We start from the raw sequence: 46,503 nt of genomic DNA, 5'->3' as shown, positions 1-46,503 counted from the left end.
CAATTTCCATTAGCATCTGCCTTTACCGTAACGCTCTTGAACTTCGTTCCGTTCTTAAGCAGGTTGACTGTGATCTGAGTCGGTCTCTTTCCGTCCTGATTATTATTATCATCCCACGTCTTCTTACCGCAGATATTAATCTTCTCCACCTGTCGGCTGTTTGTGATGACGACCTTATTAGGATCACTGTCATCAACTGCCTTGATGTATCCTGACGGCAGTGCAGATACCTCATCAACCGTATACTTGATTGGTTTTCCGTTCTTGTTCTTGTCAAGACCATTCCATGTGTATGTCCAGCCCTTATCCTTGCTCAGCTCGACCTCAGGTCCGCTCTTTACGCCGTCGGCATAAAGCTGCACATTAATCTTCTCGGGTCTCTTGCCATCCTGATCGTTGGCATCATCCCATGTCTTAGTGACAGAGATCGATGTCTTTTCAGGAGTTCTTGTATTCGTTATTATGAAGCCGTCTTTTGCATTGCCTTTAACTGTACTTGTATAGCCTTCTACATTTTCTTCTTCAACAGTATATTTGATCTCCTGTCCGTTCTCGTACTTGTCAAGACTAGTAAACTCATACTTCCAACCGTTAGCCTTAGTGGCTTCCGTGCTCTTGAACTTCGTTCCGTTCTTAAGCAGGTTGACTGTGATCTTTTCAGGTCTCTTGCCGTCCTGGTCGTTGGCATCGTCCCATGTCTTTTTACCGCAAATATTTATTTTAGGAACTTTCTTATTCTTAATAGTTTTCAATACTGCTTTATCCGTGCCAAAATCAGCTGGCGTAATATGGATAGAATCTGTAAGAGGCATATAACCCACAGGTGCTTTTTTCTCCTTTATTGTATAGTTGTCCTTTAACAAGCCGCTCAGACTACCATTTCCGTCATTTCCTGTAGTAATTTCACCAATCTTTGCCTGTGAAGAATCTCTTATAACTTCAAAAATCGCCCCCGACAAAGCTTGACCGTCTTCACTCTCCTTATGAATCTTTATAGTGTAATTATAACCGTTTGCTTCCCCTCCAGATTGCTGATAAATAGCTACATTCACCGTATTTATAAGTATTTGACTATTCGTTTCTCCAAAAATTCTATTTTCAATTTTTTCTTGATTTACAGGTGCATACCCGAGTTTCACATCATATTTGATAAAATAACCTTCACCCTGAATGTTATTAAATTGGATGGTAAAACTGTTCCCGTTATATGTAGGTGGGAACTGACTGGTTACATCAGTTTCATTTTCTAGAAAATAATATCCTCCTCCAGCAGGAAGTTTCCATTTACCTTTTTTTACCTCAACACTTTCTTTGATATAAGAAACCGAATGAGATTCCAGAGTGTCCTTCACTTTAATATATGAGAAATTGCCACCTTTTCCATTGACACGAATGCAACAGTGTACAATGGTCGGATCATCCTTATCAAAGTAGCTCCACTTCAGAAGGGATTCATTAGGGTTATCGCCTTGCACTCCCGTGTAATTCAATTTTCCCAAATCAAAAATATGTACACCTCCCATAGAGATTTTGAGCTTCAATTCCTTCGGTTCCTTGACAACAGTTGAATCAATCATCACCGTAACATGTAGAGACCCTGTGATGTCAGAATGCGAATCTACAAAATTTGTATAAGTCATAGTAATTGTTTTCGTATCAGGATCAGTTACCGCATTAGCAATAAGATCTCCATTCGCATTTTTTATTGGAAAAGTTTCCTTTTTGAAAATTTCAAGCTCTTTCGGCAAAGGAAGAACCGTTTTATCCCCTTCATGAACTTTGTTATTAGGTAATGAAAACTTAGCAACCAACTGCATCTGTTGTCCATGACCTATAGAACCCACCGGAGTTTCTAAATCTGCTTTTGTCAATTTGATATCAGTGAAAACATCATTATGCTGAGTTTCTGCAAAAACCTGTTTTGTCATATGCACCATACCTAATAACATTAAACAAGACATCATGACTACAAACAGCTTCTTGTTCATAATTTTGATCTTTAATTTCATAAATAATCCCCCTTATACAAGATTGCATAACTGTCTCTTATTTTCCAGTTCATTACAATACAAAATTCATCGTTCTTGTTAAATTCTGTAATTGATGTCTTTACAACTTGTGAAATTCTTTCAATAAAATCATATGTGCTCATTCCTATAATCATTAATAATGATAACAGAGTTCCAAAAAACTTTCTTTTCATATAATTACTATTTCCTCTCTATATTATATTAAAATTTTAGTTAATAATTGATTATCATCATAAAAAATAATATTCCCTACTAATTTCCTCCTTCTCAAAATCATTATTTAAATTAATTAATATCTCTATTCAATTAATTTTACTAATCATAACAAACTACAGTCACATAAAAGTCACATAATTTACCATATTTTTTAAATATTTATATGCATATAAATAATGAAGTGAATCGATAGGGTTCACTTCATTAAGTACTATTTAATAATCTAAAGTAGATATGTTTATTTCTTTAACTTCATAAGTTGTCTGTATTTTTTTATTATATTGAAGTTCTTTAAAAAGATGCATCATCATACTGCCGGCTTTTGTTTTATTGCATTTTCTTAATAGTAATAGAAACTGATTATCATTATATTTAGAAAAAATATCATTACAATTTATAGTTTTTTGTATATTATCTTCTATTTCATAAGAAATATTCTCCTGTTTATCTGAAGAATCATTATATTTCCAGTTTAATAAAATAACAGAGAAACAGTCTGATTCATTTTTTATATTTTGCCGTTCTATCTGATATATTTTTTCAAATGTTTCAAGACTGCAAAGAGTGTTTTTATTCATTTTATTTAATTCTGAAATAACACTGTCTATATCTATATTATCTTTCATTTTTTCATGATGTATCATCTGCCCTATTTTTTTCATTCTATAGGATGCATAATTTTCATTGCCTTCATAAATGTTTTTAATCACTTTTTCATAAGCAGATGACAGCTGTGCATATTTGTGAGTAGATAAACACGCATACATAAACCAGTAATGTGACTGTTCTTCTAAGCTGTCCACTTCTACTCCATGTTTTGCAATTTTTTCCATTAAACTATAATCTTTCTCTTCGTTCATCTTTTCAAACATATATTTTATAGCTGTAAAATACTGGCTTTTATAATATAATCTTGTATATTCTATCCAGTAAATACCATTACAGTCTGCAAGAAAATTTCCTTTATACAAACTTATCCACTCATCTAACACTTTACGCCAGTTTCCTGAATTAGTTTCTTTAGATATTAATTGATCTATTTTCTTTACATCAACATCTAATTTAATATCCGGATTCCATAAATAATATGTTTCATAAGTTATCCAGAAATTTGTATCCTCCCAAACAGTCTTCATGCTTTTTCTTAACCGATAAATAAGGTTTTTCAAAGCTCCTTCGGGATTTTTAATATCACTCTCTTCGTCCCATATAGTATCCATTAATTCCTGCATTGTTACTTTTCGATGACAATTGTATAAAAGATAAGCTAACAATAATTTCAATTTTCGTGAATGAAGATCACTTACAGATAATGTTTTTCCTTTATAGCTGATGACAAAGTCACCCATCAAACATACTGTGCATTCATTATTCATAAAAATTCCTCCGCAATTATATTTAGAACTTATTTTTTACATTCTGTATTTATTATTAATTAATGCAAATAATAATTTAATCCTAAAGTTAAAAGAAATAATAAAGCTTTTACGTAAAATAGTATATAGTAAAAATATAATATAAATAACAAATTTTTAAGTTTATAACTCATATTTATTATAATTTGATTAGAAATACAATTTAGAGATCTGTTCACAGCTATATGGATGATTTGAATCATAAAGATAACAAGCTTTTTTAATAAGCCGTTTATTTTAGAATTCTATAATAAATCTCATTCCTTTTGAACCATTAGGTTCAAAGCTATAGTGAAAGCCGTAATTATCAAGTATTGTTTTTACTATATAAAGTCCTAATCCATTGCTTTGTTTTTCATTATGACGATGATAAAAAATATCAAAGACCTTAGATATTTCCTCTTTCGGTAAAGGAATACAAGTATTTTCTATTATCAGTTGATGAGAAAATGTGTAAATATTTATCTTACCTTTATTATCAGTATATTTTACAGCATTTCCAATAATATTTGATATGACTTTTTCAAATGCGGCCTTTCCCATACTTATTTTTCTATTTTCAATGTCTATTGTTATTTCTATTTCTTTATCTGTAGCCAAGATCGCATAATCACTCACTATTTTTCTGATCTCTGAATCTATACAAATCTCTTCATCAGAACTTGTCCATTCCTGAATTTTAGATAAAGTTAACATTTCAGTAACGGTTTCTGTCATATAATCTACAATATCTATGCTCTCTAATAAGTATTTATCCTTATCTTTATATTTTCCAATACCATATTTCATATTTTCCAAAATTATTCTAAGACCTGCTAAAGGTGTCTTTAATTCGTGAGAAGCACTACGTAAAAAGTCAACTTTCATTTTCTCCATCTTTATCATAGTCTGATTTTTTTCTTCCAAATTATCTATAACATTTAACAGCTGTTCATATACCCGATTAATTTGCATGCCAACTTCGCCTATTTCATCTGTAGTATGAACTTTAAATCTGGCTTTTCTGTCCAGATTTTCCATTTTCTTTGTAGTTTCAGCAATTTCAATCAATGGCCTTACTAATCTCTTTGAATAAAAATATGAAAATATTACAGAAAATAGAATAGTTGTCATTAATGTATAAGGTAAGAACTGCAATGTTATTCTGGTTGCTTCTTTTACCATCTCAGTACTGGAAATAATTTGAAAAGTGATGATCTTGCCATCTTTAGTTACTGCTTTTCGATCTTCAATTATTATGGAATTGTTTGTACTGCTTTTATCTATCTCCAACTGTTCTCCCAGTTTTATATCTCCTGATGAACCGTTTCCTTTCAAAAGTGCAGTAATTTTATTATTCTTTGCATAAATACTTAATACTGATTCAACAGAAGATGAGTCTACTCTGCTTATGCTTTCAACCAGCATATTAGCTTTAGTATTTAATTCATGTTTTTGATCATCCAAATAAAATATCGGAAACAAAAAATATATTGATATATGTACTATTAAAATTATACATCCTAATATAGTAAAAGTATATAAAAATGTTTTTGGGAATATTTTTAATTTTTTCATTTTAATTTTAATTTATACCCCACATTTTTAACTGTCACAATGCAATCTAATTTTAATTTTTTTCTAAGATTTTTAATATATACATCGACCACTCTGTCATAAGGCGCTTCATCACTATCATGCCAAATACTATCTAATATCATTTCTCGGCTCATAACTTTATTCTCATTTTCCAGCAAAAATTTCAAAATATCTATTTCTTTAGGTTTAACATCGGCATCTACTCCCTGATATGTTGCCTGATAGCTTGAAAAATTGACTATAGCATCCTTATACTTCCATAAATTATAATTTCCATAATGTCGCTTTAATAAAGTCTCAACTCTTTTAGCTAAAACAGGGAGAGAAAAGGGTTTATTTACATAACCATCGACCATTAAATCAAAACTTTTTATCTGTGATTTTTCGTCATCAACAGCACTCAATATTAGCACAGGAATATTGCTGGTTTTTCTTAATTCCTGTAAAACTTCTAATCCATCTTTTTTAGGCATCATAATATCTAAAATCATAAGATGAATTTCGTTTTCAGCAAATACTTTAAGTGCTTCTTCTCCATCCTTAGCCTGAAAGACATGATAGCCTGTTTCACTAAAAAACTCTGCCATACCTTCTCTTATAGTCTTGTCATCTTCAACAATAAATATATTCATTTTTTCCTCATTTCTTATTTGTTATAGTAATTTTATCATATTTACAGCCGTTTATGTTTAACTATTTACTAATTTTCATTATTTGACTAATATTTTGATTATATTCGTTAAAATAAAAAGACAGAAAATATTTTTAATACTTTCTGTCAATTGAATCCTATATTAAAGCATTACAAAGAACACTTTGATTAATCTATATCTGAAAGTAATTCTTTAGGACGCTTAGCTAGAAGCTTATATGAAGCGATTGCAACAGCTATCGTTATGATAATTATTCCCATAATAACAACCCACTTCATATCACCCGGATTGATTGTAACATTTAATTCAGTAATCATTTTATTAAAACCTTCTGCATCGGCTCCGCCACCCAGATTTGTTCCATTGTTAGCCGCTAAAGTTCTTCCAATAGAGCTTGTAACCTGTCTTAGAATAGTATTGCCGATAAATTTAGCAATTACTCTTCCTAAATAGAATGAACCAATAAAACTAAATAGACTTATGAATAATATTTCGGTTAAGAATTGTCCAAATATCTTAGTTTTTTTCATACCTATTGATAACATTATTCCTATTTCTTTTCTTCTGCCATTGATCCATAAGAATAATATCAAAGTCAATATCAGTCCGCTGAAAATTAAAGATCCTATAAATAATATATTGGCTACTCTGTAAATAGCATTTATTGATTCCTGTAATACAGGGAAGTTATTGCTGCTTTTTAACAAGTCATATTGTTTCCAGTCTATAGGCAACTCTTTCACGCGACTCATCACTTTTTCTAAGCTTTCACCGTTTTTTATATAGAATGCCGCATCCTGATATATTTCATTATCCTTAGTATAATTGTATAATTTTCTTGCTGTTTCAATATCTGATAAAATGTAATTTTCGTATAATTCCTGCGGATATGTAACATCTTTTTTATTCTTGCCGCCAAAAAAACCTACGATTTCTACCTCTACTGTTTCATTAGCCTTATTGATATTATCAGCATCATAGCGATTAGACTTAATCTTAAATTTATCACCAATTTTCAGCTTGTTTTTCTTTGCAAGATCTTCATGAATCAAAACTTTATATTTATCGGAATCTTTTAAATGTCTGCCTTTTTTTAACTTAAAAGTTTCTGATACAAATCGATCATCCTTGGAAGAATCATTTATTCCCGTTATTAATGAAGCTCTTCCAAATCTTTCTTTTCTTTCTTCACTTATTGCTCCGGCATTCTCTCCGGTTAACTCAACAAGATCATGATTGACTATATCACCGATTACTCCCATTCTTTTTACATAATCGGAAATTCCTTTTACTTTTCTTATTTTTTCTATATCACTGCCTTTTATATTACCGGATCCTCTTGGCGTTCCCTGATTAACTCTTCGATTAATCTGCATAGAAAAACTGCTATTAATCGTTTTAAAAGTCTCTTTGGCAGCATTATCAGTTGCTTTCTTAACAGCAATACCGCTTAACGCCATCGTGGACATACAAAGCAAAACACAGAATATAATTAAAGTTTTAACTTTCTTACGCAATACATATGTGATTGCATTCTTTAACATTGACATATTTTTCACCTCGTTTTTAAAATTCTAGCTTAGTATAACTTTCATATATGAAATATATATGAAATCTTTCAATTATTTTTCAGTGACTGTCATTTTTATAACAGCTATATATCTATCCTGATCAATATATTATATGTTTCATAATATTTCTCTTTTATTTCATATTCATTTCATATCATTGTATTAAACTACGCATTAGATAAATTAAATGTGAAAGGAGCATATTATGTATGTCGATTATTAATAGAGCATATCTTTGTATTTTTAGAAAGAAAGTTAAGACGGTCATACTTTTTTTCATTCTGACTCTCATTTCTACCGCCCTGCTTAGTTGCTATTCTATAAAAAGCACTACTGACGATCTGGCAAAGAAAATATATGAAACATCAAATGCCGGCTTTTCAATCACCAGTAAAGATGGACAAAGTCCGGTTTCATTAAATAAGATCAAAGATATTCAAAAAGTATCCGGTATTAAAAAGTATAGCTTTTCCTATGATACATTGGCGAGTCTGGTTAACAAAAAAGTTGTTAAAACTGAACAGAAAGTTCAGATTGACAATCCTGACAGCAGATTGAAAAATTTGGTTTCCTTGAAAGGTACAACTGAAACTTCTTTAAAAAATGATTTTACAAGCGGTGTTTTCAAAATAGAAAAAGGAAGAGCTATAACATCCAATGATGTTAGAAAAGCAATTATTCATGAAAAGCTTGCTAAAGCAAATGGCTTAAAAATAGGAGATAAGTTAAAAATCAAAGGTATTTCTTTAAATAACAGTTCTTCAAATAATGGCTATAGTCAGGGAAATATAGTAACCGGTAAAGAAATTGAGCTTGAAATTGTTGGTATTTTCTCCGGTAAAAAAAGCGAAATGAATCGTGGACTAAGCTCTGATGCAACAGAAAATACTTTATTTACTGATTATAAATCCAGCCAGGAAGTTATGGGATATAGTGAAAAGAATTATCAAATGACATCTTCATCATTTTTCTTGTCAAATCCGAAAGATATTGATAAGGTTATAGAAAATGTTAAAAAAACTCCTGTTAATTGGAGTAAACTGGCTCTATCAAAAAATAGTAAAGCTTTTGATAGTATTACCTCTTCACTCAAAAGCTTTGGCAGTATCATTACTATTATGACTTTAAGTATTATTATTGGCAGTATCGTCATACTTTCCTTAGTGCTTATGTTCTGGCTAAGAGAAAGAATATATGAAATTGGTATACTGTTATCTATAGGTATCTCAAAGCTTAAGATAATAGCTCAGTTTATTTTAGAAGTAATGATGATCTCAATAAGTAGTTATATTATTTCTATAGGATTAGGAAAAATTGCTTCTCATATACTTTTTAAAAGTATTGCTGACGGTGTATCCGAAGGTGGGACAGAGAATGTATTTAAGAATATTGTTCCAAGACTGGATATAATAAATATTTTTTCAACTTATGGGATTTTATTACTTATTATAGGACTTTCCGTTATTGGAACTTCCCTTGTTATACTACATAAAAAACCTAAAAAAATACTAACAAATATAAGTTAAGGAGAATTTATACAATGACAATTTTAAAAATGGATAATGTAAGTTATAGTTATAGCAGTTATAACAGCTCTAAAGAAAAAGTTTTACAGGATGTAAATGTAGAGTTTGAGAATGGCACATTTTATGCTGTAATTGGAAAATCAGGTGCAGGAAAATCAACATTCCTATCTCTTTTAGCAGGATTAGATACTCCTACTAAGGGAAAGATATTATTTGAAAATCAGGATATTGCTAAAACAGGCTACAGTCATCATCGAAGCAAACATATTTCCTTAGTGTTTCAGAATTATAATCTAATTGATTATTTAACACCTTTAGAAAACCTAAAGCTTGTAAATAAAACGGCTTCCAAAGATATTCTTTTACAGCTAGGACTTGAAGAAAAACAGATTAACAGAAATGTATTAAAGCTTTCCGGCGGACAGCAGCAGCGTGTTGCGATTGCCAGAGCTTTAGTTTCAGAGGCTCCTATTATTCTAGCTGATGAGCCTACAGGTAATCTTGATGAAAATACAGCTATGGATATTATCAATATTTTAAAAAGTTCCGCAAAAGAACGTAATAAATGTGTGATTGTAGTAACTCACAGTCCTCAGCTTGCCAGTGCGGCAGATATAATTCTGGAGCTTAAAGACAAGAATCTTCATCAGCAGAAAATAAAATAAAAGATTTGTTTATCCCCCACTTCTAAATAAATTTAAATAGCTATTCCTTGGAATAGCTTTTTTGCTTAAGTAAAAATTGTAATTATTTGATCATAATTATGATATGTACCCTCCTTACTTACTGCTTGTTCGGTAAGGAGGATACATATCATTACTACATTTTTTGATTTACTGTTTCTCAAATTACTATATTCAATTAGAAAAGCTGGGAGTTATTATATAAATTTCTTGAACTACTTATCCAAAAAAATACATTGGAACCAATACTCTCCATTATCCATAACTGTTAAATCTGCATTTATTCTATCTACAAAATCACTAAAGAATACTGCTTGGAATATTCCATTTAATAGGATTGTTCCTAACATAAGCTTTCTCAGATAAGGATATGAAAGAAAAATATGCTCCTAAACTATTTGCAATTACTATAACCTCATCATATTTTGAAAAAATATTTTTGAAATTTCGTCTTAGCTTCCCATGATAATTCCGATTTATAATCAATGGCTGTAACATCATACTCTTCGTTGAAGATATACAATAACTTTTTTTATATTATCAACCTCTATAACTTTAAATTCATCTTCATTATTCAATAATTGAAAACAATTACTTGTTTGCACACATTCACCTCCGCGTCAACTCCAAATGGAATAATACATCTAGGTGTTGCATGACCGATATTCAAGTTATAAACAATAGATAAATCTTTATTAGAAATCTCCTCTAACAAAATTTTCTTGTACTCATCATAGTATGTTTCGTTTTGAGGTTTTCCAACCAAAATACCTGAAATTACATCAAATATTCCATACTTTTTTATAGTATTGATCATTTTTCTGAATAAATTTGGATCAGGTTTTTCCTCACTGGTTTCAATCAACAAAATTTTATTTTTCCAATCTTCAAGTTTCGGAAATAGATTATATTTATTGCAAACAGATACTGTATCAGCAAATCTGGAGTTATCAAGCATAACATAAATTGACTCCAGACAACCTCTTAAAATCTTACCCTTAAATATTGGTTTACCGCTTAATAATTCAAACCCGGTGTTTGTATACTTTTCCATATCGCTTCCGATAGCCTTCACACTATAATCTTCTCTTTCCCGATACCAGACATCACTGGGTCGTACTTCTTTTATTTTCCCTGTTGTGATCAGTTCTTCAAAGTATTTTCTTGTATAGGGTAACATTTCATTAGAAAGTTCACATACATCCGGTAAAAATGCTTGTCCATAAAATGTTTTGATACCAACTTTATTTAGCATAAAATGATTCACTGTTGTATCAGAAAAGCCCAAAAATACTTTTTGCTTAACAGCGTTTTCTAATTCATTATTTTTAAACAAATAAGGTAACAACCTATATGTATCATCTCCTCCTATCGCACATAAAATCATGTCAATTGAATCATCCTTAAAAGCCGTTAACAGATCATCTGCTCTACTTTTAGGATGATTTTTTATGAAGTTGACACCTTTAAGTGCATTAGGTAAAAACGCAATCTCTATATCATATTTGTTTAATCTTTCTTTACCTATTTCAAGTTCATGTTTGATAAAATTTTCCCCTAAAATCCCGCTGGATAAACTAATGATTCCTATTTTCTTCATTATAAAAACCTCTTTTTTACATTCATAATAAATTAACAAATCTAATTTTTTAAATTTTTAATATCAACTGTGCTACTAATATACTGTCATTATTCCCTTATTTTTCCTAATTCACCAATTATCCTATTTCATTTAATACTTTGCCAATATCTCCGTCTATACAAATACTTCTATCTTTAATTTTGCTTGGGAAAAAGGTTTCTCCATAATTGATACAAATATATACCGCTCTTTCATTTGTCATTGTCATATGCCAAAACGGATATTTGATAATAACAGGAGTATTTGCACCTACACCTAATTCTAAGAAGAGTATGCGCTTGTTTTCATTTGCCTTTATAAAATTATAGTATGCTTCTGATGCCTTATACCACCCTTCATCTTCTACAAATGAGTCATCCGCCCTAAGATTTGTCGTTACATCCGAATTGTCATCAGGACATTTAGGAATCATGCTTGTTGGAATTTGCATAGATAGTTCCCTGTTATCAGGTACTCTGAATACACCCTTTTCATCTTTAAAGAATCCTTGAGCTTCCATTGCTTTCATGACCCACTGCTCATTATCATAAGTCTTTTGAATTTTGGGATTCACACTTTGAAATAAACCATAATCTCCCTGAGTATAGAATAATCTGCTTTTATCAAATCCTGCTCTTTGAAATTGATGGTCAACATTTGTCGTAATCACAAAGTAATTTTTATTTTTCAAAAGAGAAAGCAACTTTCGATAAACCGGTATTGGTGGCTCAACATATCTGTTAAAGTATATATGTCTTGCCCACCATGCCCATTTGGTTTCACTATCAGGAAATGGATAAAATCCTCCGGAATACATATCACTGATACCATACTTCTTTGCAAAATCAAAAAAATACCTTTCAAATCTTTCTCCACTATAAGTCAAACCGGCAGATGTAGATAAACCTGCACCTGCACCTATTACAACAGCTTCTGCATTTTGAATTTCATTTTTTAACATTTTTAGTTGTTCTTCTCTTGTAGCATTTCCAGTAGATATACTTCGGTTAAAAAGCCTCGCACCGATTAATCCTTGCTGAATCGTTTTTCTATATCCATCTTTTCTATCGCAATAGTTCTTCATAATATTTCTTATCCTCATCTTTAAAAACATTGAAAATAATCCTTTCCATCACATTAGGGTGTTTCAAGGACCATTTCTCTACTGTTTCTACAGCAATCTGTGCTGCTCTTTTGTTCGGGAAGCGGAATAAGCCTGTAGATATGCAACAAAATGCCACGCTTTTAAGCCCATTTTCCAAGCATATATTCAATATGTTTGTATAGCAATCCGTCAAACTTTTTTCTATTCCTTGTGTCAGTTTGTCACTCACTATCGGACCTACTATATGAATTACTTTTTTTGCAGGAAGATTATATGCTTCTGTGAGCATCGGAACGGCTGTAGGCTGCTCATAATCTCTTCCATGTTTTTCTCTGAGTTGTTCCATCTGATGATTACATTCTTCCCTTAGCTGTACTCCTGCAAAGGTATGAATTTGATTGTCAATACAAGTATGCATCGGAACGAAACAACCCAACATCTGTGAATTCGCTGCATTAACAATTGCATCTACTTCAAGTCTTGTGATATCTCCTTGCCAAATAGATAGGTTTTCTTTAATCACAGAAATATCCGATAGTTTTACAATGCCTTTTTCCTTAGTACAATAAGATAAATATTCATCTTGTACTTTTATCACTTCATCGGACATTTTTTTCGGCATACGAATATTCATAAGAGAGCGGAGAAGATTCTGTTTATCCTTTATATTCTCCGGAACTTCTATATTCTTATATTGATCAGAATCAGCCTTAAATTCTTCTAAAAGATAATTAAGTTTTTCTTCCCACGTTTTAATTTCATTCATAATTTTACCTTCTTTCCACTGCACTCATAGGACAGACTGTTAAACAATTTCCACAATGTAAACAATGATTTTGCTCAATTATATAAGGAATAGTTGCTGTGATTATGCAAGTTTGCGGACAAACTTCTACACACTTATTGCAACCTATACAATTATCTGTAATAAAATACCCTCTTGTTTCCATATTTTCTTTACCAAAAACAAAGCTTTCCCTCTCTATCGGCTTTTTTGATAAATTGAACCACTCCCCGGTTCCTTCATAGATTTGAAATACTGTTAAAGCTTGTCTTGATTCATCTGTAGGATATATTTCATACATATAACTATTCATCTCAAATAATTGAGGAATTTTTTCATATCCAAGTTCTTTAACCTTTCCTCTGACAGATACCGCAACTCTTGACATTGTATCTTTACCTTTCATTGCAGTGAATGCAAGAAATTTCCTCTTTTTTAATCTGTCATAGAATTCTTTGCCTTTAGCTGTCAGAAAGTATAGACTCCTATCATCTGTATCCAACATATCAATAGCCGCTGTAACCGGAAATCCCTCATTATCCACAGTCGCAACCACAACGGTATGAATCTCATTCACTATATATCTAAAATAGTCTTTTGTTTCCATCTTTCCTCCTAAAGAAAACTCCGGGAAAATCGGAGTCTAAATGTTATATTTCTTTTGCCAAAAGCCCTTTGATTTCACTCTTTAAATCGTCTATCGTGTACCTTTTCATTTCATTTTCCATTGCAAGTTGTATAGCTTTTAATTTATCATCCAATAAAGCATGAATATTCCGTCCTACAGGACACTTGGGATTAGGATTGGTATGGAAATTAAAAAGTTCTCCATTTTCAATCGGTTCTATTGCCTCATATACATCATAAAATGTTATCTCCTCCAAAGGTCTTGTGGGCATAATTCCTCCCGTACCTCTTGCTACTGTAATAAGACCTGCATTTTTAAGTTGTGTAAGAATTTTTCGAATGATAACAGGATTGGTATTGATGCTACCTGCAAGAAAATCGCTCGTAATTTTATAATCATCCTTGAATGTATCCACACAGGTAAAGATATGCAAGGCTACTGTAAATCTACTTGATATTTGCATAATAATTCCCTCCAGTTATCATTCTATATCCATTTTGTTGTAATATCAAGAGTTACATTAAAATTTTCCATTCTGATTTTGCCAAGTTGTCTCCTCTGCTATGGTTTCCATCACATCCCAATGCTCTGCAATCTTTCCGTTTTCAACACGAAACAAATCATAAAAAGATGTTTTTATTCCACCAAAAGTTCCCTCGCTAACCGCAAGCGCATAGTCTCCGTCAGCAAGTACAAAATGTGTCTTATTATATATCATCTGGATACCTTGCTTTGCCATTGCCTCAAGTGCAGCACCAAGTCCTGAAAGACCATCAGCAATTGCTGTGTTGTGCTGAATATAATTGTCTCCATTAAAGTATAAAGTAAGTTTATCGGGATTTTCTCCACGGAGAACATCTCCTACAAAATCAGCAGTAAGTTTTCTTCGCTGTCCGTCTGCTTACGCCGCCGAAACAGCGGCAACCGATTTCTCAGTTGCAAAAAGAATATGCCCGTCACAGGAGGAAGGAGTATATGGCAAGACATTCATTTATACAGATATCGAAACTACCAAATGTCAAGGGAAGAATATCCTATATCACAAGCCACACAAGACAGGAAAATCTCTATGCCACCTACCGCACCGCCGACAATGAATTTTGGAGTAACCTTGCAAAGGAAAGCCAGCAGGAATTTAAGCGAAACGGTACAGAGGGTAAATGTATTGAAGTAAGGGAATTGATTATCGCCCTGTCTGAAGTATATACAAGATACGAGCCGCAGGAAGTCCTTGAAGATTTTACGGAGGAGTTCCGCAGGCGGTATGGTGTGGAGTGCGTGTCAGCCCTCCACTACAACAAACGCAAGACAAACTATCATATCCACCTTATCTTCAGCGAAAGAAAACTGCTTCCTGAACCTGACATCAAGAGAGCCACACCAGCGTGTTCTATGATGAAACAGGCAAAAAAGTACGCACCAAGAAAGAAATCACAGGGGAGGACGGACAGATAAGAAAAGGCTGCATCGTCATAAAAAAGGGAGAAATTTATGAAAGCCACCTCTTTACCGTGAAAGATGATAAATTCAAAAGCGAACCTTTTCTTCAGGAGGTAAAGGAGATTTACACCGACCTTATCAATCGGCATATCTCCGATCCCAAACAGCAGTTAAAGGTCTTTGATAAGAACAGTGTTTATCTCCCTATAAAGAAAATCGGTAAGAACAATCCCAAAGCTGCCGAGATTAAAGCAGATAACGCCGCAAGGCAGGAACGGAACAGGACAGCGGATATGGTACTCATATCGAGTATTTCCGAAGCAAAGATTTGAGAGGTCAAGCAGACCGAACTACACGAAAAAGCAAGCCAATCTATCAAAAGTAAAGGCTGGCTGCCTAATCTGTTCCGTGGGATTGTGGCAAAAGCAAAAGATTTTCTGCAAAACCTTATTCGAGAAAAAGATATGCCACCCAAGCCTACACTTGATATTGATATGGCAGAGTTCCGCCATATGCGAAACCTGATGATAAAAGTACAGAATAAGGCAAAGAACGAAAAGCGTTAGAGGTAAAAATCAAAGAAACCGAAGCGGAGATTGCCGACAGGTTGGATAAAATCCCCGATACACTCAAAGAGGACGATTATCCAGATGTGCAGGTATTTATGCGAACTTTCCGAGAAATGGAAAGCGTTATAGAACAGTACAACCGTGACCTTGCCGAGTGGGAATATCAAGTAAGCAGGAAAACCGACAGCCGCCGCTAAAGAACAGCACAGACCGCCCGAAAAGCAGAGTGTGTTAAAACATCTGCGAGAGATACAGGAACGCAACAGGCAGAAATCGCCACAAAGACAGCGTAAGAAATCCATTGACAGAAATGGCCGATAGGCATTTAAAAACGCCGTTATGGTTTTACCCATAGCGGCGGCATACATAATCATTTACTGACTGCAAGCGGGATTTTCATATTCTGAACATTGATAATTGTTTCTTTTTTGCACTTCGGACAGTAGAGAGGAAAGTTTTTCATCTCAGTATTTTCTTGTATCATTGTTCGGGTTTTATTTCCGCAGACAGGAAAAAGTATCCATTGTGTTTTGCTCAAGCCTTTCCTCCTCCAAATCATTTTGCCTTTTGTTTTTTCAAAACTATTCCACATACAAATATCGCTGCAAAAAAGATAACAATTAAGTACCATAGATTTTCAAAGCAAAATCCATTATCCAACATCAATCGGTATCCCCAAGAAGCAGGGAACATGCGCCCTATGATTTCAAGAAAATCAGGCAGCAAGTCGATAGGAAACATAATTCCCGAAAGCATAATTGAGGGCAAGAACACTAATTGTGCTATCATTGTCAGTTTTGCCTGATTTTTTACCATCAATCCTAAAACACTTCCGATACTTAACGACACAATAATGTATATAGCAAGTGCAAGAAAGAAAAACGGAAGTTGTGTCGGTAAAGTTGCTTCAAATAAAACAGGGGCAAGCAGCACTATCACGATACAGGTAATCATCAAATGAACAAATGCAGAAAGGAACATTGTAACAAGTCCTAAATAGATAGGTACTCCGTTTGCTTTGTAAACCTTTTTTATGTCACTTCCATAAGTTTCAATCAACGATGGCGGTAATCCGATAAATGCCCCCATTGAAACGCTCATTACAATCATAGATTGTATCAGTGTACTTTCCATTTCGGGCATAACGGAAGTAAAAATACCGCCCATAAGAAGAAAGAAAATAAGCGGAACGATATAGCAGGTAACTAAGAGGGACTTACTTCGTATATCCAATTTCCACTGTAACGCTACACCATATAAAAAACCATTCATTCTGTTTCCCTCCTTGCTATTTCGATAAAATGTTGTTCCAGCGTGCCACGATCAACTTTAATATCCAATATATGAATTCCTTTTTGCTTCAAATCATTAAGCAAGGAAATCAAAGTATCTTCAATGTTATCTGTTTCAAAAGTGCTGTTTCCTTGTCTCGTTTTAATATGGATAAAATACTTTTCTCCAATCGTGTCTGTTAATTCTGAAGCTGTGCCACAAAAGGCAATATTTCCATTATTCAAAATTGCAATACGGTCACACAAGTTTTCCACTTCTGCCATATCGTGGCTTGCTAAAACAATCGTTTTTCCTTGTGACTTGAGTTTGTGAATTTGCTCGTGAAATGAAACCCTACCCTCAACATCAAGCCCCGCAGTCGGTTCATCAAGAAAAATAATATCTGGATTACCGATAAGTGCAAGAACAAGATGTAATCGTCTTTTTTGTCCTATGGATAGTTGGATATATTGTTTCTTCTCAATTTCTTTAATGCCAAGAGCGTTAAGCATAGTAAAATCAATCTTTGCTTTATTCCATTTTGAAAATAATCTTACAGCCTCCATCGGTTTGATATGAGCAGGTAAAGAAGACAATTGTAACTGTATACCCATTTTTCCGTTTACTGTAATTGTACCGCTATCATATTTTCTCAAGTCCTCAATACATTCAAGGGCTGTTGTTTTTCCAGCCCCATTTACACCGAGCAGAGCGAAAGTTTCTCCTTTTTCAATTTCAAAATCAAGTCCTTTGAGAACAATGTTACTGCCATAACTTTTCTTTAATCCATAAACTTGTATTGCACCATTCATCATTCCATCCCCTCAAACGGATTTTCTCCAAGTCTTGAAAAGTAAATTTGCAAAGCCGGCTCTAAATAGTCGTTTACAATTTTTTGTCTTTCTTCCCAAGCATTTGTAGCGGTATCAATATTGCCGATCTCCATCAATTTCGGCAGCATACTCATATCACCGTTTGTAAATTCCGTAATCAATCCCCAGTACTCCTTTACAATTCGTTGGCATTTCTCACTTTCAGGGGATACACCTGCCTTTTGCAGTTCTATAATTTCATCACTTAAACGATTAAATCTATCCATAAAATTCAAACCGCTTTTCTTATCAAACTGATTGCGGATATGATCGAGCGTATCATCATCAAACCTCTTAATGAGATAGTAAGAGTCGTTTTTCATTTGCAGATTGACAATAATATCTGCATATTTCTTGAAATTGACTGTCTGCATTTGTAACACTTCTTCTTTCAACTGTTCGATTGCTGCCAAAGAAGCAGTTAACTGTTCTATCTTTTCCCGTATACTATCTGCCTGTTCAGTAAGGACGTTTGCTACATCAGTCGGGGTTTTTAAAGAAATTAAACGGTGCTTTATATCATCTAAAGAGAAACCCAACGATTTCAAAGATATAATTTGATGAAGTATAACTAAGTCTTTATCTGCATAAAGTCTGCGTCCACCTTTGCTTTCTGCTGAAGGGGATAACAAACCCTCTTTATCATAATATTGCAATGTACGGACAGTAACCCCTATTTTCTTTGCAACCTCTCCAACTGTCATATAGCCCTTTGGTATTGCTCTATGTTTTGCCATAATCATCTACCTCCTACTGTAATGTATTATACATCATTACGCTGCGTCACAAACAAGACCTTTTTCAAAAAATTGCGGCAGAGATTTCTCCCTGCCGACTTTGGTTTATGCGTAAATAATTTCTACGTTGACGATTTCTCTTACCCTTGCTTGTATCTCATTCATTCTTCCAATCCATAACATCGGGGTTTCTGCTTTTAATTGTTCAGTCACGCCCTCCTTGTCAGCCATTTGTTCGATCAATCGAAACATCATTTCTGTTGCCTGTTCGTCAATGTCAGCAAGGTAACTGTCCAACTTGCCGCTTGTGAGAAGCGTGGTGTAAACCACCCGTTTATGTTCCTGTAAATAGCGTTTGTGTCGCTATCTCCATAAGCCGATAGGCTTGTGTTCTTTTTCGGTTGGTAAAGTAAGGCAAGGAATATAATAATCTCCTTGCAGTTCATACCAAAGACGATTGCTTTCATCAAAAATGTACTTGTCCATATAATAAATCCTCCGTTATAATATATTCGCACATATCTCACAGTTCTCTGATTGCCACACTCTGTTATATCTTGTTATGAGATTTTCTTGCCCTTGTTTTTGCCCTTATAAGCAATCAGGAAAAGAGTAAACTTGTGTGAAATCATATCGAAGACATTGCGATAAATCCTTTATTTTCAAGACTTTTGGAGGATTTTATTGATAACCCATGGGGAGCAATAATCTCTCATAATTTTATGGTTTTCAAATTCAGATTTATCTAGTTATCGTTTAATTCTCACTAGTCTAAAATAGACAAATATAGATCTAGTCTCTGATTTAAATATCTTGCAAACATATCTGCCATTGCTGATATATTATGTTTTACATAATATTCATCAAAGGCTTCATAATATTTCAAACGATCGGTAAACTTTATATCTATTGGCGGATAACCCGCTTTCATTAGCTCCAAGTTAACTAGTAATCTTCCGGTTCTTCCATTTCCATCAATAAAAGGATGAATGCCTTCAAATTCGATATGAAAACGGGCAAGCTTAGTCATAATATTTTCCTCGCTATTTTTATATTGTTCCAGTAGTTCTTCCATTTTAGGAATAATCAAATATGGTTGTACAGGTTCATGTGCTGCCCCCATAATTCGAACAGGAACTCTTCTATATATTCCTCTATCCTTTTTCTTATCAGCCAAGACCAAATAGTGGATATCCTTTATTACCTTTTCAGATATTTGGGCATTTTCACTAACAAGCTGTCTTACATAGTCAAAGGCTTCTTTATGTCCAATGACCTCCAGATGTTCCTTTAATGATTTTTGGCCAATAGTAAGACCTCTAAGAACCATGTCTGTTTCACGTAAAGTTAATGTATTACCTTCAATTGCATTTGAGTTATAGGTATATTCTGTTAGGAATTCTTCATTTAATCTTTCTAGTTCTCCTTCTGTTAAAGGTCTTCTTTTTTTAAGAATCTCCAGCTTATCTTCTAGGATTGGAATGAGTGATTCTTTAATTTTATATCTTCCATCAGTCGGCTTTATTGCATCATATGGTATTTTCCAAACTCTTCCTTCTTGATATACACCTGGAATCTTTCCTTCTGAACATAAAATCCTTACTCTTCTATCTGATATGCCCCATTTTTCAGCTGCTTGTTTCACTGTAATATACATAAATTATCCCTCCGATCCTCTGTACTATACCATTTTATCGGAATAATATCAACGAAATAGGAATAACATATATTAATTATCGGAATAATGATGTTTTATGGAATAATAAATTGTATCTGGAATAATATTAATTACCATAACGGAATGATAATATTTATATGAACAAAATTCCTCTTCTGTCATATACACTTTCTGTATTTTGATTACCGCATCTAATTACTCTATCAAGTGTATAATCATCGCAATAGCACCATCAATCTTTTCTGCGGACTTTTGTTTAACGTTCCCCCGCCGGATCAGTACAAATAAAAATATTATCCATATTCCATCTAAGTACAGGATGTCCGCCATTAGCAATTTTTTACTCTAATGTTAATTTTATAAGTTCCTTAGTTGGAGACAACATATCCTTAAATCCCTACCTAAATGATACTACTCCAGATAGCTGAAAGATTTTACAATTCTAAGATTATGTACTTTTGTTCATATTCTACTTATATAAATCTTTTTGAAAGCAATCAACTAAACAATCAAATTTTTCTTGATTTTTATATTTGATAAAATCCTCTATAGATTTAACTACATTTTGATTTCTGGTAATTAGTTTTAACTTAGGAATATTCATTTTTAAATCATTCAACGTATTTTCTTGCATAGTTTCAAGAAATTTCTTGTATGTCATACTTTTCCATACCTAATGAAAATTTTGCTTCTTTGGGATATAAAAATATCTGAGCAAAAATAATAATTGAATCATATATTTGTTTTTTCTCATCAAATATATATTTTTGTTTTTCTCTAATCGGATCCAAAAAAATAGTCGATACTATGACTGAAAAAAATGAAGAACTTAAAATACAAATTAGAATTTGTGCAATATCAATATTTTTCATAATTACCCTCAACACTATGTAATATGGATATTAGTAGCTTATATATTTAAAAAGTTTTAGAAAAGCTTTCTAAATAATTCACCTAAATTCAACAATTCCCTTTCAAACCTACTTTTTCTAACCTTTAGTATCAAAATAGTATCATTTGCTTTTTGTATCACCTAACCGCTAAAATGCAGCATTTTCATGGGTTTTGCAATAAAAACATATTTGTTGCTACTATTCCCACTCGATATGTCCATTGATGTCATTTTGTATAAATGGCGTAAAATCAATGTTTTTCTTATTAGATTTATCATTATCATCCATTTTATTTCTATTTATTAGATTTTTGCAAGCATATTGCAAGCAGGAAACTACAACTTATTCTTTAGCATTCATTTTTACCTCTGAAATCAAAATACCATTTTCATTATTTTTTAGCATTTCAGAAACCAAATTTTCAGAAAAAATTACGGTACTATTATCTATATCCGCCTCAAACATATCAGCATATTTTTCTTGCAACAATTTTGATAGAATACTGCTAATACCACAATTCAATAACGCAATTTTAGCTTTATCATCTGTTCCGTATTTTATTTTTAAATAAAGAGACTCTTCAATAAGTTCTAAAGAATATAGGATTTCTATATATTTTACTAGTTCATTATCTATAAAATCGTATTCTTCTTTCAATCTTACGATAGCTAAATTAACCTTTTCATATTCATCTTTTTCTGTAATGTCAGTCCAATACTCGTTATGTCCATCTCTGGTTTTATCCCCCCATTTACCAACATAAACAATTCTTGATTGCTCTTCTCTAAGCGTATTCCAATATCCAACCATCTTGTCTATCATTACTTTCATGGTAAATCCCATTATTCTCCAGTTAATTAGCATTTTATAAAAATTTTGTGCTTCATGTTCTCTCAAACGTTTTAAATTATTATACTCACCTTGATTATCATTAATTTTAGAAAAAAACAAATAATTTATTGTATTAAAAACTATATCCATGCTTTGAGCCTTGTTTATATTTTCTAGTTCCTTATCTATTTGTTCCTCTATCTCAAATATATCAAATATGTTAATATTGTTTTCAAAACATAACTGTCCAATTTTTGTTTTTGGCTTCCTAAAACTATTATCTGTAATATTATCACAGTGAGAAATATTCTCTAAAATTTCTTCAGCTTTTTTCGTTTTATTATTATCAATATCAGAATGAATTAACAATGGGTTTTTTATATCATCAGTAATTTTAGCATAATCTTTAACTAATATTTTTCTGCCTTTGACAAAACTTTCTACATTAAAATTTTTTCTACAATACTTTCCTTTAATAATATGAATTTCTGGTAACAAGTATTTTAAATCTCCACTGCTATTATTAAAAATCTCTCCAAATCTGCATACTCTCCCAACTAAATTTTTAAAAGAGGATGGTGACAAATAATTGTTGCCCCTGCAAGGATCTAATATAAACATCTTTGTTGCAGGAATATTAACACCTTCAAGTAATGTAGAATTAGCAATGAGCATTTTTATTTCTGGTATATTAACATATAAGTCCTCTATAAAATATCTTATTGGTTCCGGTATTGAACCATGATGATAAATAATTCCCCTCTCAATATAATCAGCTAATTTATAATCTTCATGTACATACTCACGCAAATCACTAGCAGCTTTACTAAGTTTAGCTATTTGCTTTTCAGGAAGTTTAGAAAACATTTCATAAGCAAAAATCTCAAGCTTCTTAGGACTATTTAAATATATAATATTTTTGTTATCACAATTAGCAATAACAATATCTGTATCATCTCCTAATGTGCCTACATTGAAATCAATCAACTTATCTTTCATTGCAGAGTATTGGTCTAATAAAAATTTCTTATTATTCTCTAAGTCATAAAAATAGAACATTTCCGACTTGACATTCTCCATAACACTATACCATTCAGCATCATTAGAAATATGTTTGATTCTTAAACTTTCTTCAGATTTTAAAAATGGAGTCAAATATTTACAAATAATGTTATCATTTCTTTTTTTACAAATAATAATGACTGATGCTAAAATCACACTTCGTGTTCTCTCATTTGAAAATTCATCTAATATATTATGAGCTTCATCAACAATTAATAAATCAAATTTTAAATCTGGATTACTCTGTAATAGTCTTAATAATCTTTCTTGAGTTAATACCGCTATTATTTCATCATCTTTATTATTATACATTTCTGGATATGTTATTATTTTCCTGTACCCAAATTGATTTATAATTCTTTTCTTTGTTTGTGCCAAAAGAGATTTAGTAGGAGAAATGATGCATATTTTTTTTAATTCAGTTTGATCAATAAATGATAATATCAATTCTGTTTTCCCATATGATGTCGGAGCCACAATAATCTGAGATTTTAATTTTAGTTCAATTGCTTTTTTAAATAATTTAAACTGCCCTATTGTTTGATATGAATTATTCCATTTAAATTCATCACTCACTATACTGTTTATATCAGTATATAGATTTCCATATTTCTCTAAATAGTTTAAGTTGTTTTCTATAAATTTAGATATAGGAATAAGTCCTTTATTTAAGCTTAATTCATACAATGGTTTATAGTCATCAGTTATTTTGCTATACAACAAAAACAATCTATATCCTAATTTCTGAAGATTTTTATCTTCCAATCCAATCAAAAAAATCCCTATAGATAATATTTTTTCTAGTTCTATATCAGATAACTCTACACCTATCTGTAACTTTTTATATAGTTCTGGAAATTCAGTATTATAAAGCTTTCTCAATGTTAATTTATTCACTTCAAACCTCCTTTACTAAGGTTACTAAAAAATCTATTATCGCTTGATATGTTTGTTTTTGTATTGCAATTAATTTCAATTTTGAAAATCTATTAGAGTTAAATATTGAATTATACAATTTTCCCAGTTCTATTGAATCTATTGTAGAATCAAATACGCAAAACACAGTACCACCTAAAATAACATTTTTATCGCTGCTTGAACATGAGTTGCCATTTTTATTAAGTATATTAACTATAGTATTTTTTTCACTGGTATCATCTAATGCACTCCTAACACTATTCACTGCATTTAACCATAATTGTGAATTATGCATATTCAGGCGTGTATCTAAATCTCTTTTAGCAGTATTGATTCTTTCGCATACCTTTTCAGTAGAAGTTTTTAGTTCACCTAATTCTCCCGCTTTTGATTCTATAATCCATAAATCTTTATTGGGATCAACAGCAATAATATCGAAACCCTTTTTTACGTTTCTTTCTTCTAAATTAAAAAATGGCGAAACTATTTTAATATCAGTAAATTCTCTAATCAGCACATTTAGCAATAACTCACCTATCACGCCTACTTTCCTATTTCTATTACTTGGAATTCTATGATTTACCAATTCTTTTACAGTTTCATCAAATGAATGATAATTGAGTCCTGAAACAAGGGCATATTCTCCATGACATATGCTCACTAACTCATCACTTTTTTCTTTCAACTATGCCGTCCATTCTCTTTCCTCTCGCCATTAAACTTTTTCACTGATTACCTTCTTCAGAAAATCCGGATTTATCAATAATTCCCTTTTCTCATCAACCACTATATCCCAACAAAAACTTCCACAATTTTTCTTATTTTTTCTAATACTGATTCCTTCTTCTTTTCTCTGGCTCCATGCCTACGTGATGTAGGCGGTATGATACGGTCTAACTCATCCCCCACATATTCTACATATCCCTTTCTTATAGCCCTTTCTATAAACCGTTTTGAGTCTTCTTTCAAGTTTTCTTCTTCAACTAAAGATATTATATTATTCTCCTTCTCTTTCTTTGCAAAACTATAGAATGACTCAAGAATATCATCAGTATTTTTCAGCTCAGACAATCTTGTGGTGTTTATAAAGTTCATAACCAATTCTTCTTTTGCCCTTGTACCAAGGCTTGATCTTATCACCCTTCGAACTTCTGCTTTTAAGCTTTCCACATCATCATTTTCTTTTGACTTTTCCAGTATCAAAGCCAAAATATAATCCAAATTTATTTCATCCGTTTTAAGTAAGTCAATCTGAAATTCAACATCAGAAAAATCAACTTGATCAGCTTCGGAATTTTCATTATGCTTTGAATTTACTATGCTTTCTCTGATATCAACATAGACACTTTTCATGTCCTGTATCTGCCTGTCTGATATAATTTTTTCGAAGTCTTCAAACTCATCAAAATTTTTCAAGATATTCTCGGCTTTCAACAGCTCGCCAAAAAGCTCTGCAAATTCTTTTTTATCCGCTTCTAATATAATTTCGGTCGGCTCTGGGAACTTAGATATTATTTCATTACAAATATCTGTGTAACCCTTAATAACCTTGCCCGTTTCTTCATCTTTGAAGCCATGAATATACTCTTCATAGCTCTTTTCCAAAATGATGTTTACACTGTTTTCATCTCCAAAGGTCTTGATTGCATCCTGCGTAGCTTTTTCCAAATCCCTAAAGCAAACAATATTGCCAAACGTTTTTACTTTGTTCAGTATACGGTTGGTTCTTGAAAAAGCCTGAATAAGACCATGATATCTCAGGTTTTTATCAACAAATAGTGTATTTAATGTAGGTGCATCAAAACCTGTCAAAAACATTCCTACTACAATAAGCAAGTCAACTTGTTTATCTTTCACTTTAAGTGATAAATCCTTATAATAATTTTGAAATTCATTACCATTGGTAGAAAAATTGGTTTTAAAGTAACTATTATAGTCAGTGATTACCTTATCCAAAAATTCTTTTGCTGTTGATTCCATGGCAGAAACATCAAAACCCTCTTCTGATATTTCTCCGATTGCTCTTTGCTCCTCATTGGCTGCAAAGCTGTAAATTGTAGCTATCTTCAATCTTTTTTCTTCAGGTAAACTGCTTTGTTGTCTTTCAAACTCTTCATAATATAATTTTGCAGCTTCAACACTTTGCACAGCAAACATAGCATTAAATCCATTATGTCTTCTATGCTTCAAATCATAAAACTCATTACGATGTGTTTTCGTATCAAAAACCTTGAGAATATGCTTTGTAATCTCAGTAATTCTTTCAGGATGGATCAGCATTTTATTTTCCAGTTTAGCTAATCTCTTTTCATCTTCCTCTTTCTCCGCAGTTTTGAATTTCGGTGTAATATTGTTATAATCTACCTTGAATTTCAAAACTTTGCCGTCACGAATAGCATCGGTTATAACATAACTGTGAAGCTGTGCTCCAAATATCCCTGATGTGGTATCTCCGCCAAGAGAATTTTCCGGAAAAATTGGAGTTCCCGTAAATCCGAATTGATAATATTTCTTAAATGACTTCCTTATATTTTTCTGTGCATCTCCAAACTGAGAGCGATGGCATTCATCAAATATAAGAACACAATGTTTATCATAAATTTCATGGGCAGGATTTTTCTTTACAAATTCATTTAATTTTTGAATCGTGGTAACTACAATACGATTATCATCTCTTTCAATACATCTTTTAAGTTCTTTTGTATTCTTACTTCCATTTACACTATCCGGCTGAAACCTTTGATATTCTTTCATTGTTTGGTAATCTAAGTCTTTTCTGTCTACCACAAAAAACACCTTATCAATAAAATCCAATGTTGTAGCAAGTCTTGCTGCTTTAAAAGAAGTGAGCGTCTTACCTGAACCTGTCGTATGCCAAATAAAACCTCCCGCTTCGGGTCTGCCAGCTTTTTTCGCCTCATAACTTGATTTTATCTTCCACAAAATTCGTTCAGTTGCTGCTATTTGATATGGGCGCATAATAAGCAGTGTGTTATTAACATCAAATACGCAATATTTTGTAAGTACTTCAAGAATGACACGCTTCTCAAAAAATGTCTTGGTGAAGTCCTCTAAGTCACAAATCACCTTGTTTTTAGCATCTGCCCATTCACAAGTAAACTCATAATTATTTTTATTCTGCGCTGTCGTATTTGCAAAATATCTAGTATAAGTTCCATTGGAGATTACAAATATCTGAACATATTTATACAATGAATTCTCGCTGTTAAAACTTTCCTTACTGTATCTATGAATTTGATTAAAGGCTTCATGCAAATTCACGCCTCTTTTTTTCAGTTCAATATGAACAAGTGGCAAGCCATTTACCAAAATTGTTACATCATAGCGATTTCGATTTTTTCCTTCGCCGACAATCTGATTGGTAACTTGCAAAAAATTATTATGAATATTTTTCTTGTCTATAATTTTAATATTTTTCAAATGCCCATCGTCAAATATGAAATCATGGATATGGTTTTCCTGTACTTTTCGTGTTTTTTCAATCATCCCATCATTTGGGACATCTAAATATTCGATTAAAAATCTGCTCCACTCTTCATCTGAAAAAGATATATTGTTTAGTTTTTCAATTTGAATTTTTAAATTTGCATATAATTCATCATTTGACTTTACTATAAGCCTCTCATACCCCTGAGAAGTCAAGTTTTCAATCATTTGTCTTTCCAGTTCAGCTTCACTTTGATATGCAGTTTCTCTAACTTGAAAGTCTTTTTCAAAATTAGCTAAAATGATTCCGCCCGTCATTTCGGCAATTGTAGATGTATTATATTTTGCTTTTTCTTCTGACATCTAAATTACTCCTTCCATTTGTATTCTAAAATAAATTTTTCATATATTCTCTTCAAGAATTCTTTCTCATGCTGCTCCAGTTCTTTTGCTTCTAAAGCAGAATGATTGCTATGGCTATATATATTTATTCGCTTAATATAAGAATCTTTATCCTCTTCATTTATTAAATCTTTCCAGTTGTTATATCCTAAAAAATGTGCTGTCTTTTCTAACAAATTACGCATCAAATTGAAGTGGTATCGTTTAATCGTATTATTTTCTATTGCTCTCTTTAGTTCATCTTTAAGCATCAAATGATATCCAAAGGGCATCTCATTATTCTTAAGCTCTACAATTGAATATTTGTCTTCATTTTTACTAAACCAAAGCTTCTTTGCTTTAGTCAATTCTGTATGCAAAACATTGTAAAACAGTGAATGGTGAGTTGAAATAATAAAATGCAAATTTTCATTTTTTGAGGAACCGATTATATGTTTTAATTCTAATGCTATATCAATCGCATGGTTATCATCCAAAGATGAAATAGGATCATCTATAAAGATATATTGTATATCATTAAATTCATCGGTACTTCTATCATTGATTTCATCAATATTCAACTCTGCTATAATTGTTTCCATTAGGACAAAAAATACAGTCCAGATAAAGATACTTTCCTCGCCTTTGGATATTTTGATATTTTCAACTGATTTCTCATCTCCGGTAGGTAAGCTAAAGGTGATTTCTCCTGTGCTTGTATTGATGTTAGGTTCAATCTTTGAAGAAGTAAATTCTTTAAATCTCTCTGCTATTTCGTTTTCTTTGCCTTGTCGTTCTATCAACTCAATAAAACTAGAGTTCTTATTAAGTTTAAGTTTTCTCTCATTGTCATTTTCTAAATCATTGTCCCAAGAAAATAAATCTTCCGTGAAAGCATTATAATAAACCACATGCTTTATAACTTCATCATTTTTCGACTCATTAACAAGATTTTTAAATTCCATTGACAATCTTGTCTTTCCTGTTGCATTGAAAGCGTACAATAAAGCAACTTTTTTATTGGAATCTTTAATTTCTTGAGCTATTTCTGCTAAAGACCCATACTCCTCCATACTTTCACCTCATATCTTAATCATTTTTGTCGAAATCTAATAACTTCTCCCTGTAGTATTCATACTGTTTTTGCCTTAACTCTATTTCTTTTGGTAATCCTTGAGAAATATTCTTTACAATAGTATCAAATTTATCAAGAATAGAAATGATATACTCTTGAACTGTCATAGGAGGAATCAAAAATCTTAATTTTGGAATTTCTCCCAAATTTATTTTTATTGGATTAGCCATGTGTAATGTTCGTTTATCCAATTCTTTTTTGCCATGTTTACTCTCAATCAAATATTTTAAAAATTTGCTTAAAACAATATTTTGATTTGGTCTTAATAAAGTTAAAGTTACATAATAAGCTAAATCTTCATTATTTTCTACTAATGCACATGTTCCAATATCACCTATTCTGGTCATAAATAAATCATCTTTTCGTGGTTTGATTTTATATTCATTAAATGCTTCAGTTGATATAAATTTATCTGTACCATAAATATTTTTTATATTTTGTACACTTGCAAACGGAATCCCTTCATTAGTATATTTAGGTGTTTGATGTGTACCATCATAGCATTCGCAAAATTCACCTAAACTCTTCCATTCACCACCAAAAAGTTTAACTCCAGCAATATCTGCAGCTTTTTCCAATATAACAAAATAATCGCTAGATATTACCTGTCTGTCTGTCTGTCTGTCTGTCTGTCTGTCTGTCTGTCTGTCTGTCTAAGAATTGTTTCGCCCTCTATATCAAATGTCAAGAGTTTTTCACGATAATATTCATATTGTTTTTGTCTTTGCTCAATTTCCTGTGGCAACAAGCCTTGCGTATCAGAAAGTAACGATTGGAATTTATCAAGGATTTCAACCACCTTTTCTTGTACCCCAATAGTTGGAACTAGAATTTCTACTCTTTCTATTTCATCTCTCGATAATCTAGGTACACTTCCTTTTCTGACTTTTGATTTTATTAAACTTTGTTTGTTCAATAGAAAATAATATATATACTTATTTAAAATACTATCACTAGTTATCACAAAGACATCATCCGCCGCCCAAAAGTCATCTTCAATATAAAAGATATCTCCTGCTGCCCCTGCCGAAATTACACAAGCTTTGTCGCCAGTAAAATTTTTATCATGATAATATCCTAGAGGCGTTAAGCTATTTTGAAAAACAGGGAATTCTCCTGTTTCTTTGAGCTCGCTTCGTACAAGTCTTTTCCCCCTTATTATTTCTGCAATCTCTTTTAATTTAACTTTTTTAAGGGAAGTGTTATATTCAATAAAAAGCTCTTCTGATATTTTGTTCAAATATCCCTCACTCAAAAGCATATCTCTATAATACTCATACTGTTTAGTTCTAGCCTGTAATTCAGCCTGTAATTCAGCCTGTAATTCAGTAACATAATTTGTGAATTTGTCAAGTGTTTTCACAATTTTTTCTTGAATTTCTATGGATGGGATTGGTATTTCAAATCGTCCTAAATCTTTACCATATACATGCGGAATGCCACTGCCTTGTTTTAACTCAAAAATTTTATGCTGAATACTTAACAGCCAATGATATAAATATCGCTTATTTAAGCTTTCATTTGGTTCTACTGAAAATGCGTCACTTAAAAAAATTGGTTGTTCCCAATAGCTTACAAACCCTGCATAAGCTCCACTACCTGCGATAGCAATAGTTATTCCATTTCTATTGCTGATTCCGTGGTAGTAAGCCGGTTTTTGTCCACCAGCAATAACAGGTATTTTTCCATCTATAATATCTTTCTTTGTAATAGCCTGTCCTCTTCGAAATTCACATACTTCCCCTAATTTTCTCCACTCAACCTTTTCATTTTTTAACAGTTCATCTATTTTACTCATCTTCAAGCTCCTTTACTATTTCATTTATGGAAGCTCTAAGCTCATCTATTTTTTTAACAGTTTCTTCAATTTCCTTATTTAGAACTTTAATATCAATTACTTCTCTTGTATCTTCTTTTTCCACATAAGTTGAAACGGAAAGATTATAATCATTTTCTTCAATTTCCGCTCTGTCTACATATCTTGAGAAATATTCTTTTTCCGTTCTGCTTCTGAACTCATCAACTATTATCTTAATATTTTTTTCTTCTAAAATATTGTTGTTGGTTTCTTTCTTAAATTCTTTGCTTGCATCAATAAACAGGATTTTATTTTCTGTCTTATTCTTAGCCATAACTAAAATACAAGTAGCTATTGATGTTCCAAAAAAAAGATTTTCAGGAAGCTGAATTACACAATCAATAAAGTTATTGTCCACAAGATATTTTCTGATTGTCTTTTCAGCTCCTTTTCTGTAAAAAATTCCCGGAAAGCATACGATTGCAGCCCTTCCCTTACTCGAAAGATATGCTAATGAATGCATAATAAAAGCATAGTCGGCATAAGACTTTGGTGCCAACTTGCCTGCCGGTGCAAACCTTTCATCATTTATCAAAGTAGGATCAGCATCTCCCACCCATTTGATTGAATAAGGAGGATTTGAAACAATGGCATCAAACGGCTTTTCATCTCTATGTAAAGGATTAATTAAAGTGTCTCCCCTTTTGATTGAAAAGTTATTGTAATTCACATTGTGAAGGAACATATTCATACGAGCCAGATTAAAGTTAGTCATATTGATTTCCTGCCCGAAAAAGCCTTCATCAATAATATGCTCATCAAATTGCTTTTTCATCTGTAAAAGCAAACTTCCACTGCCACATGTAGGGTCATACACCTTGTTAATATTTGTTTTACCATCCATAACAAGTCTTGATAGAAGTTTTGATACAGTTTGCGGAGTAAAAAATTCTCCACCCGATTTACCGGCATTGCTCGCATAATTTGAAATCAAATACTCATAGGCATCACCAAAAGCATCTATATCGTTATTCTGAAAATTTCCAAAATTAATTCCAGCTATTCCTGTCAGTATATCTGCCAGCCTTTTATTTTTTTCTGCTACAGTTCCACCTAAACGGTTACTTGTTGTGTCCACATCTTCAAACAAGCCTTTGATATCATCTTCCGATGCAAATCCTACTGCACTGCCTTCAATCGCTTTAAATATATTCGCTAAATCCGTATTTAAGTTTTCGTTGTCTTTAGCTGTTTTAACAACATTTTTAAACAACTGGCTTGGCAATATAAAAAATCCCTTATCTTCAACAGTATTAGGTCTAAAATCCTCTTCTGCTTCCTTATCAGAAATTTCGGCATAATCAAATTCTAAATCACCGGCTTCGTGTTCTGCCAAATTGAAAAATTCAGTAATATTTTCGGAAATAAATCTATAAAACAAAATTCCTAGTATATATTGTTTAAAATCCCATCCATCTACTGCCCCGCGAACATCATCAGCAATCGCCCAAATTTTTCTATGCAACTCTGCTCTTTGTATTGTTTCATTGTTACCCTTAGTTAAATCTGACATCCCTTTCTACCTCACTTTATTTATCAAACTTTTTATTAAGTCCTTATCTTCTATCTTTGTAATTCCAAAACTCTTTTTACCCGCATCTTTTATTGATGCTCCAATATGATAGACTTCTGTTTTATCTATGACTAAAAATCTATCATGGAAATCCGTAGTAGTTTTAACTGATAGTTTTGGATATTGAGCATTAAATTTCGTTATATCCTTTATTGATAAATTGCCCTTTCCTGCTGTAGCTATAAAAACATCCACGCCCTGTTTTTTCTTACACAAAATATTTAAAGTGTTGATATCCACATAGTTGTCAATTAGGATTATTTCTTTCTTAGCCTTTTGGATAATCCCTACAATAAAGCTGAAAGCATCATATACTTGCCCATCGAAAAAGATATTTTGTTTTACTTCAGCGTTGGTCGCAATATAGTTAAATATTTCTTCCAGCTTCTTATCCGTTTCTAATTGTTTTAACTCCACTCTGTCAAGACGAGCAAACATCTCTTTGTTTGAAAGGAGAAATCTTCTCATCTCCACAAAGCTATTCATGATTTTAATGCTAACTTCCACTGCCACATCGCTTTTAAGAACAGCGGAAAGCATAGCAATACCCTGCTCTGTAAAAACATATGGCATATATCTTCTGCCACCATAATTATTATTTGAACTTGAGCTTCCATTTTGGAATCTCAAGTTTTCATATTCAAGTTCCGTTAATTGAAAACAAAAATGTTCTGGAAATCTTGATAAATTTCTTTTCATCGCTTTATTTAAATTACCGGTAGTAACTTTATATAGTTCTGCGAGATCACTATCGACCATTACCTGTTTGTCTCTAATTGTATAAATCATATTCTGTATTTCTCTATTATCAACAATGACGAGATTTTTATCTTCTGCCATAAATACCTTCATCTTTTCCTTAAACCGGTCACAATCTGTTACCAATCAATTCTATCCTACCTTGAGGTTACATTTTGGCACCTCAACTTTTATTTATTTCTTTTGCTTTATAATCGAAACCATATCTCCAAAATCAACATTTAACTTTATTCCTATACGATATAAAACTTCCATACTGACAAACTCTCCTCTGCCCATTTTAGATACTGTTGCAGGAGATAATTCACAAGCCTTTGCCAAATCTTTTTTATTCATATTCTTATCTATCAAAATTTTCCACAATCCATTATAACTGACTTTCATATATTTACCTCTTAATTATAAATTCGTGAAGTTATTTTACAAATATAATAGCATTTTTTACAGTGCTTTAAAAGTACCGTGACTTAAAATATTTGAAATCTCATAGCATATAATTGAGAGTCTTCCGCTGTAAGTTCCATATGCATATAAAAAGCACATAGCTGAAAGATTTTACTCTCAAGCTATGTGCTTTAACAATGTGAATATTGTTTTGTACAGATAATCAATGCAATAAGTAATCACATATTTTCACAACAGCAATCCCGTTTATAACAAAATTACATATAAAATGTGCTGTCATTGTAACATATATGTTTTTTGTTTTAATGTAGGAAATGCTCAATGGCAAAGCCCATATCATACATAAGAAAACTCCCCAAATTGTAAATGTATGTTCTAAAGCGTATGCAAACATGCTAAACAGTGTTGTCAAAATTAAAATTTTCCCATTTTTAAAAGATATAAGGTTTTTTCTATAAAACACTTCTTCTACGATTGGTGGCAATATTATTGTGGAACCTATAAACAGAATAAGCTTTAGCCAATTATCCGCTTTTAAATTAATCATTTCCGTACTAAGATATGGAAACATATTTTCCAAGATATTTGTAAATACGAAAGCAAGACAAAAGAACAATATCGTCAACATTACCTGCTTCCAAAAAGCATTTTCTCCTTTTACAGAAGCTAACCACTCCTTAATTGAAAAATCTTTTCTTAACCAAAAATATATTGCTAATACTATATAAAACAAAAAATTGATGTATATATAATATCCTTGAAATAGCAAACAGGCTAATACAAATAGTACCTCAGCAATAATTGGAAAGATATTTAATTTGATATATTTATTGTCCATACACTCGTCCCAAGTTACTGTTATTCCCACTCGATATATCCATTGATTTTGTTTTGTATAAATAGCATAAAATCAAGGGTTTTATAATTGGATTTAGCCTTATTATCCGTTTTATTTCTGTTTCTCCGATTTTTTGCAAGCATATTGCAAGCACAGAATATCAAACTAAATAAACTAATCTGATAATTCTTTTTCTACTTTTTCAACCATTGCGTTATAATGTACCTCATCTAGATCTTTTATCATTTTTAAAATATCATTTATTACTGTCTGGCTACTAGCATCTAAAACTTCAGTGTCTAATTCTTCAAGAACATTAATCTTTTTTTCATGAGAATATATGTTTATAAATTTATATATTCTTTCTCTAACTATATCATTTTCATTTCCTGGCAAAGCAGCATTCAGTAGTGCCATTAAGTCCGCTCGTTGCTTTGGAAATTTAAAACTCAAAAATGATTCAACAAGTTTTCTTGCAACATTCCCACAAAAAATCATTTCTTGTTTCGATAAAGTTTTATCTTTCAACGAATACACCATATTAAAAATATAGTCATATTCCGTGGCTTGTTTTAGACCTTCTCCACCATCATTCAAAAAAGCAAATCTCACTCCATTTTCAAATTTATTTTCGATTCTATATATGCTGTAATTAGGATGTTTTTTATTATCAACTTTAATATGTTTTTTATTAAACCATCCAAATACTAGTGAAAAGAAATTATAATTATGTGTCAATACAAATAATTGTTTTGCTTTATCACATTCAGACTTCATATATGCATATGCAGAAAAAAGTTTATTTGAATCAAAACTGGATATTGGGTCATCAATCACAAGAATGATATCTTCCATTTTTCTGCCATTCTCTTTAATTTTTATTATGAAGTAAATAAACGCGATCGCAGTTTTCTCACCCTCACTTAAATTTTTAGCTTCTTCCCTACCGTTTCTATAAATTTTATATCCTTTTTCATTTTTATCAAATTGTATCTTTATTTCTCCATAGCCTAGAAATTTTTCAAGTTTTTCATTAAATTCCTCAGCTCCTAAAGTTTCACTAGACAACTTATTTTCTATAGTTATGTATTCCTCTTCCTTTTTATTAAATGTTTCTTTTATTTTATCCAAATCGCTTTTGCATTGCTGTATTGATAATTTTTTTTCATTATAGTGCAACTGTTCAATTTGTTCTCGGATATAATGTCGTTCGATGCACTTCTTGGCGTTTCTTATAACGGCATCAAAATTCCTAGTTTTTTCATTATGCGTATCAATATATTCTTTTATTTTACTTATTACCAAATTTAATCCATTAGAGGCATTTATTATTTTATTGATTTCAAATGTCTTTTCCAATTTTTCGAATGGTTTTTTCTGTTTTTCTTTTAATACTTCAATATAAACTTCTATCTCATGGTTGATTAATTTTGAAATTTTCCTATATTCAGAATTTTGCTCTTTCACCTGTTCTAATAATTCATCATAAAAGTCACTTTCATCTATTAAAACCAAATCCGCATTGATTTTATACGATTCCCAGTTATTTATCAGTAAAATAATTTCTGAATTTAATTCACTTAATGCATTGCTGAAATGTGCCTCCAAGCTTTCTATTCTTTCATTAGTAATGTTAGCACCACAAAATGCACAAGTCTTTCTGTGTTCAGTTTTATGTAAATTTAACCCATTTTCTACCCAACTTGATAATTGAGAATTATTTTTTAATTCTTCTATGACTATTGAAGCAACACTTTTAGTGAGCAAGTCATTGGTTTTACGGATGTCCTCTCGAATATTATCTAAGTCTAAAGAATATATCGGCTTTGTAATAGCCTCTTTTTTGATTGGTCTTGCTTTTTTTATTACAGCATCTAATTCTTCTTCCTTCATTAAGTCGTTTTCAGATATAGAATTAGTTTCATCTTCAATCAAAGACAAAACTTTCCTCTTATCATAATTCATATAGTAGCTATCAGTGGTATCTAATAACTGAAGATTATTCTTTACATTTTTCCCGATGTTAGTTAAAATTTTTTGCAGTTCTTTTTCTTTGTCTTGTAATTCTTTTTCTCTATCTTCACTATCTTTCAACATTCCTTTTTTATCTTCATTTCCATATAATTCCTTTTTTAATGAATTATATAATTTCATTTCGTCTATATTTTCTTCATCTAACAATAGTATGCTTTTTAAAATCCCATTCCAATCTATATTATCTTTTATAAAATCCTCATTAAATACTTTGATAAATTCATTAGATATGGGCATCTGTTTTTCTGTATATACTTTACCATCAACGCAAACTGAAGTTTTAAACCCATTGTATAATTCAGATATATCTTTTCCACTAAATGAACTAAATAATCTTGATAATGTACTTTTCCCTGAACCATTCCAGCCATATATTAAATTGTATTTCTTAAATTCATTAATTTTACTAGAAGTAAAATTTTTATATATTCCTAAATTTTCAATTTTCCCAATCTTGGTAATCATGTTGTTCTTGTCTCCTATATAATATCTATGTTTTATACTCTCCAGTACTGGAGCATCTATATAGCTCTCATCTACATAAGTTGCAGCTTGTTCTGGGCTCTTAATTGTAATTCCTAAATCTTTACTTATTAAACCACTCGACGATTACCTTGTATAAGATTACTATATTTGTTATTCAATAATTCATCACAATAGAAATAGTCTATTTTATCCAAGATACTTGCAAAGTCTAAATATTCTATCGAGGAAAATTCATCAGTCTCTAACCCTGTATTGAGAACATATTTATAATCATCAAAGTCATAAAATTTATCAGCATTATCAGATGTCAAATTGTCATGAATTCTTGCTGATTTTGCTATCAAGCAAACATACTGAAAATCTTTGTCAATATATTGCGTTTTATTATTTGGATGAGCCATTGAAAAATGCTGATTTGGTGTAAGCATAATTAGATTCTCAATAAAATCTGCTATACTAGGATAATCAGACTGAGCAAAAATATGGTGAGCTTGTGTTGCTTTAACCAATTCTGTACTTTGACATACTTCTGATTGCCCATTATTGAATATATCATTAAATTTACGCACAGCCTTTTTAGCCTTATTAACAGTGTATGTTGCTAAAGCTCTCGCTTGTAGTTGTGCTACTGTAGGTTCATATTCTGACCTTGTTACTGACTTATCCTTACCGCTCAACTCATCTCTCCAATTAGAACGATTATATTGCAAATCATTCAATGTAATTACAAACTTTGATATTCTTCCCTTTTCAGTGCCTAATTTCTTTAGTTTAAACGCTAGCGGATTTATAACCTTAGTAAAAATTCTTCCACATTCTGTCTCGCCATTTATTTTTGTATTGTTAATTGTAAAACTTATAAAGTTATCTCTCACTTCTTTATAAGAATCCTTAGTTTGTATTCTAAAGAAGTCCTCAAATGACTTCATTAATCCACTGTCCGATAAAACTTTGCTAATATATTCGTATAGGAAATTCAATGCGTTCATGGGTCTTAATGCTATTTTATCCAAAATTTCTTGATTGTTTATAGAATAATAATATCTATTTTTTTCTTTTCTCACATTAAGCACATGACTATAACCTAAAAGTTTTATGGGTTGCCCAAAATATTTATCATATTCATTTCCGGCTTTTAATTCGGGATCTGGCTTAGAAAAAATCGAAACCACATTTTCTCTTGCATAATCACTATGCCAAATATCCGATACAGTAAATTCTTCAGAATTAGAATTTTCTACATATTCATTTATACAGTCTGCAATTATAGAAACCACATCATATGTACACTTCTGGTCGAACCATCGTGCATCACCAGACTTCCTAATATCATAATCATATTGACTTAAAAATTCATTATACAAACTCATATAACACCTCTAACATCATAGTTCCCATCCTATATTAAAATAATCAATCGCTAATAAAATATCTCTTTCCGTAGTTTTCCCTATTAATTGTTGTTCAAGCCTACTAATAATTCTCTCACGTTCATTTGGAAAAACATTCCTGCTATATCCAGCATCATATACTGAAAAATCATACTCAGCTATTAAGTGATTAATATATTTGTTAGAATTTATTCTACATGTAATAGCATCCCCTCTTCCAGCACTAGATACCCTCCATAAATCATGTAGATGATAATTAAGCATCTCCATATCTTTATAATAATGAATTCTACATTCTTTAGCCCATGCACCATCAACATGATTTCCCTCTATATGAATACTAATACTATTATCAAACTTTGTTATATTCTCTCCATGCCCATTGTAATGTCTAATATTAGATAAAAATCCCAATGTTTTGGCATATTCGAATAAATCAGTAAACTCTATCCCAGATTCACCCCAACGTGGATTATCTGTAGTAAAATCAAGATTAATCATTTTTCCCTCCAGCTTCAAATTTTAAATCTGTATTAACCCCAAACCAATAACAACTTGTTTTATCAACATTCAAGGAACGAGTTTGGTAATTCCTTGCTATTCTATAAAATTTTCTAAATTCATCACTCGAAATATAATCCAATTGATTTTGATTTATATTTATATTTTCTTCTTTGGGAATTAATACGGCTACAGAACCATTAACAACATATCCCTTATCTTTTTTTATAATGCGTGGTTTATAGGTCATATTAGGTGTCAAATATACTCCTGTATCATTAAAAAATTTGTTCACAGTTAGCTTTGAAACGGTTTCTATATCTATAAAAGAATCATATCCCTCTATTGTAACTATCTTTCCTGTATCTAATATGTTTCTAGATTTCAACACTCTGATTTGATACTTATCAGTTCTGTTTAACGAAGTATTTCCGTTAGTTATTTGTCTATCTCTAAAAACATCAAAAATTCCAAATTTCATTTTCCTAAAAACTTCATCAAAAAAATCATTTCTATAAATTATCCAGTATGGTAAATTATCATCGAAAATATATTTACTTTTTTGATTTATCGAAATCCCTAAAGTAGTCGATATTATTTTTGTATACATTGGAGTCTGATTACAATCTATAACTAAATTAATAGTTTCAACAAGAACTCCCTTGAATCCATTTTCACCAAAATCAATTATGCTATCAATCCTATTTGTGATTAGCAAATCTCTTGTATCTTTAAACTCTGGTGTATTCAATATGGTTTTCGGCAAAATCATAGATATATACCTTGCACTTGAAATTGCTTTCTCCAAAATAAATTCTGCAAGGTTTGTAGAGTTTTTATTAAAATTATTTTTAAGTAACTTATTTCTATAAGAACCACTAATTTTAGAGAAAGGTGGATTACCTATGATTAAATCGACTTTATCATGCCTATAGTCCATATAATCATCACAAACAAATCTAATTTTAAAATTACTAGGTATATTTTTTTCATCATATAAAATTTTAAGTGTCTCTATTGCATATTCATCAATATCTACAAGTGTAAGGTTTACAAGCTTTTTGTTTGCATATTTCTTAAAAATAAAAGGAAGAAAATTTCCTGAACCTACAGATGGCTCTATAATACTAATCTCTTCTGCTTCCAGTTCTGGTAAATTTTCAAAAATATCTTGGACAATATGCTTATTCGTAAAATAGGCAGAATTTTTTTGTCGCTTTGCATTTGCATATTCAATTATCATCGATAACGTTGACAAACTTAAGCGATTTTTATTCTCATGCAAATATTTTTTTAAATTACCATTTTCATCAAGTTTATTCTCTTCAATGATTTCTTTAATATCCCTATATGTCAATTTTGGTAACAAAAGAAATTGTTTAATTTTAGCTGCTATCTGTTGAAAAATAGCCGTAGGAACAGCCTCCCCAATACTCTGTCTAATGTTCATTTCTTCTTTTTTGGATATTTTCTGTTTTTCTACTACAGATAATTGGTTTAAATAACTTAAATCATAATCCAACCATTTAAATGAATCTGGAATTGTCATCATACGCATTAGTTCTCTAATTGAAAAAACCCTGTTATCGATAGGATGAACTGTATTTTGACTTGCCATCTGATCATTTCTTGTATGAATACACGGCGCTACCTTGTTGTAGATTTGTCTTGTATATTTATCCGCATTCTTTGACTTATTTATAACTAATTCCCCATTAACAATTCTATGAGGTTTCAATTCGTCACTTTTATTATTAAATGCACTTTGTCCTTCTTCTAAATGTTCTATCCACGGCAGCATATGCTTAGGATATGTTCTGAAACTATGAAAAAAATCCTCAGAATCATACTCTCCCCAATTGAGACTCTTCATATTGCCAATAACTTCAAACAATGTTTTTTCAACAGTATAATCAGGCATTAATTCAATAGCAGAAATGTCATCAGAGAACTTCTTGTCAACACCAATCACGAGTGTACGAGTTCTAGAAGAATTTGAGCCATAATTTTTAAAATTCAGTACTTCATTATGAATCAAATAAGATCCCCCTAACTCTTCAGTTATCATTTCACCTATTGTTACAACACATCCTGTTTTATCCAAACAACCAGTTTTCCAAAAAGCAGCAACATTTTCAAACACAAAAAATCTTGGATTTATATTTTTAATTAAATCCACACTTTCTTTTATTAAGCTATTTCTTTCAATCTCTTTATCTTTTTTCTTATGGTTCGCAACGCTCATTCCTTGGCATGGTGGGGTTGCTATAACTACATCAACTCTATCATTCCCTAACTTATCCCACTTTTTAATTTCACCATATATTAAATTTTTAGTTGCATTTTCTTTTATATCTGCTGCAATATATCCACTTTCAAATTTACATTTTTTATTTATTTTTTGTATATTTAGCCTTTTCTCCAGCAACTCGTTCGTGGCTATACATTCAAAACCTTCAAGCTTAAAACCATAACAGCCTACTCCCGCAGAGGAAAATAACGAAACATACGTGGGTTTATTTTGTATCATACTTTACTCCCTTTCTCAAAATTTTCATCTGCAATATGTTCAATTACATCATTTACATCACAATCTAATTCATCACAAATCTTATCTATCATTCTCAAGCTAACATATCTATCTTTCCCCATATTAGCTAATGTTACAGAATTCATACCTGTAATATTTTTCAAATCTGTTTTAGTCATATTTTTATCGATAAGTAACTTCCATAATCTATTGTAACTAATAGCCATATTTCCACCTTTATTTTTGTAAATATAATATTTATAAAAGTATACCACAAATACATATTTTTTTCCATCAAAAATCGGTGTAATATAAAATCACACCGACCATAAAATTATCTTTCTTCTTTCGATATTTTATTCTTTCCCTTAGTATTTTCTCTTTCCTCACTCTGATGTCTCCTAATTGCACCAATAACTGATTCCTTTTTCTCTGTTTTATCCCTACCAAGATACTCATTCATATTAACTTTCAGATGCTGCAATTCATCATACTGTTTTAATAATGAATTATGTTTCTTGATTATCTCCTCTTGTTTAGCTTGCAATTCTTTAGAATGCTCGTTTAATTTCCTAAAAAGATTTTTACCTGATTTTTTCTTCAATCCTTCTAATACAGTATCTTTCAAATGCGGAAATTGCTTAAGAAAAATATCTATTTCCTCATAGGATTTCTGATAGGCTTCTATATCTTTTCGGTTCATCATCATATAAATTTTATCATTCGGATTTTTGCGATAACCCTGATAATGCTCTCTTTTGCTGATACAGATTTGAATATGCTTAACCACTTCCTTTATCCTCTTTTGTTCCCATGAAAGTTTATCAAATTCTTGTTTCAATTCATTTTTTTGAAATGATATTTTTTGAATTCCTTTTTCCAATGCTTCCATAGAGTTAAAGCCTTTATCTCTTATTTTTAACAGAATTTTGGATGCTACTTGCATGTTGGTATGAACTACCCAATCCTGATTTCCATATTTGGTTTTATCAATAAATTCTCCTATTTCTTTATCTTTATTTCGGATTCTTTCTTTGATTTTTTCTTCTGTGTAATTATCACCTATGGTTTTCGCTCTGGTAAATCTCTGCTGATTTTTCTGTTTGAAAGCAATATACTTTCCAAACTTAATTTCATATCCATATTGTTCCATTATTTTAAGAAAATGTTCCCAATTTATTGCTTTTTGAATTACTCTATCCATATCAAATTGAAGTCTTGATTTATAACTTTTACCTTTTTTATCTTCATTCCAGTCATACCAATTCACGAACTTTCTTCGCTTAATCTCGTTGATTTCCTTTTGCGTTTCAACATCTATTACCGATAAATTATGTTCCTTGCACAACCTGTCACTCTGATTTCGGATATTCATATATGAGTCATAGTAGGAATGGTAAACTTTGCCCTCATCAACATCTATGGAGTTAAAAATTATGTGATTGTGGATATGATCTTTGTCGATATGCGTTGCTAAGACATATTCATATTTACCCTCTAAAATCTTTTCGCAAAGTTCGATTCCCACTTTATGTGCTTCTTCAAAGCTCACTTCTTCCGGAACAAAGGATTGGATTAAATGATGGGCTAAAGTCTTTGTCCTCGACTTAAACTGTTTCTTGGTAAGTTCAAATTCCTTATGAGCATTTTCTCTGCTGCAAAGATGTGTGGTAACATAGATTTCATCATCGGTTTTATCGCCATTGCAGATATAATCTATCGCTTTTTTCAGCGTTGTTTTAATCGGATGTATCTTCGTAACAGCCATCAGCCGATTACCTCATTGATGATATAATCCGAAACTTTTTCTCGAAGCTCGGACAAGAAAAGAAGTTCACCTTGCAAGGCTTTCTTGATGCTCTCAATATCATCTTTGTAGATAATTCCTGTGGTGTTTACCACCTTCGCTATCTGATTTAGGTTCGCTGAGTTACGACTGACAAGAGAAGAAAGCTCTCTGAGTTCTTTTCTAAACTCACCGGATAAATCAATGCTGATAATTCTATTCTTGAAAATACTATCTCTATAAAACTCTCTTTTACTTTTGAAATTGGTCAATGCAAATCTTCGGTTAAGCTCATTCATATCTTCTTCATTCACCATAAAGTGAACGGTACAGTTGTTTTTACGATTAACGATCTTTGACATTTATCATCACTCCTTTCTTTTTCGGGGTATTAGGGTTCTCCCTAAAATTGATTAAGCTGAATTGCCAGCTTACAAGCCTACTTTTTCGACTGTGGTCAAAAAGTATATGCTTGCTATCTCACTGAAAATAATACTTTTACTAATAATCTCTTATAACTATCACAGAAAAACAGTGGGATTCAGTCTTTAGAAATGCTTCTCAATATTTCCTCTGATTTTTATGAAAGTTTGAAAGTTGTCGCTACCACTACCTCACTACCTTGTCATACGGGTAGCAAAGTAGCGGTAGTGAACTTTTTCAAAACCCTTAGAATGGTATGTCCGTAGAATCAACTTCAATAAAATCAGTATTTTCATTTCTCTTATAAAACTTCTTGCTAACACGAACCACTCCGTCAATTCTTACTTTCTTACTTTTTACAGATGGTTCAAGTCTCCATTCATCTAACATCTCGTTTGCCATTAGTTCTGAAAACACTTTTTCATTTGTTTCAGGATACCTGCTCGTAAACTCGGCAGAACACAACAAATTCGATTTATCGGACTTTGTAGTTTTCCATTCCATAAAATCATAAAAGTTTTGAACATGACGATTTTCATTTTTGTGCATTTGAATAACAATATTTAAATCGTTCCTTAATTCTTTTGGTAAGGTAAAGTCATGCAGATTGTTTTCATAAATATACAAAGCTTCTGCTACTGCTCCTTTGAAATCATCATGAATCATTTTTTCATGTTCTTTCCTGCTGATCTTCTCTAATTGGGAGAATTTTTCTGTATCATACATAATTGGAATCTGAATGTTATCTTTCATAACTTCAACAGGTAAATATCTTCTTTCCCCGGAAAAATCCCCTAAAAATGTTCCATCATTTGTTGTCGCAATTAATATGCAGGTTCGTTTTACATCTGTTGAAAACCGTTCATATGGAAGTCTTACTGTGCTTGTCCTTGCCGATATAAACAGCTTCGCTTCATCGGCACTTTTTGCATTTCTAAGAGCAACAAATTCTTCAAGCTCAACAACAATCTTTCCCACCAAATTGCTTACCGCATCTTTACCTTTGATATTATTTAAGGAGCAATACCATTCAGGAAGTAATGCAAGTTTTTCTATAAAAGAGGTCTTTCCCACACCTTGAATTCCTGTAAGAACCATAAGTTCATCAAATTTACAACCGGGATTAAAAACTCTCTTTACCATGCCTACTAAAATGTGTTCCATAATCCAAGCATTTAATTTTGTATCTTCCGCTCCAAGATATTTAGACAAAAGATTTTTAATATAGGCTTTTCCGTCATAACTTAATGATTTCATATACATAGCAGGTAAATTAACGGTTCTCTTATGTGCAACAAAGGTAATGGCATCTTCAATTTTGTTTTTAGCATATTTGATTCCAAATTCTCTTTCGATTTCAACTCCAAGAATATTTGTCATATGGTCATTCCAATTTCTTATTTCAGGTTCAGAAATTTTTTCTCCTTTCAGCCTACCGTAAAATTGAACAGTTCTGCTGCATGTATCAAAAAAAATATTTCCCATCAAAATATCCTGTTCTTTACAAAAGCATGGATTTATAAGCACAGTAATCAGATTGGTTGCTGTACTTTTGACTTGTCCTTTTTCTGTGATTTCAAGCTCTCGTTCTACATAATCGCTTAGCTCCACATCATCAAATTTAAGCCAATTATTCAAGCGAATACCCTCCTTTACTTCTGTGATAGTTATAATCCCAATACCTCTTATTCCCTCCCTGTATCGCTTTTGAAATACTGTCTTCCAAGTATTTCAGATATCCTTTTTCCGTTCTTCTTTTGCTGCGATCGCCAATGCGATTAAGTGCAGATTTTAAAAATAATTCTTTCATCATTTCTGCATTTCCATGAGTAAAACTGTTTAGAAAAAGAAGTAACGAAAAGTCATCTTTACTGGTATCTCCGCTGGTGTATGAGCCTTCAAACAATGCTCTTGCCCTTGCGTTATACCTGCACATCGTTTCTATAACCTTATCGGTTTCCGAAACACTGTTTGACCTCTGATAAGTCAAAATCTTTTTTCTAATACTGTCTTTTGGTGCAAATAACTTATAATATTTATCAAGTTCGCTTTGCTTTGAAATAACTTTCCCTACACCTGAGTTCTCAAATTTATGAGTATCACCTGTCATAGCAATACATCTGTTTTCTTGATACATCTCCACTTTTTCAATTTGGTTATTAAAGTTCTTTTCAATTTGTCCCCGAACAAAAATGTGTATACCTTTTCCCGACTGTGATATTTCTTTGTAGGTATCACTAAAGTCAGTCTGAAACATCTTGAGTATGTTCTCCTCAACATTGTCCAAGTCGATACACACAAACGGATCATCCCTGCTTAACACAAAAGACAATCCGTCACAACCACTACTCTCTATATTATTAACTGCTGTTTCAAAGTCTGCCCAGTTTTCTTTATTATTCCAATTACTTGACTTTAAAGTAATTGGACTCACAGGAAGCTTTAGTATTTTTTCCTTGCCTTTCAAGTCTACTCTTCTAATTTTCTTAAACCATAACCATTGTTTATACTGTCTTAATTCAATCGGAATATTTCGTAAGTAATTTTCCTTGTTAATCATCGTAACCTCTAATATTTATGTTGCTGACGGAAGTACAACCTGATAAAATAATCTTGTCAGAGATGAAATACCAAGTTGTACTTTCATCTTGCCTTTGGTCTTTTGGCTAAAGGCTTTTTTCTTGTATTGCCGCTTCTATTATTTCAGTAATCATTTTCAATTCATACCTATAACTTGCATCCAATTCTCCGTACTGCTTCACTCGTTTAAGTTCCGATAGAATTTCCTTTAGCTCATTTTTACAATTATCAATAACATTTCTTGTTGCGAATACTTTTACAGGAGCATTAAGGATTGCATTAGTCATATATTCT

At 31.7% G+C, this 46,503-nt stretch carries 41 protein-coding genes and 2 pseudogenes (1 of these 43 only partly in view); 4 read left to right on the top strand and 39 right to left on the bottom strand.

The features are described 5' to 3' along the window. The 5 genes from HMPREF9943_RS03470 to HMPREF9943_RS03445 form a co-directional block, all read right to left on the bottom strand. On the bottom strand, positions 1-2,009 hold a 2,009-nt coding region (locus HMPREF9943_RS03470; RefSeq protein ID WP_004802074.1), incomplete at its 3' end, for a Cna B-type domain-containing protein. A 452-nt stretch (positions 2,010-2,461) separates the two neighbouring features. Continuing rightward, positions 2,462-3,622, bottom strand: coding sequence for a hypothetical protein (locus HMPREF9943_RS03460; RefSeq protein ID WP_004802071.1), 1,161 nt, complete (start codon positions 3,620-3,622; stop codon positions 2,462-2,464). Positions 3,623-3,898: 276 nt separating this feature from the next. Further along, positions 3,899-5,107 carry a sensor histidine kinase gene (locus HMPREF9943_RS03455; protein WP_161618975.1) on the bottom strand — a complete coding sequence of 403 codons (1,209 nt, stop codon included), beginning with the start codon at positions 5,105-5,107 and terminating at the stop codon, positions 3,899-3,901. Between the two features lie 107 nt (positions 5,108-5,214). Beyond that, a complete protein-coding gene (locus tag HMPREF9943_RS03450) occupies positions 5,215-5,871 on the bottom strand; it encodes a response regulator transcription factor (protein ID WP_004802067.1) in 657 nt (218 codons plus the stop codon). A gap of 188 nt (positions 5,872-6,059) precedes the next feature. Then, positions 6,060-7,442: an ABC transporter permease gene (locus HMPREF9943_RS03445; protein WP_004802065.1), complete on the bottom strand. Its 1,383-nt coding sequence runs from the start codon at positions 7,440-7,442 to the stop codon at positions 6,060-6,062. Positions 7,443-7,672: 230 nt separating this feature from the next. Between HMPREF9943_RS03445 and HMPREF9943_RS03440 the strand changes: the two genes are divergently transcribed. Both HMPREF9943_RS03440 and HMPREF9943_RS03435 read left to right on the top strand, forming a co-directional pair. Then, on the top strand, positions 7,673-8,989 hold the full coding sequence (locus HMPREF9943_RS03440) for an ABC transporter permease (RefSeq protein ID WP_004802063.1): 1,317 nt from the start codon (positions 7,673-7,675) through the stop codon (positions 8,987-8,989). A 14-nt stretch (positions 8,990-9,003) separates the two neighbouring features. After that, a complete protein-coding gene (locus HMPREF9943_RS03435; RefSeq protein WP_004802062.1) occupies positions 9,004-9,654 on the top strand; it encodes an ABC transporter ATP-binding protein in 651 nt (216 codons plus the stop codon). A gap of 592 nt (positions 9,655-10,246) precedes the next feature. On the opposite strand, the gene HMPREF9943_RS03425 is transcribed toward HMPREF9943_RS03435, so the two are convergent. The 6 genes and pseudogenes from HMPREF9943_RS03425 to HMPREF9943_RS03400 all read right to left on the bottom strand — a co-directional run. Further along, the gene (locus tag HMPREF9943_RS03425) at positions 10,247-11,272 is read right to left on the bottom strand and encodes a S66 family peptidase (protein WP_004802060.1); all 1,026 of its coding nucleotides are present in this window, start codon (positions 11,270-11,272) and stop codon (positions 10,247-10,249) included. Between the two features lie 118 nt (positions 11,273-11,390). Then, the gene (locus tag HMPREF9943_RS03420) at positions 11,391-12,377 is read right to left on the bottom strand and encodes an SIR2 family NAD-dependent protein deacylase (RefSeq protein WP_004802058.1); all 987 of its coding nucleotides are present in this window, start codon (positions 12,375-12,377) and stop codon (positions 11,391-11,393) included. Further along, positions 12,358-13,164: a protein-ADP-ribose hydrolase gene (locus HMPREF9943_RS03415; RefSeq protein WP_004802055.1), complete on the bottom strand. Its 807-nt coding sequence runs from the start codon at positions 13,162-13,164 to the stop codon at positions 12,358-12,360. The genes HMPREF9943_RS03420 and HMPREF9943_RS03415 overlap by 20 nt, the downstream gene beginning before the upstream one ends. A gap of 4 nt (positions 13,165-13,168) precedes the next feature. Then, entirely contained in the window at positions 13,169-13,789 is a 621-nt protein-coding gene (locus tag HMPREF9943_RS03410) for a 4Fe-4S binding protein (RefSeq protein ID WP_004802054.1), read from the bottom strand. A gap of 43 nt (positions 13,790-13,832) precedes the next feature. Continuing rightward, positions 13,833-14,273, bottom strand: coding sequence for an Rrf2 family transcriptional regulator (locus HMPREF9943_RS03405; RefSeq protein ID WP_004802051.1), 441 nt, complete (start codon positions 14,271-14,273; stop codon positions 13,833-13,835). A 57-nt stretch (positions 14,274-14,330) separates the two neighbouring features. Continuing rightward, a pseudogene (locus HMPREF9943_RS03400) lies at positions 14,331-14,654 on the bottom strand (nuclear transport factor 2 family protein); the annotation flags it as partial. A 131-nt stretch (positions 14,655-14,785) separates the two neighbouring features. Between HMPREF9943_RS03400 and HMPREF9943_RS10240 the strand changes: the two are divergent. Continuing rightward, a complete protein-coding gene (locus HMPREF9943_RS10240; RefSeq protein ID WP_004802046.1) occupies positions 14,786-15,265 on the top strand; it encodes a MobA/MobL family protein in 480 nt (159 codons plus the stop codon). Beyond that, a complete protein-coding gene (locus tag HMPREF9943_RS10235) occupies positions 15,196-15,582 on the top strand; it encodes a hypothetical protein (protein WP_241431577.1) in 387 nt (128 codons plus the stop codon). The genes HMPREF9943_RS10240 and HMPREF9943_RS10235 overlap by 70 nt, the downstream gene beginning before the upstream one ends. Positions 15,583-16,189: 607 nt before the next feature. Here HMPREF9943_RS10235 and HMPREF9943_RS03390 read toward each other — a convergent pair. The 28 genes and pseudogenes from HMPREF9943_RS03390 to HMPREF9943_RS03255 all read right to left on the bottom strand — a co-directional run. Continuing rightward, on the bottom strand, positions 16,190-16,378 hold the full coding sequence (locus tag HMPREF9943_RS03390; RefSeq protein WP_040402580.1) for a cysteine-rich KTR domain-containing protein: 189 nt from the start codon (positions 16,376-16,378) through the stop codon (positions 16,190-16,192). Next, positions 16,375-17,091 carry an ABC transporter permease gene (locus tag HMPREF9943_RS03385; protein WP_004802043.1) on the bottom strand — a complete coding sequence of 239 codons (717 nt, stop codon included), beginning with the start codon at positions 17,089-17,091 and terminating at the stop codon, positions 16,375-16,377. The genes HMPREF9943_RS03390 and HMPREF9943_RS03385 overlap by 4 nt, the downstream gene beginning before the upstream one ends. Continuing rightward, positions 17,088-17,906, bottom strand: coding sequence for an ABC transporter ATP-binding protein (locus HMPREF9943_RS03380; protein WP_004802041.1), 819 nt, complete (start codon positions 17,904-17,906; stop codon positions 17,088-17,090). The genes HMPREF9943_RS03385 and HMPREF9943_RS03380 overlap by 4 nt, the downstream gene beginning before the upstream one ends. Further along, entirely contained in the window at positions 17,903-18,700 is a 798-nt protein-coding gene (locus HMPREF9943_RS03375; protein ID WP_004802038.1) for a MerR family transcriptional regulator, read from the bottom strand. The genes HMPREF9943_RS03380 and HMPREF9943_RS03375 overlap by 4 nt, the downstream gene beginning before the upstream one ends. A gap of 105 nt (positions 18,701-18,805) precedes the next feature. Next, positions 18,806-19,051, bottom strand: a pseudogene (locus tag HMPREF9943_RS10485) (TnpV protein); the annotation flags it as partial. 12 nt (positions 19,052-19,063) lie between these two features. After that, on the bottom strand, positions 19,064-19,186 hold the full coding sequence (locus tag HMPREF9943_RS10480) for a TnpV protein (protein ID WP_004802035.1): 123 nt from the start codon (positions 19,184-19,186) through the stop codon (positions 19,064-19,066). Between the two features lie 280 nt (positions 19,187-19,466). After that, a complete protein-coding gene (locus tag HMPREF9943_RS03365) occupies positions 19,467-20,357 on the bottom strand; it encodes a Fic family protein (RefSeq protein ID WP_004802033.1) in 891 nt (296 codons plus the stop codon). A gap of 659 nt (positions 20,358-21,016) precedes the next feature. Then, entirely contained in the window at positions 21,017-21,250 is a 234-nt protein-coding gene (locus tag HMPREF9943_RS03355) for a hypothetical protein (RefSeq protein ID WP_004802029.1), read from the bottom strand. A gap of 363 nt (positions 21,251-21,613) precedes the next feature. After that, on the bottom strand, positions 21,614-24,061 hold the full coding sequence (locus HMPREF9943_RS03350; RefSeq protein ID WP_004802026.1) for a DEAD/DEAH box helicase: 2,448 nt from the start codon (positions 24,059-24,061) through the stop codon (positions 21,614-21,616). A 1-nt stretch (position 24,062) separates the two neighbouring features. Continuing rightward, positions 24,063-24,767, bottom strand: a complete 705-nt coding sequence (locus tag HMPREF9943_RS03345) for a Hachiman antiphage defense system protein HamA (protein ID WP_004802023.1) — start codon at positions 24,765-24,767, stop codon at positions 24,063-24,065. A gap of 101 nt (positions 24,768-24,868) precedes the next feature. Further along, complete coding sequence (locus HMPREF9943_RS03340) at positions 24,869-27,892, bottom strand: type I restriction endonuclease subunit R (protein ID WP_004802020.1); 3,024 nt, start codon at positions 27,890-27,892, stop codon at positions 24,869-24,871. Positions 27,893-27,897: 5 nt separating this feature from the next. Next, positions 27,898-28,983: an AAA family ATPase gene (locus HMPREF9943_RS03335; protein ID WP_004802018.1), complete on the bottom strand. Its 1,086-nt coding sequence runs from the start codon at positions 28,981-28,983 to the stop codon at positions 27,898-27,900. 16 nt (positions 28,984-28,999) lie between these two features. Then, complete coding sequence (locus HMPREF9943_RS03330) at positions 29,000-29,623, bottom strand: restriction endonuclease subunit S (protein WP_004802017.1); 624 nt, start codon at positions 29,621-29,623, stop codon at positions 29,000-29,002. A gap of 23 nt (positions 29,624-29,646) precedes the next feature. Then, positions 29,647-30,843 (bottom strand): restriction endonuclease subunit S, encoded by a 1,197-nt coding sequence (locus HMPREF9943_RS03325; RefSeq protein WP_004802015.1) that lies wholly within the window; start codon positions 30,841-30,843, stop codon positions 29,647-29,649. Next, positions 30,836-32,416: a type I restriction-modification system subunit M gene (locus HMPREF9943_RS03320; protein ID WP_004802012.1), complete on the bottom strand. Its 1,581-nt coding sequence runs from the start codon at positions 32,414-32,416 to the stop codon at positions 30,836-30,838. Before HMPREF9943_RS03320 ends, HMPREF9943_RS03325 begins: the two co-directional genes overlap by 8 nt. 6 nt (positions 32,417-32,422) lie before the next feature. Further along, positions 32,423-33,316, bottom strand: a complete 894-nt coding sequence (locus tag HMPREF9943_RS03315) for an ORF6N domain-containing protein (RefSeq protein WP_004802010.1) — start codon at positions 33,314-33,316, stop codon at positions 32,423-32,425. Positions 33,317-33,409: 93 nt separating this feature from the next. Then, complete coding sequence (locus tag HMPREF9943_RS03310; RefSeq protein ID WP_004802008.1) at positions 33,410-33,619, bottom strand: helix-turn-helix domain-containing protein; 210 nt, start codon at positions 33,617-33,619, stop codon at positions 33,410-33,412. A 223-nt stretch (positions 33,620-33,842) separates the two neighbouring features. Further along, positions 33,843-34,478, bottom strand: a complete 636-nt coding sequence (locus HMPREF9943_RS03305) for a CPBP family intramembrane glutamic endopeptidase (RefSeq protein ID WP_004802006.1) — start codon at positions 34,476-34,478, stop codon at positions 33,843-33,845. Positions 34,479-34,652: 174 nt separating this feature from the next. Continuing rightward, a complete protein-coding gene (locus HMPREF9943_RS03300) occupies positions 34,653-36,977 on the bottom strand; it encodes an AAA family ATPase (protein WP_004802005.1) in 2,325 nt (774 codons plus the stop codon). Between the two features lie 128 nt (positions 36,978-37,105). Continuing rightward, positions 37,106-38,368, bottom strand: coding sequence for a hypothetical protein (locus tag HMPREF9943_RS03295; RefSeq protein WP_004802003.1), 1,263 nt, complete (start codon positions 38,366-38,368; stop codon positions 37,106-37,108). A gap of 15 nt (positions 38,369-38,383) precedes the next feature. After that, positions 38,384-38,890, bottom strand: coding sequence for a hypothetical protein (locus HMPREF9943_RS03290; RefSeq protein WP_004802000.1), 507 nt, complete (start codon positions 38,888-38,890; stop codon positions 38,384-38,386). Next, positions 38,883-41,420 carry a DNA cytosine methyltransferase gene (locus tag HMPREF9943_RS03285; RefSeq protein WP_004801998.1) on the bottom strand — a complete coding sequence of 846 codons (2,538 nt, stop codon included), beginning with the start codon at positions 41,418-41,420 and terminating at the stop codon, positions 38,883-38,885. The genes HMPREF9943_RS03290 and HMPREF9943_RS03285 overlap by 8 nt, the downstream gene beginning before the upstream one ends. Next, a complete protein-coding gene (locus HMPREF9943_RS03280) occupies positions 41,417-41,647 on the bottom strand; it encodes a helix-turn-helix domain-containing protein (RefSeq protein ID WP_004801996.1) in 231 nt (76 codons plus the stop codon). The genes HMPREF9943_RS03285 and HMPREF9943_RS03280 overlap by 4 nt, the downstream gene beginning before the upstream one ends. A 107-nt stretch (positions 41,648-41,754) precedes the next feature. Further along, positions 41,755-43,188, bottom strand: a complete 1,434-nt coding sequence (locus tag HMPREF9943_RS03275; RefSeq protein WP_004801993.1) for a relaxase/mobilization nuclease domain-containing protein — start codon at positions 43,186-43,188, stop codon at positions 41,755-41,757. Continuing rightward, the gene (locus HMPREF9943_RS03270) at positions 43,188-43,568 is read right to left on the bottom strand and encodes a plasmid mobilization relaxosome protein MobC (protein WP_004801992.1); all 381 of its coding nucleotides are present in this window, start codon (positions 43,566-43,568) and stop codon (positions 43,188-43,190) included. Before HMPREF9943_RS03270 ends, HMPREF9943_RS03275 begins: the two co-directional genes overlap by 1 nt. 307 nt (positions 43,569-43,875) lie before the next feature. After that, the gene (locus tag HMPREF9943_RS03265; RefSeq protein ID WP_004801990.1) at positions 43,876-45,267 is read right to left on the bottom strand and encodes a VapE domain-containing protein; all 1,392 of its coding nucleotides are present in this window, start codon (positions 45,265-45,267) and stop codon (positions 43,876-43,878) included. After that, positions 45,260-46,189 carry a hypothetical protein gene (locus HMPREF9943_RS03260; protein WP_004801988.1) on the bottom strand — a complete coding sequence of 310 codons (930 nt, stop codon included), beginning with the start codon at positions 46,187-46,189 and terminating at the stop codon, positions 45,260-45,262. Before HMPREF9943_RS03260 ends, HMPREF9943_RS03265 begins: the two co-directional genes overlap by 8 nt. Before the next feature lie 106 nt (positions 46,190-46,295). After that, a protein-coding gene (locus tag HMPREF9943_RS03255) for a plasmid mobilization protein (protein ID WP_004801987.1) crosses the window boundary here: on the bottom strand, positions 46,296-46,503 show its end. It continues 242 nt past the right edge of the window; the window shows 208 of its 450 coding nt (coding positions 243-450); the start codon falls outside the window, past its right edge; its stop codon occupies positions 46,296-46,298.

The organism is Eggerthia catenaformis OT 569 = DSM 20559, assembly GCF_000340375.1.
GTDB classification, from domain to species: domain Bacteria; phylum Bacillota_I; class Bacilli_A; order Erysipelotrichales; family Coprobacillaceae; genus Eggerthia; species Eggerthia catenaformis.
The sequence above is the reverse complement of the archived record's forward strand: the minus strand, read 5'-3'. Positions and strand labels throughout refer to the sequence as shown.

Coding starts and splice junctions, on each gene's coding strand:
- HMPREF9943_RS03460 (WP_004802071.1), bottom strand. CDS start 3,622: ATGAATAATGAATGCACAGTATGTTTGATGGGTGACTTTGTCATCAGC.
- HMPREF9943_RS03450 (WP_004802067.1), bottom strand. CDS start 5,871: ATGAATATATTTATTGTTGAAGATGACAAGACTATAAGAGAAGGTATG.
- HMPREF9943_RS03445 (WP_004802065.1), bottom strand. CDS start 7,442: ATGTCAATGTTAAAGAATGCAATCACATATGTATTGCGTAAGAAAGTT.
- HMPREF9943_RS03440 (WP_004802063.1), top strand. CDS start 7,673: ATGTCGATTATTAATAGAGCATATCTTTGTATTTTTAGAAAGAAAGTT.
- HMPREF9943_RS03435 (WP_004802062.1), top strand. CDS start 9,004: ATGACAATTTTAAAAATGGATAATGTAAGTTATAGTTATAGCAGTTAT.
- HMPREF9943_RS03425 (WP_004802060.1), bottom strand. CDS start 11,272: ATGAAGAAAATAGGAATCATTAGTTTATCCAGCGGGATTTTAGGGGAA.
- HMPREF9943_RS03420 (WP_004802058.1), bottom strand. CDS start 12,377: ATGAAGAACTATTGCGATAGAAAAGATGGATATAGAAAAACGATTCAG.
- HMPREF9943_RS03415 (WP_004802055.1), bottom strand. CDS start 13,164: ATGAATGAAATTAAAACGTGGGAAGAAAAACTTAATTATCTTTTAGAA.
- HMPREF9943_RS03410 (WP_004802054.1), bottom strand. CDS start 13,789: ATGGAAACAAAAGACTATTTTAGATATATAGTGAATGAGATTCATACC.
- HMPREF9943_RS03405 (WP_004802051.1), bottom strand. CDS start 14,273: ATGCAAATATCAAGTAGATTTACAGTAGCCTTGCATATCTTTACCTGT.
- HMPREF9943_RS10240 (WP_004802046.1), top strand. CDS start 14,786: ATGGCAAGACATTCATTTATACAGATATCGAAACTACCAAATGTCAAG.
- HMPREF9943_RS03390 (WP_040402580.1), bottom strand. CDS start 16,378: ATGATTTGGAGGAGGAAAGGCTTGAGCAAAACACAATGGATACTTTTT.
- HMPREF9943_RS03385 (WP_004802043.1), bottom strand. CDS start 17,091: ATGAATGGTTTTTTATATGGTGTAGCGTTACAGTGGAAATTGGATATA.
- HMPREF9943_RS03380 (WP_004802041.1), bottom strand. CDS start 17,906: ATGATGAATGGTGCAATACAAGTTTATGGATTAAAGAAAAGTTATGGC.
- HMPREF9943_RS03375 (WP_004802038.1), bottom strand. CDS start 18,700: ATGGCAAAACATAGAGCAATACCAAAGGGCTATATGACAGTTGGAGAG.
- HMPREF9943_RS10480 (WP_004802035.1), bottom strand. CDS start 19,186: ATGGACAAGTACATTTTTGATGAAAGCAATCGTCTTTGGTATGAACTG.
- HMPREF9943_RS03365 (WP_004802033.1), bottom strand. CDS start 20,357: ATGTATATTACAGTGAAACAAGCAGCTGAAAAATGGGGCATATCAGAT.
- HMPREF9943_RS03355 (WP_004802029.1), bottom strand. CDS start 21,250: ATGAAAAATATTGATATTGCACAAATTCTAATTTGTATTTTAAGTTCT.
- HMPREF9943_RS03340 (WP_004802020.1), bottom strand. CDS start 27,892: ATGTCAGAAGAAAAAGCAAAATATAATACATCTACAATTGCCGAAATG.
- HMPREF9943_RS03335 (WP_004802018.1), bottom strand. CDS start 28,983: ATGGAGGAGTATGGGTCTTTAGCAGAAATAGCTCAAGAAATTAAAGAT.
- HMPREF9943_RS03325 (WP_004802015.1), bottom strand. CDS start 30,843: ATGAGTAAAATAGATGAACTGTTAAAAAATGAAAAGGTTGAGTGGAGA.
- HMPREF9943_RS03320 (WP_004802012.1), bottom strand. CDS start 32,416: ATGTCAGATTTAACTAAGGGTAACAATGAAACAATACAAAGAGCAGAG.
- HMPREF9943_RS03315 (WP_004802010.1), bottom strand. CDS start 33,316: ATGGCAGAAGATAAAAATCTCGTCATTGTTGATAATAGAGAAATACAG.
- HMPREF9943_RS03310 (WP_004802008.1), bottom strand. CDS start 33,619: ATGAAAGTCAGTTATAATGGATTGTGGAAAATTTTGATAGATAAGAAT.
- HMPREF9943_RS03305 (WP_004802006.1), bottom strand. CDS start 34,478: ATGGACAATAAATATATCAAATTAAATATCTTTCCAATTATTGCTGAG.
- HMPREF9943_RS03300 (WP_004802005.1), bottom strand. CDS start 36,977: ATGATTACCAAGATTGGGAAAATTGAAAATTTAGGAATATATAAAAAT.
- HMPREF9943_RS03295 (WP_004802003.1), bottom strand. CDS start 38,368: ATGAGTTTGTATAATGAATTTTTAAGTCAATATGATTATGATATTAGG.
- HMPREF9943_RS03290 (WP_004802000.1), bottom strand. CDS start 38,890: ATGATTAATCTTGATTTTACTACAGATAATCCACGTTGGGGTGAATCT.
- HMPREF9943_RS03285 (WP_004801998.1), bottom strand. CDS start 41,420: ATGATACAAAATAAACCCACGTATGTTTCGTTATTTTCCTCTGCGGGA.
- HMPREF9943_RS03280 (WP_004801996.1), bottom strand. CDS start 41,647: ATGGCTATTAGTTACAATAGATTATGGAAGTTACTTATCGATAAAAAT.
- HMPREF9943_RS03275 (WP_004801993.1), bottom strand. CDS start 43,188: ATGGCTGTTACGAAGATACATCCGATTAAAACAACGCTGAAAAAAGCG.
- HMPREF9943_RS03270 (WP_004801992.1), bottom strand. CDS start 43,568: ATGTCAAAGATCGTTAATCGTAAAAACAACTGTACCGTTCACTTTATG.
- HMPREF9943_RS03260 (WP_004801988.1), bottom strand. CDS start 46,189: ATGATTAACAAGGAAAATTACTTACGAAATATTCCGATTGAATTAAGA.